General features: G+C 70.4%; 55 protein-coding genes (1 of these 55 cut by a window edge). 30 read left to right on the top strand and 25 right to left on the bottom strand.

Features of this window, described 5'->3' with window-relative positions; translation table 11 throughout:
* On the bottom strand, positions 1–468 hold the beginning of the coding sequence (locus ACWDSL_RS14215) for an anion permease (RefSeq protein WP_450485092.1). 777 nt of this gene lie to the left of the window's left edge; only the first 468 of its 1,245 coding nucleotides appear in the window; its start codon is at positions 466–468; the stop codon falls past the left edge of the window.
* A 394-nt stretch (positions 469–862) separates the two neighbouring features.
* On the opposite strand from ACWDSL_RS14215, the gene ACWDSL_RS14210 reads away from it, so the two are divergent.
* The 6 genes from ACWDSL_RS14210 (at position 863) to ACWDSL_RS14185 (ending at position 7,610) form a co-directional block, all read left to right on the top strand.
* Positions 863–1,498 (top strand): class II aldolase/adducin family protein, encoded by a 636-nt coding sequence (locus tag ACWDSL_RS14210; protein ID WP_450485102.1) that lies wholly within the window; start codon positions 863–865, stop codon positions 1,496–1,498.
* Between the two features lie 97 nt (positions 1,499–1,595).
* Entirely contained in the window at positions 1,596–2,732 is a 1,137-nt protein-coding gene (locus tag ACWDSL_RS14205; RefSeq protein ID WP_450485090.1) for an alpha/beta hydrolase, read from the top strand.
* 122 nt (positions 2,733–2,854) lie between these two features.
* Positions 2,855–4,342, top strand: coding sequence for a hypothetical protein (locus ACWDSL_RS14200; protein WP_450485088.1), 1,488 nt, complete (start codon positions 2,855–2,857; stop codon positions 4,340–4,342).
* 166 nt (positions 4,343–4,508) lie between these two features.
* On the top strand, positions 4,509–6,107 hold the full coding sequence (gene abc-f / locus ACWDSL_RS14195) for a ribosomal protection-like ABC-F family protein (protein ID WP_450485086.1): 1,599 nt from the start codon (positions 4,509–4,511) through the stop codon (positions 6,105–6,107).
* A gap of 381 nt (positions 6,108–6,488) precedes the next feature.
* The gene (locus ACWDSL_RS14190) at positions 6,489–6,713 is read left to right on the top strand and encodes a helix-turn-helix domain-containing protein (protein WP_014180721.1); all 225 of its coding nucleotides are present in this window, start codon (positions 6,489–6,491) and stop codon (positions 6,711–6,713) included.
* Positions 6,714–6,830: 117 nt separating this feature from the next.
* Positions 6,831–7,610 carry an enoyl-CoA hydratase/isomerase family protein gene (locus ACWDSL_RS14185; RefSeq protein ID WP_450485083.1) on the top strand — a complete coding sequence of 260 codons (780 nt, stop codon included), beginning with the start codon at positions 6,831–6,833 and terminating at the stop codon, positions 7,608–7,610.
* Positions 7,611–7,688: 78 nt separating this feature from the next.
* On the opposite strand, the gene ACWDSL_RS14180 is transcribed toward ACWDSL_RS14185, so the two are convergent.
* Positions 7,689–9,497 (bottom strand): SpoIIE family protein phosphatase, encoded by a 1,809-nt coding sequence (locus ACWDSL_RS14180; protein WP_450485081.1) that lies wholly within the window; start codon positions 9,495–9,497, stop codon positions 7,689–7,691.
* A gap of 93 nt (positions 9,498–9,590) precedes the next feature.
* Here ACWDSL_RS14180 and ACWDSL_RS14175 point away from each other — a divergent pair, with 93 nt between their 5' ends.
* Complete coding sequence (locus ACWDSL_RS14175; protein ID WP_450485079.1) at positions 9,591–13,817, top strand: HAMP domain-containing protein; 4,227 nt, start codon at positions 9,591–9,593, stop codon at positions 13,815–13,817.
* Positions 13,814–14,314 (top strand): response regulator, encoded by a 501-nt coding sequence (locus ACWDSL_RS14170; RefSeq protein WP_450485077.1) that lies wholly within the window; start codon positions 13,814–13,816, stop codon positions 14,312–14,314. The genes ACWDSL_RS14175 and ACWDSL_RS14170 overlap by 4 nt, the downstream gene beginning before the upstream one ends.
* Here the strand turns inward: ACWDSL_RS14170 and ACWDSL_RS14165 are convergent.
* From ACWDSL_RS14165 to ACWDSL_RS14135, 7 genes are all read right to left on the bottom strand, one after another.
* Complete coding sequence (locus tag ACWDSL_RS14165; RefSeq protein ID WP_450485075.1) at positions 14,311–15,066, bottom strand: SDR family oxidoreductase; 756 nt, start codon at positions 15,064–15,066, stop codon at positions 14,311–14,313. The genes ACWDSL_RS14170 and ACWDSL_RS14165 overlap by 4 nt on opposite strands.
* A 67-nt stretch (positions 15,067–15,133) precedes the next feature.
* The gene (locus ACWDSL_RS14160) at positions 15,134–15,940 is read right to left on the bottom strand and encodes an SURF1 family cytochrome oxidase biogenesis protein (RefSeq protein ID WP_450485073.1); all 807 of its coding nucleotides are present in this window, start codon (positions 15,938–15,940) and stop codon (positions 15,134–15,136) included.
* Positions 15,941–16,021: 81 nt separating this feature from the next.
* A complete protein-coding gene (locus tag ACWDSL_RS14155) occupies positions 16,022–16,255 on the bottom strand; it encodes a hypothetical protein (RefSeq protein WP_014180728.1) in 234 nt (77 codons plus the stop codon).
* 81 nt (positions 16,256–16,336) lie between these two features.
* Positions 16,337–17,326: a DEDDh family exonuclease gene (locus tag ACWDSL_RS14150; RefSeq protein WP_450485071.1), complete on the bottom strand. Its 990-nt coding sequence runs from the start codon at positions 17,324–17,326 to the stop codon at positions 16,337–16,339.
* A 102-nt stretch (positions 17,327–17,428) separates the two neighbouring features.
* Entirely contained in the window at positions 17,429–17,950 is a 522-nt protein-coding gene (locus ACWDSL_RS14145) for a hypothetical protein (RefSeq protein ID WP_450485069.1), read from the bottom strand.
* Between the two features lie 84 nt (positions 17,951–18,034).
* Positions 18,035–19,579: a S8 family peptidase gene (locus tag ACWDSL_RS14140; RefSeq protein WP_450485067.1), complete on the bottom strand. Its 1,545-nt coding sequence runs from the start codon at positions 19,577–19,579 to the stop codon at positions 18,035–18,037.
* Between the two features lie 74 nt (positions 19,580–19,653).
* Positions 19,654–21,228 carry a S8 family serine peptidase gene (locus ACWDSL_RS14135; RefSeq protein ID WP_450485065.1) on the bottom strand — a complete coding sequence of 525 codons (1,575 nt, stop codon included), beginning with the start codon at positions 21,226–21,228 and terminating at the stop codon, positions 19,654–19,656.
* Between the two features lie 272 nt (positions 21,229–21,500).
* Between ACWDSL_RS14135 and ACWDSL_RS14130 the strand changes: the two genes are divergently transcribed.
* From ACWDSL_RS14130 to moaA, 3 genes are all read left to right on the top strand, one after another.
* Positions 21,501–21,857: a DUF485 domain-containing protein gene (locus tag ACWDSL_RS14130; RefSeq protein ID WP_014180733.1), complete on the top strand. Its 357-nt coding sequence runs from the start codon at positions 21,501–21,503 to the stop codon at positions 21,855–21,857.
* Positions 21,854–23,455, top strand: a complete 1,602-nt coding sequence (locus tag ACWDSL_RS14125; protein WP_450485063.1) for a solute symporter family protein — start codon at positions 21,854–21,856, stop codon at positions 23,453–23,455. Before ACWDSL_RS14130 ends, ACWDSL_RS14125 begins: the two co-directional genes overlap by 4 nt.
* Positions 23,456–23,614: 159 nt before the next feature.
* Positions 23,615–24,604, top strand: a complete 990-nt coding sequence (gene moaA, locus ACWDSL_RS14120; RefSeq protein WP_450485061.1) for a GTP 3',8-cyclase MoaA — start codon at positions 23,615–23,617, stop codon at positions 24,602–24,604.
* 5 nt (positions 24,605–24,609) lie between these two features.
* Here the strand turns inward: moaA and ACWDSL_RS14115 are convergent, their stop codons facing one another.
* Positions 24,610–24,837, bottom strand: a complete 228-nt coding sequence (locus ACWDSL_RS14115; RefSeq protein ID WP_014180736.1) for a hypothetical protein — start codon at positions 24,835–24,837, stop codon at positions 24,610–24,612.
* Between the two features lie 193 nt (positions 24,838–25,030).
* On the bottom strand, positions 25,031–25,420 hold the full coding sequence (locus tag ACWDSL_RS14110) for a DUF3099 domain-containing protein (protein WP_450485059.1): 390 nt from the start codon (positions 25,418–25,420) through the stop codon (positions 25,031–25,033).
* A gap of 190 nt (positions 25,421–25,610) precedes the next feature.
* On the opposite strand from ACWDSL_RS14110, the gene ACWDSL_RS14105 reads away from it, so the two are divergent.
* The gene (locus ACWDSL_RS14105; RefSeq protein ID WP_450485057.1) at positions 25,611–25,895 is read left to right on the top strand and encodes a GlsB/YeaQ/YmgE family stress response membrane protein; all 285 of its coding nucleotides are present in this window, start codon (positions 25,611–25,613) and stop codon (positions 25,893–25,895) included.
* 134 nt (positions 25,896–26,029) lie between these two features.
* Here the strand turns inward: ACWDSL_RS14105 and tyrS are convergent, their stop codons facing one another.
* The 4 genes from tyrS to ACWDSL_RS14085 all read right to left on the bottom strand — a co-directional run bounded on the left by tyrS (position 26,030) and on the right by ACWDSL_RS14085 (position 31,059).
* Complete coding sequence (gene tyrS, locus ACWDSL_RS14100) at positions 26,030–27,448, bottom strand: tyrosine--tRNA ligase (protein ID WP_450485055.1); 1,419 nt, start codon at positions 27,446–27,448, stop codon at positions 26,030–26,032.
* Positions 27,449–27,528: 80 nt separating this feature from the next.
* Entirely contained in the window at positions 27,529–28,947 is a 1,419-nt protein-coding gene (locus tag ACWDSL_RS14095) for a metallopeptidase TldD-related protein (protein WP_450485053.1), read from the bottom strand.
* Entirely contained in the window at positions 28,944–30,470 is a 1,527-nt protein-coding gene (locus ACWDSL_RS14090; RefSeq protein WP_450485051.1) for a TldD/PmbA family protein, read from the bottom strand. The genes ACWDSL_RS14095 and ACWDSL_RS14090 overlap by 4 nt, the downstream gene beginning before the upstream one ends.
* A 157-nt stretch (positions 30,471–30,627) precedes the next feature.
* A complete protein-coding gene (locus ACWDSL_RS14085; protein ID WP_450485049.1) occupies positions 30,628–31,059 on the bottom strand; it encodes a hypothetical protein in 432 nt (143 codons plus the stop codon).
* Between the two features lie 114 nt (positions 31,060–31,173).
* Here ACWDSL_RS14085 and ACWDSL_RS14080 point away from each other — a divergent pair, with 114 nt between their 5' ends.
* Positions 31,174–31,698 carry a GNAT family N-acetyltransferase gene (locus tag ACWDSL_RS14080; protein ID WP_450485047.1) on the top strand — a complete coding sequence of 175 codons (525 nt, stop codon included), beginning with the start codon at positions 31,174–31,176 and terminating at the stop codon, positions 31,696–31,698.
* Between the two features lie 14 nt (positions 31,699–31,712).
* On the opposite strand, the gene ACWDSL_RS14075 is transcribed toward ACWDSL_RS14080, so the two are convergent.
* Both ACWDSL_RS14075 and ACWDSL_RS14070 read right to left on the bottom strand, forming a co-directional pair.
* Positions 31,713–31,934: a DUF397 domain-containing protein gene (locus ACWDSL_RS14075; RefSeq protein ID WP_450485045.1), complete on the bottom strand. Its 222-nt coding sequence runs from the start codon at positions 31,932–31,934 to the stop codon at positions 31,713–31,715.
* Entirely contained in the window at positions 31,931–32,761 is an 831-nt protein-coding gene (locus ACWDSL_RS14070) for a helix-turn-helix domain-containing protein (RefSeq protein ID WP_450485043.1), read from the bottom strand. The genes ACWDSL_RS14075 and ACWDSL_RS14070 overlap by 4 nt, the downstream gene beginning before the upstream one ends.
* A 196-nt stretch (positions 32,762–32,957) precedes the next feature.
* On the opposite strand from ACWDSL_RS14070, the gene ACWDSL_RS14065 reads away from it, so the two are divergent.
* The 4 genes from ACWDSL_RS14065 to ACWDSL_RS14050 all read left to right on the top strand — a co-directional run bounded on the left by ACWDSL_RS14065 (position 32,958) and on the right by ACWDSL_RS14050 (position 35,586).
* Positions 32,958–33,374 carry an ATP-binding protein gene (locus tag ACWDSL_RS14065; protein WP_450485041.1) on the top strand — a complete coding sequence of 139 codons (417 nt, stop codon included), beginning with the start codon at positions 32,958–32,960 and terminating at the stop codon, positions 33,372–33,374.
* A 186-nt stretch (positions 33,375–33,560) separates the two neighbouring features.
* Positions 33,561–34,265, top strand: coding sequence for a 3-oxoacyl-[acyl-carrier-protein] reductase (gene fabG, locus ACWDSL_RS14060; RefSeq protein ID WP_450485039.1), 705 nt, complete (start codon positions 33,561–33,563; stop codon positions 34,263–34,265).
* 5 nt (positions 34,266–34,270) lie between these two features.
* A complete protein-coding gene (fabI, locus tag ACWDSL_RS14055) occupies positions 34,271–35,041 on the top strand; it encodes an enoyl-ACP reductase FabI (protein WP_450485037.1) in 771 nt (256 codons plus the stop codon).
* Between the two features lie 212 nt (positions 35,042–35,253).
* Complete coding sequence (locus ACWDSL_RS14050; RefSeq protein WP_014180751.1) at positions 35,254–35,586, top strand: hypothetical protein; 333 nt, start codon at positions 35,254–35,256, stop codon at positions 35,584–35,586.
* A gap of 21 nt (positions 35,587–35,607) precedes the next feature.
* On the opposite strand, the gene ACWDSL_RS14045 is transcribed toward ACWDSL_RS14050, so the two are convergent.
* Positions 35,608–36,306: a FadR/GntR family transcriptional regulator gene (locus ACWDSL_RS14045; RefSeq protein WP_089511207.1), complete on the bottom strand. Its 699-nt coding sequence runs from the start codon at positions 36,304–36,306 to the stop codon at positions 35,608–35,610.
* Positions 36,307–36,421: 115 nt separating this feature from the next.
* On the opposite strand from ACWDSL_RS14045, the gene ACWDSL_RS14040 reads away from it, so the two are divergent.
* The 4 genes from ACWDSL_RS14040 to ACWDSL_RS14025 all read left to right on the top strand — a co-directional run bounded on the left by ACWDSL_RS14040 (position 36,422) and on the right by ACWDSL_RS14025 (position 38,969).
* The gene (locus tag ACWDSL_RS14040) at positions 36,422–37,699 is read left to right on the top strand and encodes a CynX/NimT family MFS transporter (protein ID WP_450485034.1); all 1,278 of its coding nucleotides are present in this window, start codon (positions 36,422–36,424) and stop codon (positions 37,697–37,699) included.
* 87 nt (positions 37,700–37,786) lie between these two features.
* Entirely contained in the window at positions 37,787–37,903 is a 117-nt protein-coding gene (locus tag ACWDSL_RS14035) for an SGM_5486 family transporter-associated protein (protein ID WP_014180754.1), read from the top strand.
* Positions 37,904–38,097: 194 nt separating this feature from the next.
* Complete coding sequence (locus tag ACWDSL_RS14030; RefSeq protein WP_450485031.1) at positions 38,098–38,307, top strand: hypothetical protein; 210 nt, start codon at positions 38,098–38,100, stop codon at positions 38,305–38,307.
* A gap of 143 nt (positions 38,308–38,450) precedes the next feature.
* Entirely contained in the window at positions 38,451–38,969 is a 519-nt protein-coding gene (locus tag ACWDSL_RS14025) for a SixA phosphatase family protein (protein WP_450485029.1), read from the top strand.
* Positions 38,970–39,080: 111 nt separating this feature from the next.
* Here ACWDSL_RS14025 and serB read toward each other — a convergent pair whose 3' ends face one another.
* Together serB and ACWDSL_RS14015 are read right to left on the bottom strand one after the other, a co-directional pair.
* Positions 39,081–40,328: a phosphoserine phosphatase SerB gene (gene serB, locus ACWDSL_RS14020; RefSeq protein ID WP_450485027.1), complete on the bottom strand. Its 1,248-nt coding sequence runs from the start codon at positions 40,326–40,328 to the stop codon at positions 39,081–39,083.
* 78 nt (positions 40,329–40,406) lie between these two features.
* Complete coding sequence (locus tag ACWDSL_RS14015; protein ID WP_450485025.1) at positions 40,407–41,894, bottom strand: streptophobe family protein; 1,488 nt, start codon at positions 41,892–41,894, stop codon at positions 40,407–40,409.
* Positions 41,895–42,117: 223 nt separating this feature from the next.
* Between ACWDSL_RS14015 and ACWDSL_RS14010 the strand changes: the two genes are divergently transcribed.
* The gene (locus ACWDSL_RS14010; protein WP_450485023.1) at positions 42,118–44,805 is read left to right on the top strand and encodes an FHA domain-containing protein; all 2,688 of its coding nucleotides are present in this window, start codon (positions 42,118–42,120) and stop codon (positions 44,803–44,805) included.
* Positions 44,806–44,920: 115 nt separating this feature from the next.
* Here the strand turns inward: ACWDSL_RS14010 and ACWDSL_RS14005 are convergent, their stop codons facing one another.
* Positions 44,921–45,715, bottom strand: coding sequence for a transglycosylase SLT domain-containing protein (locus ACWDSL_RS14005; RefSeq protein WP_450485021.1), 795 nt, complete (start codon positions 45,713–45,715; stop codon positions 44,921–44,923).
* Between the two features lie 447 nt (positions 45,716–46,162).
* On the opposite strand from ACWDSL_RS14005, the gene ACWDSL_RS14000 reads away from it, so the two are divergent.
* The 3 genes from ACWDSL_RS14000 (at position 46,163) to ACWDSL_RS13990 (ending at position 48,612) form a co-directional block, all read left to right on the top strand.
* On the top strand, positions 46,163–47,320 hold the full coding sequence (locus tag ACWDSL_RS14000) for a GAF domain-containing sensor histidine kinase (RefSeq protein ID WP_450485019.1): 1,158 nt from the start codon (positions 46,163–46,165) through the stop codon (positions 47,318–47,320).
* Positions 47,313–47,963 (top strand): response regulator, encoded by a 651-nt coding sequence (locus ACWDSL_RS13995; protein WP_450485017.1) that lies wholly within the window; start codon positions 47,313–47,315, stop codon positions 47,961–47,963. Before ACWDSL_RS14000 ends, ACWDSL_RS13995 begins: the two co-directional genes overlap by 8 nt.
* Positions 47,964–48,369: 406 nt before the next feature.
* Positions 48,370–48,612, top strand: a complete 243-nt coding sequence (locus tag ACWDSL_RS13990) for a chaplin (RefSeq protein WP_450485015.1) — start codon at positions 48,370–48,372, stop codon at positions 48,610–48,612.
* Positions 48,613–48,734: 122 nt separating this feature from the next.
* Here the strand turns inward: ACWDSL_RS13990 and ACWDSL_RS13985 are convergent, their stop codons facing one another.
* Positions 48,735–49,538: a hypothetical protein gene (locus ACWDSL_RS13985; RefSeq protein WP_450485013.1), complete on the bottom strand. Its 804-nt coding sequence runs from the start codon at positions 49,536–49,538 to the stop codon at positions 48,735–48,737.
* Positions 49,539–49,648: 110 nt separating this feature from the next.
* Between ACWDSL_RS13985 and ACWDSL_RS13980 the strand changes: the two genes are divergently transcribed.
* The 3 genes from ACWDSL_RS13980 to ACWDSL_RS13970 all read left to right on the top strand — a co-directional run bounded on the left by ACWDSL_RS13980 (position 49,649) and on the right by ACWDSL_RS13970 (position 52,141).
* Positions 49,649–50,440, top strand: coding sequence for an ABC transporter ATP-binding protein (locus tag ACWDSL_RS13980; protein WP_450485012.1), 792 nt, complete (start codon positions 49,649–49,651; stop codon positions 50,438–50,440).
* Between the two features lie 81 nt (positions 50,441–50,521).
* Positions 50,522–50,947 (top strand): NfeD family protein, encoded by a 426-nt coding sequence (locus ACWDSL_RS13975; protein WP_385631784.1) that lies wholly within the window; start codon positions 50,522–50,524, stop codon positions 50,945–50,947.
* A gap of 237 nt (positions 50,948–51,184) precedes the next feature.
* Entirely contained in the window at positions 51,185–52,141 is a 957-nt protein-coding gene (locus ACWDSL_RS13970) for an SPFH domain-containing protein (protein ID WP_450485010.1), read from the top strand.
* Positions 52,142–52,254: 113 nt separating this feature from the next.
* Here the strand turns inward: ACWDSL_RS13970 and ACWDSL_RS13965 are convergent, their stop codons facing one another.
* Positions 52,255–52,758, bottom strand: coding sequence for an HNH endonuclease (locus ACWDSL_RS13965; RefSeq protein WP_014180769.1), 504 nt, complete (start codon positions 52,756–52,758; stop codon positions 52,255–52,257).
* A 173-nt stretch (positions 52,759–52,931) separates the two neighbouring features.
* On the bottom strand, positions 52,932–53,498 hold the full coding sequence (locus tag ACWDSL_RS13960; RefSeq protein WP_450485007.1) for a YbhB/YbcL family Raf kinase inhibitor-like protein: 567 nt from the start codon (positions 53,496–53,498) through the stop codon (positions 52,932–52,934).
* Positions 53,499–53,583: 85 nt separating this feature from the next.
* On the opposite strand from ACWDSL_RS13960, the gene ACWDSL_RS13955 reads away from it, so the two are divergent.
* Positions 53,584–53,922 (top strand): barstar family protein, encoded by a 339-nt coding sequence (locus ACWDSL_RS13955; RefSeq protein WP_450485005.1) that lies wholly within the window; start codon positions 53,584–53,586, stop codon positions 53,920–53,922.
* A 94-nt stretch (positions 53,923–54,016) separates the two neighbouring features.
* Here the strand turns inward: ACWDSL_RS13955 and ACWDSL_RS13950 are convergent, their stop codons facing one another.
* The gene (locus ACWDSL_RS13950) at positions 54,017–54,799 is read right to left on the bottom strand and encodes a sporulation protein (RefSeq protein ID WP_450485003.1); all 783 of its coding nucleotides are present in this window, start codon (positions 54,797–54,799) and stop codon (positions 54,017–54,019) included.
* Between the two features lie 169 nt (positions 54,800–54,968).
* Between ACWDSL_RS13950 and ACWDSL_RS13945 the strand changes: the two genes are divergently transcribed.
* Complete coding sequence (locus tag ACWDSL_RS13945) at positions 54,969–55,631, top strand: DNA-3-methyladenine glycosylase (RefSeq protein WP_450485001.1); 663 nt, start codon at positions 54,969–54,971, stop codon at positions 55,629–55,631.
* The last annotated feature ends 419 nt before the right edge of the window (positions 55,632–56,050 follow it).

Here is a 56,050-nt window from a genome sequence, read left to right as displayed (position 1 = left end):
CCGGGTAGCGACCAGGGCGGCGACACCGGCCACGATCGGCGCGGCGACGGCCGGGATCAGGACCTTCATGACGATCTTGTCGCTGTTGACCCCGTCCATGCCGACGGAGACCAGGGTGGCGCCGATGAGGCCGCCGAAGAGGGCGTGCGAGGAGCTGGAGGGCAGCCCGGCCAGCCAGGTCAGCAGGTTCCACAGGATCGCGCCGACCAGCCCCGCGAAGATCACTTCGGGGCGGACTCCGGCGTCCTCGTCGATGATCCCTCCGGAGATCGTCTTGGCGACCTCCACGGAGAGGAACGCGCCGACGAGATTGAGGACCGCCGACATCGCCACCGCGATCCGGGGACCGAGAGCCCCCGTGGAGATCGTGGTCGCCATGGCATTGGCCGTGTCGTGGAAGCCGTTCGTGAAGTCGAACACCAAGGCCGTAACGATCACGATCCCAATGAGAAGCGTGATGTGTTCCATCGAACTCCTTCGTGGGGGAATGCGATCCCCGAACTTGGCGACACGGAGCGTCGCCATGTGACTACCGTGCGTAGTGCATTTTGGCCACCGCGAGGCCACCGGGATGGCCGCACGAGAAGCCCCTCCTGTGGGAGGGGGAGGATTCGCACACCCCTGGGCAATCGGTGCGACAACCAAAGGGTGTGGCCACGACAGTAAGGACATGGGGTGAACGGAAGATGAACTGAGGTGGGCTCGGGGGTGACGCACCTGCGGGAAGGCGGCACCGATGATCCACTCGCCCCCGCACTGATGCGTACACGACGGCTCGCCTGCCATGATCGGCGCCCGGAGGTGAGGGATCGTGACGAAGCCGGATGCCGCACGACCGAATGGACTTGGGGAGCGACCGGACCTGCGGGAGGGCTGGGAGCGGGTGGTGGAGACGGCCCGCAGGACGGTCGCCGACGGCCTGGTCGTCGGCACCTCGGGCAATGTCTCGGCCAGGGTCGGCGACATCGTCCTGGTGACCCCGAGCGGCGTCCCGTACGACCGGCTCGGCCCGGGTGACGCGGTCGGCGTCGACCTGGACGGGCGCCAGGTGATCGGCGAGCTGGCCCCCACCAGCGAACTGCCGATGCACCTCGCGATCTACCGCGACACCGACGCCGCGGCCGTCGTCCACACCCACGCCGTACACGCCACGGCCGTCTCCACCCTGGTCGACGAGGTCCCCGCGATCCACTACATGACCTGCGCCCTCGGCGGCCCGGTGCGCGTCGCGGGCTACGCCCTGTACGGCACCGACGAGTTGGCCCACAACATGCTCGACGCGCTGCGCGACCGTACCGGCTGTCTGCTGCGCAACCACGGCACCGTCGTCCACGGAGCCACGCTCGACCAGGCGTACGACCGGACGGCCCAGCTGGAGTGGATGTGCCGGGTCTGGCTCACCGCGGCCGCCGTCCCTGGGTACACCCCGGCCCTGCTGTCACCCGAAGAGCTGCGCCGCGCCGCGGACAAGCTCAGCGGCTACGGCCAGCCCCGCTGAGCCGCCGGCCCCGCTGAGCCGGGCAGGTCGCGGGTCGATCACCCGGCCGGGCGGCGCCCGCTGGCCCGCGGCGGCTTCCCCGACCACACTGGGAGAGATGCAGCTGCGGACGAAGGCGGTTGTGGCCGCCACCACGATGCTCAGTGTCGGCGCCGGCGCGGTGGCGGCCGGGCGGTACGCCAGCGGCGCCGCCCTGAAGCCCGGCCCCGGCCGGCCGTTCCCGCACGACCCGCGGCTCACCGTGCACGCCACGCAGGCCGACCGGATCACCCTCACCCGCAGCCTCGCCTCGCTGCGCCCCGGCACGTACGGCCTCGCCGGCTCCGGCTGCCACGCCGTCGTCGGGCCCGTCATCGAGGACGCCCCGCACCCCCCGGACTCCGTGGTCCGCCGCCTGGAACGGGTGACGTACGGCACCCTGGCCCCCGGCACCCGCGTCGGCTTCACCCCGCAGGTGCACATCGGCAATCCGCGGGACGCGCTCGGGATCGACCATGCCGACGTCGACATACCCGGCGAACTGGGCCAGCTGCCCGCCTGGTTCATACCCGGCGACCGCTCCGCCTGGATGATCACCGCGCACGGCCTCGGGACCACCCGTGAGCACCCCATGGTGCTGATGCCGTTCCTGCACAAGCGGCGGTTCCCGCTGCTCGACATCGCCTACCGCGGCGATGTGGGCGCCCCCCGCCCCGAGGACGGCATCGGACACCTCGGCGAGACCGAGTGGCGCGATCTGGACGCCGCCATCCGCTACGCGGTGCACTACGGCGCGGAGAGCGTCATCCTGTACGGCTGGTCCATCGGCGCCACCATGGCCCTGCGCGCCGCCGCGGGCTCCGCGCTGCGGGACCGGATCAGCGGACTCGTTCTGGACTCTCCGGTGCTGGACTGGCAGGCCACCCTGCGGGCGCTCGCCTCGGCCCGGCGAATCCCCTCCGCGCTGCTGCCGCTGGCCATACGAGCCGCCGAGGGGCGGGCGGGACTGCACGGGGACCGACTGATGGAGCAGGCCGCGATGGCCGATCTGGACGGGCCGAAGGTGCCGACGCTGATCATCCACGGTCCGGACGACACCATCGCCCCCTGGGGCGCCTCGCGTGAACTCGCCGAGCGCCACTCGGAACTGGTCACCCTTCACCCGGTGCGCAACGCCCCGCACGCCGCGATGTGGAACGCCGACCCCGAAGGGTACGAAGACATGCTGGGCCGCTTTCTGATGCCGCTGATGTGACCCTCACCACCGGCGCACGGAGGGGATCCGGAAGCGCCGTCGGCGACCTTTGTGACCAGCGCGGGCAACCGCCGTACGGGTGCCGATTGGGCTTTCGGGCCGTCACGGGCGAGACTGCTCCCGTGACGTCCCGTACTCCGCGCGACTCCCGGCTCCGACTCGTCCGCCAGCGGCCGATGGCCACAGCCCGCCGGGTTGTGCCGAACCGCGGCTCCCGACCGACGCCCCGCCCGCCCGAGGGCACTCCGCCGCCCTCGGAGCTCGCCCGGCAGGCCAGGTCGGGACTTGCCGGGGCCGTACAGATCGCCCGCTGGGCCGCGAGCCGGCACGCCGTCCCGGGCGTGCTCCCCGCCGAGGCCGTCGCCGAGGCCGCCACCGCCCTGGGAGTCCCCCCTGAACGGATCCGGGCCGACTGGGACCGGGCCCGCCTGGTCGGCCTGATCGAGCTGCACGGCGGCATCGCCCGCCCCGGGTGGCGGCTGCGCGCCTGGGACCGCGACGACAGCGCGGTGCTGCGCGGCTGGGTCGCGCTGCTCGACGCCTGGTCCCTGGACCGCCCGGCGCCGGTCACGGCCGAGCCCACGGCCGTCGCCGAGGTCGTGGAGGCGCTGCCGCAGCTGCTGTCCCTGCTTCAGCTGTCGGCCGGTCCGGTGCAGGTCGCGACGCTTCTGGACATGCTTCAGCAGCGCGTCGCCGAGCTGCGCACCGAGCGGTGCGAGGTGCCGTACGGCCCCGTGGCCGCCCCCGGCCCCGACGACATCCCGCCCGCCGGGACGCCGGACGCCGCCGACTCCCTGGACCACTCCCTGGAGACGCTGCTCGACTGGGCCCTGGACGCGCTCGCCTCCGTGGGCGCGCTCGTGGTGCTGGACGGCTCCTTGGCGGACGGCCCTCAGGAGGCGGCGGAGGCGGCGCGGGAGGCCGTGGAAGGGGCGCGGGAGGCCGTGGAGGAGGCGGCGCGGGAGGCCGTCCTCACCGCGCTCGGCAACTGGGCGGTGTGGGTCAAGCTGGAGCAGATCTGCGTCGCCGCCCAGAGCCCCGCCGGGAACATCGAGCAGCCCGCCGCGGACATGCTGCGCGGCTGCGCGGGCCTGACCCCAGGACCGGCCCGCGCCGAGTACCGGGCCTGGCTCGCCGCCCGGCCCGTCGGCAGCGCCGTCACCGAGCTCATCGAGGCGGCCCGCGGCGACGACGCGCTGCTGCGCGGGCTCGCCTTCGAGGCGCTGCGCGTCGTCGGGGCGCCCGCCGAGCCGACCGTACGGGCCGTGGTCGACGAGTCCGCGCTGCGCCCGTACGCGCTGCTGTGGCTGGCCGAGCACGAGGGGGTGGACCCGGAGGACGCGCTGGACGTGCTGACCCGCGAGGAGGCCACCTGGCTGTGGGTGGACACGGCCGCGGCCATCTCCGACCACGGCGAGAGCCCGCTGCTCGTGCGCCATCTGGAGTCCGCCGTGCAGGGCACGGTCCCGGCGCTGCTGGAGGAGGTACGGGCCGTGGGCCACCCCCGCACCGTGCAGGTCCTGGTCGCACTGGCCGCCGCCCACCCCGACCCGGCCCTCGCCAAGGCGGTCCGCCGCGCGGCCTTCCAGGTACACACGGGCGGCGCCTGACCAGCCCAGACCCCTGCTCCGTACCTGGGAGGCCCGCCCGGGGCCGGGAAAAAGCCCTTGCGGGCCCCGCTAAACTAATCGCATGGCAATTCTCCTCGCGCATTAGACGGCGTCGGCCTCTTTTCGCCCGTCCGTCCAGCCGTCCACCTGCCCTGGAGTAATTCCCGTGATCACCGCCTCCGGCATCGAGTTGCGCGCCGGCGCCCGTGTCCTCATCGAGTCCGCCTCCTTCCGCGTCGCCAAGGGCGACCGCATCGGCCTCGTCGGGCGCAACGGCGCGGGCAAGACCACCCTCACCAAGTGCCTCGCCGGTGAGGGCATCCCGGCCGCCGGCACCATCACCCGCTCCGGCCAGGTCGGCTATCTGCCCCAGGACCCGCGCACCGGCGATCTCGACGTGCTCGCCCGCGACCGCATCCTCTCCGCCCGTGAGCTGGACTCCGTGCTCCGCAAGATGCGCGAGAACGAGGACCGGATGGCGAACGGCAAGGGCGCCACCCGCGAGCGCGCGATGAAGAAGTACGAGCGGCTGGAGACCGAGTTCCTCACCAAGGGCGGTTACGCCGCCGAGGCGGAGGCCGCGACCATCGCCGCCAGCCTCGGGCTGCCCGACCGCGTGCTCGGCCAGCCCCTGCATACGCTCTCCGGCGGTCAGCGCCGCCGGGTCGAGCTGGCCCGGATCCTCTTCTCGGACTCCGACGTCCTGCTCCTGGACGAGCCGACCAACCACCTCGACGCCGACTCCGTCATCTGGCTGCGGGACTACCTGAAGACCTACCGCGGCGGCTTCATCGTCATCTCCCACGATGTGGACCTGGTCGAGACGGTCGTCAACAAGGTCTTCTACCTGGACGCCAACCGTTCGGTCATCGACATCTACAACATGGGCTGGAAGCTCTATCAGGCCCAGCGCGAGGCCGACGAGAAGCGCCGCAAGCGGGAGCGGGCCAACGCGGAGAAGAAGGCCGCGGCCCTCAACTCCCAGGCGGACAAGATGCGCGCCAAGGCCACCAAGACGGTGGCCGCGCAGAACATGGCCCGCCGCGCCGAGAAGCTGCTGTCGGGGCTCGAAGCGGTGCGGCAGTCCGACAAGGTCGCCAAGCTCCGCTTCCCGGACCCCGCCCCGTGCGGCAAGACGCCCCTGGCCGCCGAGGGCCTGTCCAAGTCGTACGGCTCGCTGGAGATCTTCACCGACGTCGGCCTGGCCGTCGACCGGGGCTCACGGGTGGTCATCCTGGGGCTCAACGGCGCGGGCAAGACGACCCTGCTGCGGCTGCTGGCCGGGGTCGAGAAGCCGGACACCGGGCAGCTCACCCCCGGCCACGGTCTCAAGCTGGGCTATTACGCACAGGAGCACGAGACGCTGGATCCGGACCGCACGGTCCTGGAGAACATGCGCTCGGCAGCCCCCGACCTCGACCTCGTGGACATCCGCAAGACGCTGGGGTCCTTCCTCTTCTCCGGCGACGACGTCGACAAGCCGGCGGGTGTGCTGTCCGGTGGCGAGAAGACCCGGCTCGCGCTGGCCACGCTCGTGGTCTCCTCGGCCAACGTCCTGCTGCTCGACGAGCCCACCAACAACCTCGACCCGGCCAGCCGCGAGGAGATCCTCGGCGCGCTGCGCACCTTCACGGGCGCGGTGGTGCTGGTGACCCACGACGAGGGCGCGGTCGACGCGCTGCAGCCGGAGCGGATCATTCTGCTGCCGGACGGCGTCGAGGACCTGTGGGGCGAGGACTACGCGGACCTCGTCGCGCTCGCCTGAGCCGCCATGGATCTGCTCCGGATCCGCTACGGATCAGCCCCCTCGTAGATCATGCGCCATAGATCATTCGGCCTAGGCGTGATCCTTCATCTGAGTGAGAACGGCTGGTACCGCGGCGCGCCGTCAGTGACCGGCGCATAAAGCGTGCCGCGCGCCGGCGTGCGGTGGTGCGATCGCGACCATCGACGGCCTGACCTGCCGGTTCGTCCACCATGTGGACCGTTTCTGAGCGCGACTGCCTGCGGAATCTTCAATTCCGGGGGCGATCACCCCATCAATTCGGGAAAGCCTTCCTCCAGAGACCTTGCCGAATGGGTGGCCAGGAAGCCGCCTAGGGGTGATCATGAGAGTCCAGAGCGCACTTCCCATGAGGAGGCACGGGTGGCCGAGACTCTGAAGAAGGGCAGCCGGGTGACCGGCGCCGCGCGCGAAAAGCTCGCGGCAGACCTGAAAAAGAAGTACGACTCCGGTGCAAGCATCCGGGCGCTGGCCGAGGAGACCGGCCGCTCCTACGGATTCGTCCACCGGATGCTCAGTGAGTCCGGCGTGGCCCTGCGTGGTCGCGGTGGAGCGACACGGGGCAAGAAGGCCGCAACACCGGCCTGACGCCCCAGGCATGTCGTACCGGTGGGTATGAGCGGTGCCACCCGGTTGATCGGACCGTCGGCCGGGTGGTTACTGTGCAGTCACTTAGTCGTGTGACCGCACCCACCGGAGGCTTCTGTGACCCTGCTGGACAAGGACGGCGTTCACCTCACCGCTGACGATGCGATCGCCACGGTGACCCTGACCAACCCCGACAAGCGGAACGCTCAGTCGCCCGCGACCTGGCGCGCCCTGGCCGAGGCCGGACAGGCGTTGCCGGGCAGCGTGCGGGTGGTGGTGCTGCGCGCCGAGGGCAAGTCCTTTTCAGCGGGGCTCGACCGGCAGGCGTTCACGCCCGAGGGGTTCGACGGCGAGCCGTCCTTCCTCGAGCTGGCCCGCCGCTCCGACTCGGAGCTGGACGCTGCCATCGCCGGGTATCAGGAGGCGTTCACCTGGTGGCGGCGGCACGACCTCATCTCCGTCGCCGCCGTCCAGGGCCACGCCATCGGCGCGGGCTTCCAACTGGCCCTCGCCTGTGACCTGCGGGTCTGCGCTGACGATGTGCAGTTCGCCATGCGCGAGACCAGCCTGGGGCTGGTCCCCGACCTCACCGGCACCCATCCGCTGGTCTCCCTCGTGGGCTACGCCTGCGCCCTGGAGATCTGCCTGACCGGGCGCGTTGTCCACGCGGATGAGGCCGAGCGCACCGGCCTGGCCAATCTGGTCGTACCCGCCGCGGAGCTGGACGCCGCGGTCCGCGACCTGACCGCGGCGCTGCTCGCCGCGGACCGCGACGCCGTGATCGAGACCAAGGCGCTGCTGCGTGGGGCGGGGGAGCGGACGTACGAGGAGCAGCGCGCCGCCGAGCGTGCCGCGCAGGCCCGGCGGCTGCGCGCCCTGGCGGGGCTGGGCGAGTAGCACCGTCTACGGGCGGCGCCACCGCCATGCCGCACCGTCTACGGCTGGGCCATCCGCACCGGCACCTCGCCGCACCGTCTACAGCGGCGCCATCCGCACCGGCACCGGCCGTACCGGCACCGCTTCGAGTACGAGCACGGCGAGGTCGTCGTCGATCGGCTCGGGGCCGAAGTCGTGGGCGGCGCGCCGGACCTGTTCCGCCACCGCCTTGGCGCCCAGGCCCACGCACCCCCGCAGGATGTCGGCGAGGCCGTCGTCGTCGTCCAGCTGCCGGTTGCCGCTGCGCCGCTCGGTCACCCCGTCGGTGACGCACAGCAGCGTCTCGCCGGGCGCCAGGTCGAAGTTGTCGGCGTGGAAGTCGGCGCTCTCGTCGATGCCCAGCAGCATCTGGGAGCTGCCCGTGGTGACCACCGAGCCCTCGGCGGTCAGCCGCAGCGGCAGCGGGTGTCCGGCGCTGGCCAGTGTGCAGTGGGCGCAGCCCGTGGCCGGGTCGGGTTGCAGCTCGCCGTACAGCAGGCTCAGGAAGCGCGGCCTGGCCTGTTCGCCGCCGACGGCCACGGCTTCGGCGCCCTCCTCCACCAGTGCCTGGTTCAGCCGGGAGAGCACCGACTCGACGCCGTGGCCCTCGCGGGCCAGCAGCCGGACCAGATGGCGGGCCAGACCGGTCACCGACATCGCCTCCGGGTCGCTGCCGCACACATCGCCGAGCAGGAAGCACCAACGGCGGCCGCCCATCGGGAACAGGTCGTAGAAGTCGCCGCCGACTGTCTGCTCCTCGCCATGCGGCTCGTACACGATCGCCGTGTCGACGCCCGGGATATGGGCGAGGGAGGTGGGCAGCTGCCGGCGCTGGAGCGCCCGGCTGATGGTCGCCTGCCGGGTGTAGCGCCGGGCGGTGGCCACCGCCTGGGCCACCCGCCGGGCCACATCGCCCGACAGCCGTGCCACGCCCTCGGTCAGCTGGGTCACGCCCGCCCGGCCCAGCAGCAGTACGCCGTGGTTGCGGCCCTGGGCGAGCAGCGGGAACGCCAGCGCGGCCCCGCCCGCGCCACGGCCGTCCGCGGGCTCGGGCCAGGGCCAGGGGGTGCCGGAGGGGTCGAGTCCGGTGGGCGGCGGGTGGCTCTCGAGCGCCAGCCGGAGCGCGTCGTTGCGGCGCTCGTCGCTGTGCCATACGCGGCACAGCCGCAGCCTCTGGCCCTCGGTGCTCAGCCATACCGCGCACCAGTCGGCGAGCCGCGGCACCAGGAGCTGCCCGGCGAGGGCGGCGACCATGTTCTCGTCCAGCTGTCCGGCGAGGAGGTCGCTGGCCTCCGCGAGGAACGACGGTCCGCCGCGGTCCACCCACCCACCGGAGCCTTCCCGGTGCCGCGGCGGCGCGGCCGGGGCGAGGGCCTTGGCGAAGCGCACTTCGCTGCCCACCGCGTCGACCGGGAGGGCATCGGCCCCGGACCCCTCCGGCGCGGCGTCCAGCCGGAACCACACCGCCTTGCGGGTGCGGTGGTAAGTCACGCCCCAGGACTCCGCGAGCGCGCCCATCAGCTGGAGGCCGCGGCCGCGGCGCCGGGTGTCCTGGCCGCCGTACACCGCGCTGGCGGGGTGGAGGTCGCTCACCTCGACAACGACGCCCGGGGGCGTGGTCTGCAGCCGGCAGACGACCTCGATCTCGGTGCCCGCGTGCAGCACGGCGTTGGTGACCAGCTCGCTGACCAGGAGCACGGCGTCCTCGGTCAGCCGGTCGCCGAGCGGGCACGGCCCGAGGACCGCCGGCGCGCCCGGTCCCGTGAGCGTGGTGCGCACAAACGCGCGCGCCGCGGCGGGCGCCCCCACGGTCCCGGGCAGCATGGTCCGCGAGACGGACTCCCGCGAGAGAGGAAGCAAGGCTCCCACCAGCCGCTCCTGGCGCTTTGGGGCGATTAGGTCATTTCGGTGCCATATTATGACAGGCACAGGAGTGCGAATCGATCCATAAGAGACGATGTCATGGCAAATGACCCGACCCCCATGGACATACGTTCCGACGTCCGCCCCGAATCCCCGGGCCTCGCGCCCGGCGAGGAGCGGGTGAGCGCGGCAGGCTTGCGGTCCCTGCTGGGTGCGCTGCAGGCGTTGTGCGACGGGGACTTCTCCGTACGCGCCAACAGCGCGGAAGAGGGCATGCTCGGCGAGATGGCCGGGGCGTTCAACCAGCTCGTGGCCCGCAACGCCCATCTGGCCTCGGAGCTGCAGCGGGTGCGCCGCGAAGTGGTACGGCAGGGCAGACTCGACGAGCGGATCACGGCCAGCCCCGGCCAAGGGGCCTGGACGACCAGCGTGGACGCGGCGAATCAGCTGGTGGACGCGCTCGTCGGCCCCGTCTCGAACGCCACGCAGGTGCTGGACGCCGTCGCCGCGGGCGATCTGACCAAACGGGTCGACCTGCACGACGGCAATCGTCAGCTGCGCGGTGATCTGCGCCGGCTCGGGCGCGGCGTCAACCGCACGGTGGACCAGCTGTCGCTGTTCACCGGCGAACTCACCCGCGTCGCCCGCGAGGTCGGCACCGAGGGCCGGCTCGGCAGCCGGGCCAAGGTCCAGGGGCTGTCCGGCGACTGGCGCGAGGTCACCGAGGCCGTCAACACCATGGCCTCCCGGCTGACGGCCCAGGTCCGGGACATCGCCGCGGTGACCACGGCGGTCGCGCGCGGCGACCTCACCCGGCAGGTGACCGTCGAGGCCACCGGGGAGCTGCTGGAGCTGAAGCTGACCGTGAACACGATGGTCGATCAGCTGTCGGCGTTCGCGGACGAGGTCACGCGGGTGGCCCGTGAGGTCGGTACGGAGGGTGAGCTGGGCGGCCGGGCCCAGGTCCGGGGCGTCTCGGGGGTGTGGAAGGACCTGACGGACAACGTCAACTTCATGGCGTCCAACCTGACCTCCCAGGTCCGGAACATCGCCCAGGTGACCACGGCGGTGGCCAACGGCGATCTCTCGCAGAAGATCACCGTCGACGCCCGGGGCGAGATCCTTCAGCTGAAGCTGACCGTGAACACGATGGTCGATCAGCTGTCGGCGTTCGCGGACGAGGTCACGCGGGTGGCCCGTGAGGTCGGTACGGAGGGTGAGCTGGGCGGCCGGGCCCAGGTCCGGGGCGTCTCGGGGGTGTGGAAGGACCTGACCGAGAACGTCAACTTCATGGCGGACAACCTCACCTCCCAGGTCCGGAACATCGCCCAGGTCGCCACTGCGGTGGCGGAGGGAGACCTCAGCAAGACGATCACGGTGGAGGCCAAGGGCGAGATCCTGGAGCTCAAGTCGACGATCAACACGATGGTCGACCGGCTCTCCGCGTTCGGCGACGAGGTCACGCGGGTGGCCCGCGAGGTCGGCACCGAGGGCAACCTGGGCGGCCAGGCGCAGGTCCGCGGAGTTTCCGGGGTGTGGAAGGAGCTCACCGACAACGTCAACTTCATGGCGCTGAACCTGACCTCGCAGGTGCGCAACATCGCCCAGGTGACCACGGCGGTGGCCAACGGCGACCTGTCGAAGAAGATCACGGTGGACGCCCGGGGCGAGATCCTGGAGCTGAAGGACACCGTGAACACCATGGTCGAGCAGCTTCGGGCGTTCGCCGACGAGGTCACCCGGGTCGCCCGCGACGTCGGCACCGAGGGGGAGCTGGGCGGCCGGGCCCAGGTGCCGGGCGTATCGGGGGTGTGGAAGGACCTGACGGACAACGTCAACTTCATGGCCTCCAACCTGACCTCCCAGGTCCGCAACATCGCCCAGGTCGCCACCGCCGTCGCCCAGGGCGATCTGTCCAAGAAGATCGACGTGGACGCGCGCGGCGAGATCCTGGAGCTCAAGACCACCATCAACACGATGGTCGACACGCTCTCCGCGTTCTCCTCCGAGGTCACCCGGGTCGCCCGTGAGGTCGGCAGCGAGGGCCGGCTGGGCGGCCAGGCCCGTGTCGAGGCGGTCTACGGCACCTGGAAGCGGCTGACCACCAGCGTCAACGAGCTCGCCCTGAACCTGACCACCCAGGTGCGGGCGATCGCCGAGGTTGCCTCCGCCGTCGCCCAGGGCGATATGTCCGGGGCCGTCTCGGTCGAGGCACAGGGCGAGGTCGCCGAGCTCAAGCACAACGTCAACCTCATGGTGACCAACCTGCGCGAGACCACCAGGGCCAAGGACTGGCTGGAGTCCAACCTCGCCCGTATCGCCTCCCTGATGCAGGGCCACCGCGATCTGGTCGAGGTCGCCGACCTGATCCTGCGCGAGCTCACTCCGCTGGTCAACGCGCAGTTCGGGGCCTTCTTCCTCACCGAGGCCGGCGCCAAGCCGGGCGAGGGCCTCGAGTTCATCGCCGGCTACGGCATCAACCCGGAGAAGGGGCCGCTGCCGCAGAGCGGGTCGGCGGGCCGCGGACTGATCGCCCAGGCGGCCATCGAGAAGAAGCGCATCCTGATCACCGACGTCCCGCCGAACTTCATCACCGTCGACTCCGGGCTCGGGTCCGCGGTCCCGGCCAGCGTTGTCATCCTGCCGATCCAGTACGAGGACCAGGTGCTCGGAGTGATCGAGCTGGCCTCCTTCAGCCGGTTCAGCGAGGTCCATTTGGCCTTCGTCGACCAGTTCGTCAACACCATCGGCGTCTCGATCAACACCATCATCGCCAACGCCCGAACCGAGTCCCTGCTGTCGGAGTCCCAGCGGCTCACCACCGAGCTGCGCCAGCGCTCCAACGAGCTCCAGCGCTCCAACGCGGAGCTGGAGGAGAAGGCCGCGCTGCTGGCCACCGCCTCGCAGTACAAGTCCGAGTTCCTGGCCAATATGTCGCATGAGCTGCGCACCCCGCTCAACTCGCTGCTCATCCTGGCCCGGCTGCTCGCCGACAACCCCGACGGGCGGCTGTCCGAGCAGGAGGAGCAGTTCGCCACCACCATCCACCGCTCCGGCTCCGATCTGCTCCAGCTGATCAACGACATCCTCGACCTGTCGAAGATCGAGGCGGGCCGGATGGACGTACGCGCCAGGAAGCTGCCGGTGGTCAAGCTGCTGGACTACGTCAACGCGACCTTCCGGCCGCTGGCCGCCGACCGGGGCCTGTCCTTCGAGATCACCGTCGGCGAGGACGTTCCGCGCGAGATGTTCTCCGACGAGCAGCGGCTCCAGCAGATCCTGCGCAACCTGCTCTCCAACGCGCTCAAGTTCACCTCCTCGGGCGGGGTGAAGCTGCACGTCGAGCGGGCGCCCGGAGAGAGGTTCAGCGAGGAGACGCTGCGGAGCGCGGACGCCGTCGTGGCCTTCTCCGTCACCGACACCGGTATCGGCATCCCGCCCGAGAAGCTGTCCGTGATCTTCGAGGCGTTCCAGCAGTCCGACGGCACCACCAGCCGCAAGTACGGCGGCACCGGGCTCGGCCTGTCCATCAGCCGGGAGATCGCCGGAATGCTGGGCGGCCGGATCGTCGCCGAGAGCGAGGTGAACGTCGGCTCCCGCTTCACCCTGTACGTCCCCTCGCACTACGCCGGCATCGTCCCGGCGCCCGACCCGTCGGACCCCCGGGCCACCGGCTCCACCGTCCCGGCCGCGCCCCCCGCGCCGGACGAGCAGCTGCCGGACGTCGCCGACCACGCGCCCAGCGGGGTGTTCGGCGACGACACCAGCCTGACGGGCGTCTCGCGTCGGTCGGGCGGCGACGGCCGCGACGAGTCCTGGCCGGAGACCACCCGGCTCAGCGAATGGCAGTCCGGCCGCCCCCACCGGGTGCTGAACGGGCGGCGCATCCTCATCGTCGACGACGACATCCGCAACGTCTTCGCGCTGACCCATGTGCTGGGCCGGGTCGGCATGAGCGTGAAGTACGCGGAGAACGGCCGTGAGGGCCTGGAGGTGCTGCACCGCAATCCCGACGTCTCCCTGGTCCTGATGGACGTGATGATGCCGGAGATGGACGGCTACGAGACGATCCGGGCCATCCGCAGCGGCACGCCTCGCCTCGCCGAGCTGCCGATCATCGCCCTCACCGCCAAGGCCATGCCGGGCGACCGGGAGAAGGCGATCGACAGCGGCGCCAACGACTACGTCCCCAAGCCCGTGGACGTCGACCGGCTGCTGTCGGCCGTCTGCGATCTGCTCGATCCGCTGGGCAGCCCGCCCGGCGGGACCGCCGCGGCCCGCGAGGGCGCCGCGGACACCGGACCGCCGGGGCGGGGGCGGACATGAGCGGCGGCGCACCCGAGAAGTCGGCGATTCTGATCGTCGACGACATGGAGGAGAACCTGATCGCGCTGGAAGCCGTCCTCGGCCCGCTCGATCTGCGGCTGGTCCGCGCCCACTCCGGGGAGGAAGCGCTGAAGGCCATGCTGCGGCAGGACTTCGCGGCCGTCCTGCTCGACATCCTGATGCCGGGCATGGACGGCTTCGAGACGGCCGCCACCATCAAGCGCCTCGACCAGACCAAAGACGTCCCGATCATCCTGCTGACCGGGGAGGACACGGACTCCGACTACGCCTACCGGGGCTATGCGATCGGCGCCGCCGACTTTGTGACCAAGCCGTTCGACCCCTGGTTGCTGCGCACCAAGGTCAATGTGTTCCTGGAGCTGGACCGCAAGAACCGCCGGCTCGCCGAGCGGGTCGCCGAGCTGGAACGGACCGTGGACACCCTGCGCGCGGCGCCCCCCGGAGGCGAACCGAGCCACAAAAAAGGGGGAGCCTAAAAGCCGTGCAGCGCGCCGCCGTCCACCGGCAGCATGACGCCGGTCAGATACGACGCGGCGGGCGAGAGCAGGAACGCCGCCGCGCGGCCGAACTCCTCCGGTGTGCCGTAGCGCCGCAGCGGGATCCGCTCGCTGTTGCGGGCCCGCGCCTCGTCCGCGTCGCCGAACAGTGAGTCCAGCTCGCGGACCCGGTCGGTGTCGATCCGGGCCGGCAGCAGGCCGACGACCCGGATGCCCTGCGGGCCCACCTCCGAGGCGAGGGACTTCGCGAACCCGGCCAGGCCCGGCCGCAGCCCATTGGAGACCGTCAGACCGGGGATCGGCTCGTACACGGAACCGGAGAGGACGAAGCCGATCACACCGCCGGAGGAGAGCTCCGCGGCGGCGGTGCGGGCCAGGCGGACCGCGCCCAGGAAGACGGAGTCGAAGGCCGCCCGCCACTGCTCGTCGGTGATGTTCGCAGTCAGGCCCGCCGGGGGGCCGCCGACGCTGATGAGTACGCCGTCGAAGCCGCCGAAGCGGTCACGGGCCGTGGCGATCAGGCGCTCGGCCACGGCCGGGTCGGCGTTGTCGGCCGCGACGCCGACGGCGTTCGGGCCCAGCTCGGCGGCGGCCTCCGCCGCCGTCTTCTCGTCGCGGCTGGTGATCACGACCTTCGCACCGTCGGCGACCAGCTCACGGGCGGCCGCGCGGCCCAGCCCTCGGCTGGCTCCGGTGAGGACGTACACCCGGTCTTTGAGTCCAAGATCCATGGGGTCAGTCTGCCGTGGGGCCCTCGGCGAGCGTAAGGGAGGTCGGCGCCGGACCGGCCGTGACCGGTCAGACCCCGGCGGGCTCGGGTTCGGGTTCGGGCGCGGGCTCGGCGTCCCGTGCGGCGGCCGCCCGGTCGCGCAGCTCGCGCCGGACCAGGATCACCCAGCCGATGGGCACGCCCGCGGAGAACAGCCACCACTGGATCGCATACGCCATATGCGGGCCGATGCCGCTGTGGTCCGGCTCCGGGACCACCTCGGGCTGGTCGCTGCCCTTGGGGGAGGACTTGGTCAGCTCGATATAGCCGCCGAGGACCGGCTCGGACAGGGACTTCGCCAGCTGCCCGCTGTTGATCAGCATGACCTGGCGGGCGGGCAGCCCCTGCTTGTCCTTGATGCCGCTGTTCCCGGTCGTCTCGTCGCGCTTGAGGCGGCCGGTGACGGTGATCTCGCCGGAGGGGGCGGCCGGCACCTTGGGGAAGCGGGTGAGGTCGTTGCCCGCCGGGATCCAGCCGCGGTTGACCAGGACGGCCCGGCCGTCGTCCATGACGAGCGGGGTGAGCACGTAGTAGCCGATGGTCTGCTCGTCGGCGGCGGTCCGCTGGCGTACGACCACCTCGTGGCCGGTGTCGTACCGGCCCTTGGCGGTCACGGTGCGCCACATCTCGTCGTAGGCGACCGTGCGTCCGGGCCCGGTGAGCCGGTCCACGGGGACGGCCCGGGCGTCCAGGTTGTCGGCGATCAGCTGGTTCTGCGCGACCCGGTGCTCATGCCGGTGGAGTTGCCAGTAGCCCAGTCGGATCATGACCGGGATCAGGGCGAGACCCACGAGCGTGAGGATCACCCACTGCCGGGACAACAGGAAGCGGTACACGGCCTTGACAGTACTCGCCGTGGATCGCCCCCCGGCCGCTGGGGGCACCGGGGGGCCGATCCCGGACGTACGTCCGATCGCTCAGACGCGGTCGATGATCCCCACCTTCCCTTCCGCCCGGGAGCAGTGGGCTCCGCAGTAGAAGTGGCCGTCCACCTCCACGCCCTGGCCGATGATCTGGCACCGGCAGTGCTCGCAGATGGGCGCCATGCGGTGGATGGCGCAGGAGAAGCAGTCGAAGACGTGCACCGCGCCCTGCGCGTGCACCTCGAACGTCAGGTTGTAGTCGTTTCCGCAGACCTCGCAACGTGCCATGGGGCACAGGGTGCGGGCTGCGGGGCGCCGTGGGGGAGCGGCGGCCGGGCGTGTTGGGCCGACTTCACCTGTTTGCTGGCTTCACTTGCCGGGTGCGGGGGCCACGTCCCGCAGCAGCTGGGTGAAGGCCGCCTCGTCGATGACCGGGGTGTCGAAGGAGGCCGCCTTGGTGATCTTGGAGGTCGCGGCCTCCGGATCGTTGGTGACCAGCAGGCTGGTGAGCCGGGAGACGCTGGTGGCCACGTGCAGTCCGGCCTCGATCGCCTGGTCCTCCAGCAGCTCGCGGTCGATCGAGGTGTCGCCGGAGAAGGCCACCCGCATGCCCTGGACCAGTCGGCCGCCCGGCTCGTAGCGCCCCGGGTTGGGGTAGGGGCAGGCCGGGCGCTTGCGGCTGGGGCGCCAGCTGGTCGCGCGGTAGGACCGCTGGTAGCCGATCGGTCGGGGGGCGTCGGACCATTCGGTCAGCGGCTGGCAGGCGAGCAGGGGCAGCCGCAGCCCGCCCGCGGCGGCCGCGTGCAGACTCGGCCGGAAGGTCTCGGCGAGCACCCGTGCGTCGTCCAGGGCGTGGTGGGCGCGCTCCTGGACCACCCCGTAGTGCGCGGCCAGGGACTCCAGCTTGTGGTTGGGCAGCGGCAGGCCCAGCTCCTTGGAGAGCGCGATCGTGCACAGCCGCTGCCGCACCGGCGCGGCGCTCCCCGCACGCGCGTACTCCCGGGCGAGCATCGACCAGTCGAAGACCGCGTTGTGCGCGACCAGCACCCGGCCGTCCAGGCGCTGGGCCAACTCGTCGGCGACCTCCGCGAAGAGCGGGGCATCGGCCAGGGTGTCGCTGGTCAGGCCGTGGATCCACACCGGGCCCGGGTCGCGCTGCGGATTGACCAGGGTGTACCAGTGGTCCTGCACGGCGCCGCGCGCGTCCAGCTGGTAGACCGCGGCGGACACGATCCGGTCGTCCCGGGCGAGCCCGGTCGTCTCCACGTCGACGACCGCGTATCCGTCGGGATAGGCGGCCGGCCACGGCGAGGGTGGCGATACGAGTCGCGGTGCGGCGGCCATGCGGTCTTCGAGCATGGTCAGTGAGGATACGGGCCGTCGCCGACACTCCGCTCCAGCAGGGCCCAACGCACGGCCCTCACAGCCGCCCTGACGCCCTGTGGCGACCTGTCCCAGGGCTCAGGCCGCCACCGGCAGCCGCCGCAGCCTGACCACGCGCTCCGGGTCCGAGTGCAGGTCGTGGCTCAGTTCCCAGCCCAGCCCGCGCGCCGCCTGGACGACATAGCCCGCGCCGACGCCGCGGAAGTCGCGCAGCCATACCTCGTACGGGCCGGGCGGCGGGGCCTTCCTGGCCGCCTGGGCCGCCTCTTCCTTACGGGTCCACGCGGCGAGCCTCTTGTCGACGCGCGCCCGGTAGAAGCCGGCGTCGCCCTCGTGCCGCAGCTCAAGGAGCGTCACGCACCAGCGCGGCCAGATCTCCACGCGGTTCCAGAACGAGTCGAGCAGCTTGGTGAAGCCCTTCTCGAACCCGGGGATCAGCGACAGCACCTCCCCGACGAACGCGAACGCGAGGAAGACCAGAAAGGCGGCCAGCAGCAGCACCCACCACACCGGCAGAACCACCACGGTGAGCAGGAACAGCGGCACCAGCAGGGCCCTGGAACGGCTGGGCAGCGGCCCCCAGGCGTCGTCGCGGTCCACGGGACGGTCCTCTCGCGGCATCGGAGCATACGTACGGGCCGCCGGGCGGAGCCCGCCCGACGGCCCGTGCATTGTGCCAGTGCCTTACTTGGTGACCGCGTCCAGGGCGTCCGCGATCCCAGCCCCGTAGAAGCCGTTGTACGCGGCGGTGCCCTCGCACACGCCGTCGGCCTCGCCGTCCCCGTCGATGTCGTATGGGTCGGGGCAGGCGGTGTCGTCGGCCTGGGCCTTGAGCAGCGCCTTGACCTGCGCGGCGGAGGCGTGCGGGTGGGTGCTCTTGATGAGCGCCGCGACGCCGGCCACATGCGGGGAGGCCATGGAGGTGCCCGCCATGTAGCCGTACTTGCCGCCGGGGAGGGTGTTGTAGATGAGCCCGCTCTCCGCCGGGGGCGCCGGCTTCTGGTACACGGTGCTGTCGCCGCCGGGGGCCGCGATGTCGATCACGCCGAGGCCGTAGTTGGAGAACGAGGACTTGAGCCCCTTGGCCCCGGTCGAGGCCACGGTGACCACGCCCGGCAGCTGGGTCGGGATGTCCAGGCAGGTGCGCGGGTCGATCTCCCGGTCGCCGGGGGTGCTGTCGTTGGGGCTGGTGGGGTCGGTGATGGAGTCGGCGGCCAGGTCGTAGCTCTCGTTGCCCGCCGCGGCCACATTGACCACACCCTTGCGCTCCGCGTACCGCGAGGCCCGGGTGACGGCCTCGACCAGGGCCTTCTGGTCCGGGTCGGTGGTGCAGTTGAAGTACCAGGGGTCGGTGTAATAGCTGTTGTTGGTGACGTCCACGCCGTGCTCGGCGGCCCAGACGAAGCCGCACACCACGGCCTCGGTGTAGAAGAAGCCGTCGGTCGTGGACACCTTGATGCCGGAGACCTTGACCCCGGGGGCCACCCCGGTGACGCCGATGCCGTTCTTCGCGGCGGCGATCTCCCCGGCGACATGGGTGCCGTGCGGGCTCTCGGCGGCCGAGGGCCGCCAGGCGCCGTCGGCGGTGTTCGGCTTGCCGGTGACGCAGTTGACCGACGCCTTGCGGTCGAAGTTCGGGGCGAGATCCGGGTGGGTGTCGTCCACGCCGGTGTCGATCACGCCCACGGTGACGTCCCGGCTGCCCAGGCTCTTCTCATGGGCCTTGTCCGCCTTGATCGCGGGCAGGTCCCACTGCAGCGGCTCCAGCGGGTCCTGCCCGGCGGCGGCCCGTGCGGCGACGGCCTTCTGCTGCGCCTCGGACAGCACCTGCGGCGCGCCGGTGTCGGTCGTGGACTGGGCGGGCAGCGGGGCGGTGCGGGTGGCGCCCGCGGAGGCGACGCCGCGCACCTGACGGATCGTCTTGGCGAAGTCGGCGTCGGCGGAGTGGACGACGATGACGCCGATCCGGTCGTACGCCACGACGACGCTGCCCCCGGCCTTGGCGATGGCCTTCTTCACCCGGGCCGCGTTTCCGTGGCCGGGGCGGGTGTTGACGACGTAGCTCAGCGACGGGCCGTCGGCCGCGGCGCCGGAGGTCAGGGCCGAGCCGCCGAGGGAGCTGTCGGAGCCGCTGGAGCCGCCGACGGCGGTGGCGGCGGTCGTGGGCAGGAAGGCCAGGGCGGCGGTGAGCGTCAGGGCGGCGGGTATCGCGGCGGTACGCGGCGTCATGGGTACTCCGGTTCTGGTGGTTGGGCGGGCTTGGGCGTGCGGCGTCATGGGGTGAACTTTTGCGTGGTGATCGCTCACTTGGTGACCGCGTCCAGCGCGTCGACGATGCCGTAGCCGTAGAAGCTGTTGATGTGCTTGGTGCCGGTGCAGACGGCGTCCGTGTCGCCGTCACCGTCCGGGTCGTACGGCCCGGTGGGGCAGCCCGGGTTGTCCGCCTGGGCCTTCAGCAGCCACTGGATCTCCTGCGGGCTCGCTTTGGGGTGCGCGCTCTTGAGCAGCGCCGCGACCCCCGCCACATGCGGGGAGGCCATCGAGGTGCCCTGCAGATAGCCGTAGTCGCCGCCGGGCATGGTGGACAGGATCCGGCCGTCCTTGGCGGGCAGCTCGGGCACCTGGTACTTGTCGCCGCCCGGGCCCGCCACATCGACCTGGCCCAGGCCGTAGCTGGAGTAGTACGACTTCAGGGAGGTGACGCCGGTCGCGGAGACCGTGACGACGCCGGGCAGCTGGGTGGGCACGTCCGGGCAGACCGACGGGTCGACCGTGCGCTCCACGGGGGTGGTGTCGTTGGGGCTCGTGGCGTCGGTGAGCGAGCCGGCCGCGAGGTCGTCGTTGGAGTTGCCCGCCGAGGCGACGTTGACCACGCCCTTGCGCTGCGCGTACGCCGTGGCCCGGCCGACCGCGTCGGAGATCGCCTTCTGGTCCGGGTCGGCTGCGCAGTTGTACTTCCACGGGTCGACGAAGTAGCTGTTGTTCGTCACCTCGACGCCGTGGTCGGCCGCGAAGACGAAGGCGCACACCACGCTCTCCGCGTAGAACAGGCTCGTCGTCGGCTCGCTGACCTTGATGGCGGAGACCTTCACCCCGGGCGCGACGCCGGCCACGCCCACGCCGTTGCGCGCGGCGGCGATCTCCCCGGCCACATGCGTGCCGTGGTAGTCCTCGGCCGGGTCCCACGGGCGCCAGGCGCCCGGGCTGGTGTCGGCGACGCCGCCGACGCAACTGGCCGACTGGGACCGGGAGAAGTTGGGGGCCAGGTCGGGGTGGGTGTCGTCCACGCCGGTGTCGATGACGCCGACGGTGACCTTACGGCTGCCCGGGTTGACCTTGGCGGCCTGGTCGGCCTTGATGGCGGGGATGTCCCACTGCAGGGACTCCAGCGGCTCCTGCCCGGCGGCCAGCGCCTTCGCCGCGGTCGTCGCCGAGGTCCGGGGCGCCGGCACCTTCCCGGGCCTGCCGACCTCGGTGGTGGCGGCCGGGGTCAGCGGCGCGGTGCGGGTCGCGCCCGCCGACTGGACGCCGCGCACCTGACGGATCGTCTTGGCGAAAGCGGGGTCCTTCGAATGGGCGATGATGACTCCTATTCGTTCATAGGCGGTCACCACCGTCCCGTGTGAGGCCGTGATCGCCTTCTTCACCTCGCCGACGGTGCCGTGGTCGGCGGCGGTGTTGACCACGTACGACAGCGACGGGCCGTCAGCCGCGGCCGAAGAGGTGAGGGCCGAAGAGGTCGGCGCGCCCCGGGGGATGGCCGAGGCTGCCGGGGGGAGCAGGACGAGGGACGCGGTGAGCGCCAACCCGGCCGGCACCGCCGCCAGGGCGCGCCGACGTCTGATGCCCGGTTGTGCTGCCGGTCTGTGATGAGCCATGGGGTCTCCACATCATCCGTACAGACCGCCCTGCGCGAGTCGCGCCTGGACGGGTACATGACGAGCGAAACTATCGTCGATCAAGGGCCCCCATCAAGGCATTCCGGAGGAAAACGCGCCACAGTACCCGGAGTCAATCACTCCGTCGACTTATTCCCTCCTTTCAACTACCAGCCTCTGTTGGACGGCCCGGCGTCGCCCTACCATGCGTGATCTGGATCACTGGAAATTCTGCATATACGTCCCGTCAGAAGCCATCCACAGGAGAGACCGTGGACACCGCGCCGGCCAGCGATCGCCCTGGCGATCAGCGACAGCAAGAACATCCCCCGTACGCCGAGGTGCAAGCGAGTGCGGAGTTCGGCGAACTGCGCCGCGCCCACCGCTCGTTCGCCTTCCCGCTCACCATCGCGTTCGTCAGCTGGTACCTGCTGTACGTCCTGCTGTCCAACTACGCGGGCGGCTTCATGGACACCAAGGTGGCCGGCAACATCAACGTCGCCCTGGTGTTCGGCCTCGGCCAGTTCCTGACCACCTTCCTCATCGCCTGGTGGTACTCCCGCCATGCCGCCGCCAAGCTCGACCCGCGCTCGGCGGCGATCAAGTCCAGCATGGGGAGTGACGCATGAGCATCCATCAGCTCGCGGTCGAGAGCGCGTCGGACCACCGGCCGCTGATCATCACCCTCTTCTCGGTCTTCGTCGTCGCGACCCTCGGCATCACCGTATGGGCCGGCCGCCAGACCAAGGACGCCACCGACTTCTACGCCGGCGGCCGCTCCTTCAGCGGCTTCCAGAACGGCCTGGCCATCTCCGGCGACTACATGTCGGCCGCGTCCTTCCTCGGCATCGCCGGCGCCATCGCGCTCGCCGGCTACGACGGATTCCTGTACTCGATCGGCTTCCTCGTCGCCTGGCTGGTCGCCCTGCTGCTGGTCGCCGAGCCGCTGCGCAACACCGGCCGGTACACGATGGGCGATGTGCTCGCCTACCGGATGCGCCAGCGCCCGGTCCGCACCGCGGCGGGCGTCTCCACCATCGTCGTGTCGATCTTCTACTTGCTGGCCCAGATGGCCGGCGCGGGCGTGCTGGTCTCCCTGCTGCTGGGCATCACCAACGAGGCCGGGAAGATCCTCATCGTCGTCCTCGTCGGCGTGGTGATGATCCTCTACGTGTCCATCGGCGGCATGAAGGGCACCACGTGGGTGCAGATGGTCAAGGCCGTGATGCTGATCGCGGGCGCCCTGCTGATGACCTTCCTGGTGCTGCTCAAGTTCGACTTCAACGTGTCCTCGCTGCTGGGCGAGGCGGCGAAGAACAGCGGCCTCGGCCACGCCTTCCTGGAGCCGGGCGTCAAGTACGGGGCCACCGGCACCACCAAGCTCGACTTCATCTCGCTCGGCATCGCCCTGGTGCTCGGCACCGCGGGCCTGCCGCACATCCTCATCCGCTTCTACACCGTCCCCACGGCCAAGGCCGCCCGTAAGTCGGTGAACTGGGCGATCGGCATCATCGGCGTGTTCTACCTGATGACCATCGCGCTGGGCTTCGGCGCCGCCGCGCTGCTGGACAAGAAGACCATCACCGATTCGAACCCGGCCGGGAACACCGCAGCACCCCTGCTCGCCGACGAACTCGGCGGCCCCGTGCTGCTCGCCGTGATCTCCGCGGTCGCGTTCGCGACGATCCTCGCCGTCGTCGCCGGGCTCACCCTCGCCTCCTCGTCCTCCTTCGCCCACGACCTGTACGCCAACGTCATCCGCAAGGGCGAGGCGACACAGGAGGAGGAGATCAGGGCCGCGCGCTGGGCGACCGTCGGCATCGGCATCGTCGCGATCGTGCTCGGGGTCTTCGCCCGGGACCTCAACGTCGCCGGACTCGTCGCGCTGGCCTTCGCGGTCGCCGCGTCCGCCAACCTCCCGACGATCCTCTACAGCCTGTTCTGGAAGCGGTTCACCACCCAGGGCGCGCTGTGGTCCATCTACGGCGGGCTCATCTCCTCGGTCTTCCTGGTGCTCTTCTCGCCGGTCGTCTCCGGCAATCCGAAGAGCTCGATGTTCAAGGACGTCGACTTCCACTGGTTCCCGCTGGAGAACCCCGGCCTGATCTCCATCCCGCTGGGCTTCCTGCTCGGCTGGGTGGGCTCCCTGCTGTCCAAGGAGAAGCCGGACAACGCCAAGTACGCTGAGCTGGAGGTGCGCTCGCTCACCGGCTACGGCGCGCACTGACGCGACACCCCCGAGGAGAGCACCGGCGGCCCCGCCACGGACCTGCCCGACGGCGCGGTGAGATTCGCGAAATCTCGAATGTCACAGGCGTCGCGTACGCTGCGGGAGAATTGACCGTAGCGCCGAGACTTTGGGCAACGAGTCCGTGGAGGGGCCGCCATGCTGATCGACACCTACGGTCGTACCGCCACCGACCTGCGCGTCTCCCTCACCGACCGGTGCAATCTGCGCTGCACCTATTGCATGCCGGAAGAGGGCCTTCAATGGTTCGCCAAGCCCGATCTGCTCACCGACGACGAGATCGTCCGGCTGATCCGGATAGCCGTCACCGACCTCGGGGTCACCGAAGTCCGCTTCACCGGCGGTGAGCCGCTGCTGCGCCCCGGGCTCGTCGGCATCGTCGAGCGCAGCGCCGCCCTCGAGCCGCGCCCCCAGATATCGCTCACCACCAACGGCATCGGCCTGGAGCGCACCGCGGCCGCCCTGCGCGCCGCGGGCCTGGACCGGGTCAATGTCTCACTGGACACCCTGCGCCCCGAGGTCTTCCAGACCATGACCCGGCGCAAGCGCCACGCCGATGTGCTGCGCGGCCTGGAAGCCGCCAGCGCCGCCGGGCTCACCCCGGTGAAGGTCAACGCGGTGCTGATGCCCGGGCTCAACGACGACGAGGCCCCCGACCTGCTCGCCTGGGCCCTCGCGCACCAGTACGAGCTGCGCTTCATCGAGCAGATGCCGCTGGACGCCCAGCACGGCTGGAAGCGCGACGGCATGATCACCGCCGGGGACATCCTGGCGTCGCTGCGAACCCGCTTCGAGTTGACCCCGGAAGGCGACGAGGCCCGCGGCTCCGCGCCCGCCGAGCGCTGGCTCGTCGACGGCGGCCCGGCCCGCGTCGGGGTCATCGCCTCCGTCACCCGCCCCTTCTGCCGCGCCTGCGACCGCACCCGGCTCACCGCCGACGGACAGGTGCGCACCTGCCTGTTCGCCCGCGAGGAGTCCGATCTGCGCGGGGCGCTGCGCTCCGGCGCGCCGGATGCGGAGATCGCCCGGCTGTGGCGGCTGGCGATGTGGGGAAAGAAGGCCGGTTCCGGACTGGACGACCCGTCGTTCCTGCAGCCCGACCGCCCGATGTCGGCGATCGGCGGCTGAGGGCGTCAGTGATCGGCGGCTGACGACCACTCCTCCAGGGTCACCACGTCCTTCAGAAAGCCGCGCACCCCGAGGAAGTCGGACAGGTACCCGCGGTGCTCCTCGCACGCCAGCCAGGTCTTGCGCCGCTCGGGTGTGTGGATCTTCGGGTTGTTCCAGGCCAGCACCCATACGGCGGGCGCGCGGCAGCCCTTCGCGGAGCAGATGACGGCGTCGGTCTCGGGAGTGTTCACACCGCAGACTCTACGGAAACCGTGCTGGACATGGCGACGCCGGGCAGCCACGGGGGGAGCCGCCCGGCGTCGGTCCATCGTTCCGACGGGGGATGCGGAACGCGTACGAAGTATGTCACGAGCGGTGGGGCACAGTGCACCGGAACCGCGCAATTGATCTGAGGTTTTCCTGAGCTTACGGGATCGGCCCAGGTCAGCCGCGTTCGGAGCGTCCATTTTCGGTAGCCGTCCCGGCGTCTTCCACGTCTGATTCCGCCCCGGTCGATCCGGAACCCCCGTTCTGCTGACCGGAGATGAGCATCGGACGGGGCGGCGCCGGGACGAAGGTGGAGGGAAGCGAGGGGACGTTCTCCCGGCCGGCGTTCGCCATCACCACGGCGATGTACGGCAGCACCGCACCCAGCACCAGGGCCACTATGGCCACATGCCGCTCCATGTTCCACAGCACCGCGGCCAGGATGACGGACATGGTCCGGATCGACATCGAGATGATGTAGCGGCGCTGCCGGCCGCGCACATCGTCAGCCAGCCCCTGCCGAGCCCCGGTGATCCGGAAGACCTCGGCTTCGCTGTGCTTCCGCATCACGTTCCACCACCCGATCGCCAAGCCGGAACTCCCCGCTTCCGGACGTACCCCACGTTACGCCCGAACCCCAGGGGGTACACGGGTGGGGGTCCTCGCGGGTGGCGGCTTCGCTACGACGTAACGCGTACGGCCGACTACAGCGTGCGTCGCACCGCCATCCGCCGCAATCTGGCCGGAGGAGGCGTTCATGAACTGGCTGTGGGCCATCGTCGTAGGCCTGGTGCTCGGTGTCATCGCCAGGGCCATCCTGCCCGGTAAGCAACACATTCCGCTCTGGCTGACGACGATCTACGGCATCCTCGGCGCCATCGTGGGCAACGCGGTGGCCGGCTGGGTGGGGATCCGGCACACGTCGGGCGTCGACTGGGGACGGCATCTGCTCCAGATCGCCGGAGCGGTGCTGATCGTCGCGGCGGGCACGCGCGTGTACGCGGCGCTGGGCGGCGGCAGACGCAGAAGGGAACGGGCCTGAGCCCGCTGGTGCCACGGCATCGGCTCGCTGGATGGCGCTGGGCCCGGGCCGTACGGACGGCGGGGGCCGGCGCGCTTGGTGGACGCGCACCGACCCCCGCTCACAGCTACCGCTGATCGACCGCTACCGGCCGCTCACAGCCCCCGCAGCCGGGCGATCTTCCGCCCCGCCTTGAGGTAGACGCTCCCCGAGTCGGCGGTGAGCCCGGCGCCCGCCAGGACCTCCGCCGCCACCTCGGCCAGCGGCCGCACCGCCTGCGCCTCGGTGAGCACCGTGGACTCCTGCCCGCCCTCGGTCTCGACGACCAGGCGCAGCCCGTTCTGCTTGGCGACCCGGCGGGCCGCCGACGCGCTCGGCTGGAACTGGAGCACCTTACTCAGTACGGTCGCGATCGACTCGGCGCCGTGCTCCGCCGCGTCGACCTCCGGCAGGACCTCGACGTCCGTGAAGGACTTCTTCGAGAACTGCGCCACGAACCCGGCGCGCGCCGACTTGGCCGCCGCCAAGCCGTACAGCGCCGTCACCATCTCGCCCGCCAGCACCTTCTTCAGGTCCATCGGGTGCAGCGACCGGTCCTCCAGCCGCCCCTTGACGAGGTCGATCTCGCTGTCGGTCCACTCGGTCCAGGCCCGCAGGTACGGCGCCATCAGCCGGTCCGGAATCGACATGATCTTGCCGAAGACGTCCTCGGCGGTGGCGGACAGCGCGATGTAGTTGCCCTTGGACTTGGACATCTTGGTGCCGGTGCCGTCCGTGCCCTCGATCAGCGGCATGGTGACGACCAGCTGCGGCTGCTGCCCGCGCAGCTCCATCAGCTTGCGGCCCATCTGCAGATTGAGCAGCTGGTCCGCGCCGCCGAGCTCGATATCGCACTCCAGCGCGACCGAGTCGAGCCCCTGGGCGATCGGGTAGAGCAGCTCCGACATGGCCAGCCCGGAACCCTCGGCCAGCCGGTTGCGGAAGTCGTCGCGCTGCAGCAGCTGGGAGGCCGGCACCTGGGCGAGCAGCCCCAGCAGCTCCGGGAAGGTGTACGGCGCCAGCCACTCGCTGTTCTGCCGGAAGCTGACCTTCTCGAAGTCGAAGAAGGGCCGGACCTGATCCCGGTAGCCCGCCAGATTCCGGGCGATGTCGTCGTCGGTGAGCGGCGGCCGCTCGGCCGTACGCCCGGTGGGGTCGCCGATCTTGGCGGTGAAGTCACCGATGAGCAGGGTGACGTCGTGCCCCATCCGCTGGAAGCGGCTGAGGATGATCACCGGCACGGCGTGGCCGAGGTGCACATCGGCGGCCGTCGGGTCGATGCCGAGCTTGAGGCTCAGCCCGCGGCCCGCCGTCCGACGCTCCTCGATCCGCTCGGCCAGCTGGTCCACGCCCGGCAGGACCTCGACCGCGCGCGCCGCGATCAGCTCGGCCTGCTCCTTCGCCGACAGGTCCGTCAGGTCCAGATAGCGCCGGGATCCCGTCTCCTCGAGCAGCTTCTCCACGGTCTGGTCGGAGGAGAGGTCTGCGGTGAGCAGTGCGCTGGCGCGGGCGACGGATTCGCCGAGGCGTGTCATGGCGTTCCTGGTAGTAGTCGGGAATCGATGGATGGAAAGACGGATGGACAGATAGGCGTGGACCAGTCTATTGGCCCGGTTCACACGCCCTTGCTGACGGAGCTCATATTGAAGTCCGGGACGCGCAGCGCGGGCATCGCGGCACGGGTGAACCAGTCGCCCCACTCGCGCGGCAGCGTCCGCTCGGTGCGGCCCGCCTCGGTCGCCCGGGACAGCAGGCTCACCGGTGAGTCGTTGAACCTGAAGTTGTTCACCTCGCCGACGACCTCACCGCCCTCCACGAGATAGACCCCGTCCCGGGTCAGCCCGGTCAGCAGCAGCGTGGCCGGGTCGACCTCGCGGATGTACCACAGGCAGGTCAGCAGCAGCCCCCGCTCGGTAGCCGCCACCATCTCCTCCAGCGAGCGCGGCCCGCCCCCGTCCAGGATCAGATTGTCGATCCCGGGGGCCACCGGCAGATCCGTCAGACCGGCGGTGTGGCGCGTGGTGATCAGCTGGTTCAGCACACCGTCCCGGATCCAGTCGGTGGTGGTCAGGGGCAGCCCGTTGTCGAACACCGACGCGTCGTCGCCGGACGAGTGCGCGATCACAAACGGCGCCGCCTCCAGACCGGGCGCCGCCGGGTCGCTGCGCAGCGTCAGCGGCAGGTCGCTCAGCTTCTCGCCGATCCGCGTGCCGCCGCCCGGCTTGGAGAAGACCGTACGGCCCTCCGCCGCGTCCCGCGCCGCCGAGGACCAGAGCTGGTAGATCAGCAGGTCGGCGACCGCCGTCGGGGGCAGCAGCGTCTCGTACCGCCCGGCCGGAAGGTCGATCTTCCGCTGCGCCCACACCAGCCGCCGGGCCAGCTCGGCGTCGATCGCGGCCGGATCCACGTCCTTGAAGTCGCGCGTCGCCTGCCCGGCCCAGGCCGAGCGGGTGCGGTCCGGGGACTTGGCGTTGAGCTCCAGCGTCCCGCTCGGCTGGTCGTGGCGCAGCCGCAGCCCGGTGGAGGTGCCCAGGTAGCTGGTGACGACCTCGTGGTTGGCGAACCCGTACAACTCCCGGCCGCCCGCCCGCGCCTGCGCGAACGACTCGCCGAGTGCGGGCGCGAAGGCCGAGAACACCTCGGAGGAGGTCTCGTCCGGCGCATCGGTGAACCCCGCCGATACGGCCCCCTCGCCGGCCGCCTCCACCAGCGGCTGGGCGTCCTCCGCCGGACCCGCCTCCCGGGCCGCCGCCTCGGCGGCCCGTACCAGCGGCTCCAGGTCCTCGGCGGTGACGGCCGACCGCGACACCACACCGGAGGCGGCGCCCTGGCCGCCGTCGACCGTGGCCACGACCGTGAGTGTGCGGCCCCGGGTCACGCCGTTGGTCGTCAGGGCGTTGCCCGCCCAGCGCAGATTGGCGGTGGAGCTCTCATTGGCGATCACCACACAGCCGTCCGCCCGGGACAGCTCCAGCGCCCGCTCGACGATCTCGTGCGGCTTGACGACCCGGTGAGGCTTGTTGACGCCGCTCATGCACCCGCCTCCTGCGTGGTGTTCAAAATGTTGACGTTCCGGAACAGGGCGGACGGGCAGCCGTGCGAAACGGCCGCGATCTGGCCCGGCTGGGCCTTGCCGCAGTTGAAGGCGCCCCCCAGGACATACGTCTGCGGCCCGCCGACCGCGGCCATCGAGCCCCAGAAGTCGGTGGTCGTGGCCTGGTACGCGAAGTCCCGCACCTGCCCCGCCAGCCGCCCGTTCTCGATCCGGAACGCCCGCTGCGCGGTGAACTGGAAGTTGTAGCGCTGCATGTCGATCGACCACGACCGGTCACCCACGAGATACAGCCCCCGCTCCACGCCGCCGATCAGCTCCTCCGTCGAGGGCCCGTCCGGCGCGGGCTTGAGCGATACGTTCGCCATCCGCTGGACCGGCACATGACCGGGGGAGTCCGCGAAAGCGCACCCGTTGGACCGCTCGAAACCGGTCAGCTTGGCGATCCTGCGGTCCAGCTGATACCCGACCAGCGTGCCGTCGCGGACCAGATCCCACGACTGCGCGGCCACGCCCTCGTCGTCGTACCCGATGGTGGCCAGCCCGTGCTCGGCCGTCCGGTCGCCCGTGACATTCATGATCTCGGAGCCGTACTTGAGCTTGCCCAGCTGATCGAAGGTGGCGAACGAGGTGCCCGCGTACGCCGCCTCGTAGCCCAGCGCCCGGTCCAACTCCGTCGCGTGCCCGATCGACTCATGAATCGTCAGCCACAGATTCGACGGGTCGACCACCAGGTCATACGCCCCCGCCTCGACCGTCGGCGCCCGCATCTTCTCCGCCAGCAAGTCCGGGATCTGCGCCAACTCCGCGTCCCAGTCCCAGCCGCCCGCCCCGGTCAGATACTCCCAACCCCGCCCGACCGGCGGGGCGAGCGTCCGCATCGAGTCGAACTCCCCGCTCTCCGGGTCCACCGCCACCGCCGTCAGCTGCGGATGCACCCTGACCCGCTGCTGGGTGGTCGTGGTGCCCGCGGTGTCCGCGTAGAACTTGTTCTCCTGCACGGTCAGCAACGACGCATCCGCATGCGCGACCCCGTCGGCCCTCAGCAGCCGCTCGCTCCAGTCCGTGAGCAGCCCGGTCTTGTCCGCGTCCGGCACGTCAAAGGGGTTGATCTCGTACGCCGAGACCCAGGTCCGATCCGCGTGCACCGGCTCATCCGCCAGCTCCACCCGCTCCTCGGACCCCGCAGCCTGGATCACCTTCCCCGACAACTTCGCCATGGCCACCGCCTGCCCGGCCACCCGCGCCGCGGCGTCCATGGTCAGGTCCACCCCTGAAGCGAACCCCCAGGTCCCGCCGTGCACCACCCGCACCGCGTACCCCAGATCGGTGGTGTCCGACGACCCCGCGGGCTTCCCGTCCCGCAGCCGCCAAGCGGCGCTCCTCACCCGCTCGAAGCGGAAGTCGGCATGATCGGCCCCCAGCGCGCGGGCGCGCGCGAGGGCGGCGTCCGCGAGTGCGCGCAGCGGCAGCGCGAGGAAGGACGGATCGATCTCATGCGGCACGGGCGACTCCCCTTCGTCGGTGTGTGGTCGATATGTGTCCGTCGGCAGTGAACCATGCCGCTACGGCCTGGGGGTGGCTAATTCCCGCCGAGCCCCTGGAGCCGCACTCGCGCTCCTGCTGGGCCGTGCGGAGACCTTGGGCAGGTGACAGGTTCCGCTACGCACCCCTCCGTATGGCCGTAAACAATGCCTTCAAGAGGCTGACGAACTCTGCTTCCGGGATTCGCGTATCCTCGAATTGATCGTAGAGATCGCAAATCTCAACGGTTTCCTTCGAGACTCTGCGCGCAATAGCTCCGGGCGTCGAAAGCGAATAGTCGAAACCAATCTCGCGCTTCATCCTGCCCCAGGACTCAATACAGCTTTCGACAGCCTGCCAACTCTCGCCGAACGGCACTACCAGAGTTTCAATGGCGGCCTTGAGATTGTCGTCTGCGGGGGGAACCGTGGAAGTCAGCCATTCCCCGTCTTCGTATCGAAAATTCCACTGTCTCACGTCGGACACGTTGCCGTCCGGGCCACCCTCGCTGGGGGCCGGCACCAGCGGGCCGGCCTGACCAGGCGGTCTGGTGTTACCTCCCTCAAGCATGAGGGCCATCCTCACACAGATGACCGACACCATGTTGAGCGCGGAGCGGGCCCGTGTTACCACTGGCGGGTTCGCGAACGGGGATCACGAAGGCTTTGAAAGGCGGGCGCCGGCATGGTGCTTGGAGAGCTGGTCCGGCTACGGCCGATGGAGCCGGAGGACGCCGAGGCGCTGTGGCGGTGGAACCACGACCCCGACGTCATGCGCTGGATGAGCGATGGCTACGCCCAGCCGCTGTCCCAGGTGAGGAAGCGGTTGGAGGAACGGCCGCGCAACGCCTACGGCGAAGTGCTCTACGGAGTCGAAGTGCTCACCGACGCAAAGCTCATCGGCTTGGTTCGGCTGCGCGATGCCGAGCCGGAGACGGGCAGGGCCGAGCTCGACATATACATCGGTGAGAAGGAGTACTGGGGGCGCGGCTACGGCACCGACGCGATGCGAACGATATGCCGCTACGGCTTCGACAAGATGCGGCTGCACAAGATCACGCTGACCGTCGTCACCGAGAACCTTGCCGCTCATCGCGTCTACCAGAAGATCGGCTTCGTTGACGAAGGCAGGCTGCGCCAGGAGTTCCGACGCGATGGCCGGTGGTACGACATGTTCACGATGGGCCTGCTGGAAGGCGAGCTGCGCTGACGCGCTGTCGGTCTCTACGCGTCGAACTCCTCGGCGCGGAGGCCGCCGATGAATGCGCCCCACTCGGTTATGTGGAAGGCGAGCTGGGGTCCCTGCGCGTGCTTCGAGTCCCGTACATGGATGGCGGTCGGGCCGGAGGCCGCCACCTCGACGCACATGCCGCCCTCCCCACCGCTGTAGCTGCTCTTGATCCACACCAGCTCGGACGTGCCGTCTCTGCCTTGTTTGCTGTTCATAGTTCTCCCCGCAGCTTCTTGATGAACTCGAGAGACTCTCGCGGCCTGAGAGCCTGGCTTCGGATGATCCCGTACCGCTGCTGAATCTCGCGAACCGCTTTTCGGTCGGTCAGCAGCCTGCCAACGCCTTGAACCTCGACGTAGGCCATCATCTGACGTCCCTTGGGCTCCAGCAAGGCGAACGGGCCGTCCATTCCGGCGTTGTCCTCTGAGCCTGTGGGCATCACCTGAAGCTCAACGTTCCGCAACTGGCCGATGTGCAGCAAGTGCTCCAACTGACCACGCAACACTTCTGTGCCGCCGTACGGTCGTTGGAGTACAGCCTCTTCGGTGACGAAGCTCATCATTGGTGCTGGCCAACGGCTGAGAAGCTCCTGGCGGGCCATCCGGGCGGACACCCGCTGTTCGATGGTCTCCTCGTCCAAGAGCGGGCGCACCAGCGTGAACATAGCGCGGGCGTAATCCTCGGTCTGCAGCAACCCGTTGACCACCTGGTTCTCATACGCGTGGAACTCCGTCGCTTGCGCTTCCAGCCTCGCCGCCCCGCGAAAGAACGCCGGAAGTCGCGCCTTGGCCACCTCCTCCTTCGCAGCCCGCAGCACCCCGAACGCGTTCAGCACGTCGTCCGCCGCGTCCAGGAACTCCGGCTGCGGCACCCGCCGCCCCTGCTCCACCGAGGACACCTGCTCCTCGCTGTACCCGATCGCCTCGCCCAGTTGCGCCTGCGTGAGTCCCGCCCGTTCGCGGAAGAGCTTCACCTGCCTGCCGAGGCACTTGAGGAAGTCCGCCCAGTATTCGCCCTGGCCCGGCCGCTCCGTATCTGTCATGTCCCGCCACCTCCCATGCGCAAGAACGTCATGCCTCCCCGCCCGCGTCACGGCGTCACTCCCGTACGCACACGTTCCGTGCCCGTACAGCGACCGTGGGTACTCGCGAGGTGTCTGGTCAGGCTATGCACGCTTCGCCACGCTCGGTGATGTGAATGGCGAAAATCCCCCTGCTAATACGCTCGGCACGTTCGAGATGTTCTTCACCTCCTCCCGGCACGGCGCACGGCTCGCCCGACGCCTTGTCGTCCGCCGGTTGGAGGAGTGGGGCATTCCGCGGGGCAGCGACGCCTCGTACGGCATCGCCCTGCTCGCGGGCGAGCTCACGGCGAACGCGGTGAGCCATGGACATGTGCCCGGCCGGAACTTCCATCTCCGACTCACCGTCCAGCCCGCGCCCGGAGCGCATCGGAGCCCGGTCACCGCCCGTATCGAGGTGTCCGACGCCCGGGGCGAGCGGCGCCCTGAGCTCCGCGATTACGGCGCCGAGGCACTGGCGTACCAGGAGGAGCACGGACGCGGGCTGGTGCTCGTGGACGCGCTCGCGTCCAAATGGGGGGTGACGGATCGCACCATCGGCAAGACGGTGTGGTGCGAGTACGCCGTGGAATGACAGGCGAACGCGGGAGCGGTCCGTCGTGAGGCTTCCGGAGACTTCTGTAGGAAGTCGACAGTGACCGGGTGGCGCCCCTGTGCGTGCTCGATTCCCCGCACCGGGCCTTTGCCCGATAGTTTGCGTACACAAGGGTCGCCACACATAGTGACGCCCGGTACGACATCCAACAGAGAGGGTGGTCCCTTGAGCCGCTCGGTTCTCGTCACCGGAGGAAACCGCGGTATCGGCCTCGCCGTGGCCCGTGCCTTCGCCGACGCAGGCGACAAGGTCGCCATCACGTACCGGTCCGGGGAGCCGCCGGCCGGCTTTCTCGCGGTCAAGTGCGACATCACCGAGCCCGAGCAGGTCGAGCAGGCGTACAAGGAGATCGAGGAGAAGCACGGCCCGGTCGAGGTGCTGGTGGCGAATGCCGGCATTACCCGCGACCAGCTGCTGATGCGGATGACGGAGGAGGACTTCTCCACCGTCCTCGACACAAACCTCACCGGTGCGTTCCGTGTCGTCAAGCGCGCCAACCGCGGAATGCTGCGCGCCCGCAAGGGCCGTATCGTCCTGATCTCGTCCGTGGTCGGCCTGATGGGCTCCGCGGGTCAGGCGAACTACGCCGCGTCCAAGGCCGGCCTGGTGGGCTTCGCCCGCTCCCTCGCCCGTGAGCTCGGCTCGCGCAACATCACGGTCAACGTGGTCGCGCCCGGCTTCGTCGACACCGACATGACCCGCGCGCTCGACGAGAAGCAGCGGGAGGCATACGTCAAGCAGGTGCCGCTCGCGCGCTACGCGCAGCCCGAGGAGATCGCCGCCTCGGTTCGCTTCCTGGCCTCCGAGGAGGCCTCGTACATCACTGGAGCCGTCATCCCTGTCGACGGCGGATTGGGCATGGGTCACTGAACGTCATGAGTGGAATTCTCGCCGGTAAGCGCATCCTGGTCACGGGCGTCCTCACCGAGGCGTCGATCGCCTTCCACGCCGCCAAGCTCGCCCAGGACGAGGGCGCCGAGGTCATCCTCACCGGCTTCGGCCGGGTCTCCCTCGTCGAGCGGATCGCCAAGCGGCTGCCCAAGCCCGCGCCGGTCATCGAGCTGGATGTGCAGAACCAAGAGGACCTGGACGGCCTGGCCGCCAAGGTGCGCGAGCACCTTGGCGAGGGTGTCGACCTGGACGGCGTGGTGCACTCCATCGCCTTCGGCCCGCAGGGCGCGTTCAACTTCCTGGAGGGCTCCTGGGAGGACGTGTCCACCGCCGTGCATGTCTCGGCGTACTCGCTCAAGGCGCTGACCATGGCCTGCCTGCCGGTCATGCCGCGGGGCGGCTCGATCGTCGGCCTGACCTTCGACGCCCAGTTCGCCTGGCCGAAGTACGACTGGATGGGCGTGGCCAAGGCGGCGCTGGAGTCCACCAACCGCTACCTCGCCCGGGACCTGGGCAAGGAGAACATCCGCTGCAACCTGATCTCCGCGGGCCCCATCAAGTCCATGGCCGCCAAGTCCATCCCGGGCTTCGAGGACCTGGCGACCGTATGGGACAACCGCGCGCCCATCGGCTGGGACCTGAGCGACCCGGAGCCGGCCGGCCGTGGTGTCGTCGCCCTGCTGTCGGACTGGTTCCCGCGCACCACGGGTGAGATCGTGCACGTCGACGGCGGGGTGCACATGATGGGCGCCTGAGCCCGTCCGTACGCACGCATCGCCTTCTTGGGCCCGCCGCCCCGGCCCATGCTGCCCCGGTTCCCGCGCTCCGCGGGGGCCGGGGCAGCGGCTGTTCGCCCGTTCGGACCAGTGCGCCGAGCGCACCACACGGTGTCACCCGCACTGTGGAGTGAGTATCGGGTGCGGCGGCTTGAGGCGCGGCGGTTCAGCACGGTCGAGGAGGTCCTGCCATGCGTACGTCCCGTTGCGTCGCGGCCGCAGTACTGGTGGCGGCCGTGGTCGGCTTCATCGCCGTCGCGTCGAACGCCTCGAACTCGGCCGCCCAGGAGCGCCCCCGGCCACGCGAGGCGGCGTGCAGCACCTGGGTGCGCGGCTCGCACGCCACGGCCAGCTGCTTCAACCCGAACCCGGACGTGGACCGGGTCCAGCTGCACGTCGAGTGCGCGCGCTGGTGGGACCCGGATATGGACGGGCGTTCCGTCGAGGTCGGCCCGGCCCAGCACGTACGGCTCGCGGACCGCTGCTGGAAGGAGATACGGAAGGCCTGGGTGAGCCACCGCTGAGCGGTCAGCCGGCCGTTGCGGTCAGCCGGCCGTTCCTGTGCCGCCCGAACGGTTCGCGTACCGGCAGCTGAAGGGGTGCGTGCTCGCCTCCGCCGCCGCCCGCTCCCCGTTCCGCGCCCGGATCGCCTCCACCAGCCGCGCATGGTCCACATACGTCTCGGGCCGCAGTCCGCCCTTGACGTCCCCGTGCAGAAACTGCCGCACCACCCCGCCCAGATCGGCGTACAGCTCCTCCAGTACGTCATTGTGCGAGGCCGCGACCACGGCCATGTGCAGCGTCGCGTCCGCCTCGACGAAGGTCTCGGTGTCCCCGGAGGCCCAGGCCCGCTCGCGCCGGTCCAACAGCGCGTCGATCTGTTTGAGGTCCTGCTCGGTACGGCGCTCCGCGGCCAGCCAGGCCGCCTTCGTCTCCAGGGCGCTGCGCAACTCGGCGACGTGCAGCGGGTCGGCGTCCGCGAAGCGGCGGTGCATCACCCCGGCCAGCTCGCTGGTCGCCAGCACATAGGTGCCCGAGCCCTGCCGGATGTCCAGCAGGCCGTTGTGCGCGAGCGCGCGTACCGCCTCGCGCACGGTGTTACGGGCCACCCCCAGCTGCTCGACAAGCTCGGGCTCGGTGGGGATCCGGGATCCCACCGGCCACTCGCCTGAGGTGATCTGGGCGCGCAGCTGGGCGATCACCTGGTCGGCGAGCGCGGAGCGCCGGGGCGAGGTCAGCGGCATGACTCTCCTGTGCCTGGGGCGGGGATGCGGGTGCTCCCATGATGCCGTCCGGCCGTCACCGGGCGGCTGCAAACTACTGGACAGCCATTCATCCCATCATTCTATGATGATGCCCATGGCTGACCAGGACCTCGCGACTCCCGACACCGCCGCCCCGATACGGCAGCGAAGCGCTCCGGAGCCCGCGGCTCCCCGGTGGCGGCGGCGCCTTGTCGTCCTCGGCCTGGTCCTCGCCGCGGTCAACCTCCGCCCCACCGTCACCAGCCTCGGCCCGCTCCTCGAAGAGGCGCGGGCCGACCTGGGCATGAGCGGCACCGTCGCCGGGCTGCTGACCTCGATGCCCGCGGCCTGCTTCGCCCTCTTCGGCATCGCCGCGCCCCGGCTGGCCCGCCGCTGGGGGCCGGGCGCCGTCGTCTGCGTGGGGCTTGTCGCCATCACCGTGGGCCTGGCCGTACGCCCCCTGATGGGCGGGACCGCCGGTTTCCTCGCCGCCAGCGCCCTCGCGTTCGCCGGGATCGCCGTGGGCAACGTCCTCATGCCGGTGATCGTCAAGCGCTGGTTCCCCGACCGGGTGGGGCCCATGACCGGCGCGTACTCGATGGCCCTGTCGCTGGGCTCGGCTGTCGCGGCCGCCGTCACCGTCCCCATGACCGACGCACTGGGCGGCGGCTGGCGGGCCGGGCTCGGGGCGTGGGCGGTGCTCGCGGGCGTCGCCGTGCTGCCCTGGCCGGCGCTCGCCCGCGACCGTACGGGCCAGGCCGCGGCCACGGCTCCCGACGCCGCCGCTGCTCCTGCCTCCGCCGCTCCCGCCCGTACCCGGATCACCAGGAGCCCCACCGCCTGGGCGCTTGCCGTCTTCTTCGGCCTCCAGGCCACCGGCGCCTACATCACCATGGGCTGGATGTCCCAGGTCTTCCGCGACGCCGGGGTCTCCGCCTCCACTTCCGGGCTGCTGCTCGCGGTCACCATGGTGATGGGCGTACCGCTGGCCTTCGTCCTGCCGTCCGTGGCGGCCAGGCTGCGCACCCAGGGCCCGCTGGTGGTGATCCTGGGGGCCTTCGGGCTCAGCGCGTACATCGGGCTGTGGCTCGCCCCGGCCGGGGGCGCCTGGGTGTGGGCGGTGCTGCTCGGCATCTCGAACTGCTCCTTCCCGCTCGCCCTGACCATGATCGGCATGCGGGCCAGGTCCGCGGCCGGCGTGGTGCGGCTGTCCGCCTTCGCCCAGAGCACCGGCTATCTGCTGTCCATACCCGGGCCGCTGCTGGTCGGCGCGCTCTACCAGCACACCGGCGGCTGGGACCTGCCCATCGCGCTGATGGCCGGGCTGATGCTGCCGCAGATCGCCGCCGGTGTGCTGGCGGGGCGCGACCGCGCCGTCGAGGACGAGATCTGAGAGACGGGATCTGAGCGAGCCCGGCACACCCTCGCGAACCCGCGGGGCGGTGCCGGGGCGGCGGCGGGGCGGTGGGACACTGGGGCCATGCCAGTGCTCGATGAAAACCCGCCGAACGGCCAGAAGAAGCTGCTCATCATCCTGGGTGTGATGCTGGGCATCACCGTGATCATCGGCGTGGTCGCGACCATCGCCTCGCCTTGAACCCTTGAGGGTGGGGCTGTCCCCACCATCCCTTAGGGGGCCAGGGTCAGGGGCAACTGGGTGGTTCACCGGATGGGACCGGCCCCGGGCGGTCCGTAGATTCGAGGTGTCGGAAAGCGAAGGCGGGGGCTGGAGGCGCGGCGCCCGTCGTCGGCCGCTCGTCACCCACCCCTCGCGCCCCGGAGGCGATCCCCATGTCCGCGCACACCCACCCCCGGCCCGCCGACCCCGCCGGGCGCCGTCCGGACAGTCGGCTGCCGTGGTGGGCCCTGGCGCTTCCGGCTCTGGCCTTCGCCGCCCTGCTGCTGCTCGTGGGCTCCCCCGACGCGCACGCCGCCGACGACTCCGGGACGCTCTCGCAGGTCTTCGGGCTGCTACGGGGCGCCTTCACGCATCAGCCGTGACACCTCGCCGTGACACCTCGCCACCGTGGTGGCCATTCGCCCCGTCTCCCCTCACCTGAGGACCCCCGTCCTTACTCATCTGAGGACGAGGTCCGCTCCAACACCCTGCGCCGGGCACCCGTTTTCATGCGAAGCTGGGACACATGAGCGTCGATGTGCCCCGCAGGATCGTCCTTCTCCGACACGCCAAGGCCGACTGGCCCCAGGTATCCGACCACGAGCGGCCGCTCGCGGAGCGTGGCCGCCAAGACGCCCTGCTCGCCGGACGCCGACTCGTCGAGGCAGGGATCACCCCCGAGCTCACCCTCTGCTCGACGGCCGTCCGCACCCGGGAGACCTGGAAGCTCGTGGTGCACGAGCTGCCGCAGCGGCCGAAGACCGTCTACGAGGAGCGGCTGTACGAGGCCTCGCTCGGTGAGCTGCTCGCCCTGCTGAACGAGACGCCCGACGATGTGAGCGAGCTGCTGGTGGTCGGCCACAACCCTGGGATGCATGCCCTGGCGGACGCGCTCGCGGGTGAGGCCGAGAAGGGCACGCGGGAGCGTATGGCCCGGAGCGGATTCCCGACCTCCGCCCTCGCGGTGGTGACCTTCAGCGGCTCGTGGAAGTCGGTGGAGCACGGCGTCGGCCGCCTCAGCGACTTCTGGGCGCCGCACGAGTGATCATGACCCGTCGGGCCCGGACGGCCTCGCCGCTCGGGCCCGCACTCATACGGTGACGCCTTAGCCGTTCAGCTGTCTCAGCCGCCTCGCCGTCTCAGCCGCCTCGCCGTCTCAGCCCTCGACGGTGTCCGCCGCGGTGTCCGCCGCCTCCACCTCTTCGCGGGTGATCCCCAGCAGATACAGCACGGTGTCCAGGAACGGCACATTCACCGCGGTGTGCGCGGCCTCCCGCACCACCGGCTTCGCGTTGAAGGCGACACCGAGCCCGGCCGCGTTGAGCATGTCCAGGTCGTTGGCCCCGTCCCCGATCGCGACGGTCTGCATCAGCGGCACCCCGGCCTCGGCCGCGAAGCGCCGCAGCAGCCGCGCCTTGCCCGCGCGGTCCACGACATCTCCGACCACGCGCCCGGTGAGCTTGCCGTCCACCACCTCCAGGGTGTTGGCGGAGGCGAAGTCGAGCCCCAGCCGCTCCTTGAGGTCGTCGGTCACCTGCGTAAAGCCGCCGGAGACCACGCCCACCTGGTAGCCGAGCCGCTTGAGGGTGCGGATCAGCGTCCGGGCGCCGGGTGTGAGCCGCACCTCGGCGCGCACCTTCTCCACCACGGACTCGTCGATCCCCGCCAGCAGCGCGACCCGTGCGTGCAGCGACTGCTCGAAGTCCAGCTCGCCGCGCATGGCGCGGGCCGTGACCTCGGCGACCTCCGCCTCGCACCCCGCGTGCGCCGCGAAGAGCTCGATCACCTCGTCCTGGATGAGCGTGGAGTCCACGTCCATGACCACCAGGCGCTGCGCCCGGCGCTGGAGGCCCGACGCCACCACGGCCACGTCCACGCCGATTCCGGCGGCCTCGGTGACCAGCGCGGTGCGCAGCGCGCCCGTCTCGGCGCCGGACACCTCGAACTCCACGGCCGTCACCGGATACTTCGCGAGCCGGAAGATCCGGTCGATGTTGCCGCCGCTGCCGGTGATGCTGGCCGCGATGCGCGCCGTCGACTCGGCGGACAGCGGATGGCCCAGCACGGTGACATGGGACCGGCCCGTGCCACGGGGGCGGTTGTCGCCCCGGCCGGAGATGATCTCGGCCTGCATCCGCATCGACTCGGCCCAGCTGTGGACGGTCGCCCGCAGATCGCCTTCCTGGGTCCAGCCGCCCGTGGGGGAGCTCACCAGCACGCACAGCACGATGCGGCCTCGGGTGACCACCTGCTCTATGTCGACTATGTTCACGCCGTAGGCGGCGAGGGTGTCGCAGAGGCCGGCGGTGATGCCGGGGCGGTCCTTGCCGAAGATCTTGACGAGGAGGGTCGGGACATCGTCGTCGGGGACGGCGGTGGCAGGAGGAATCTGCGATGTGCTCATGGTCTTCCCACCGTATCCGGCCACTAGGGGCGATCGCGCGGCAGTCCGCGCTACGGACGGCTGTACGGTACAAAACGTTCATTTCGTCGTAGCCGGGCCGTCATTCGGCGTTGAGCCGTCATGCGGCGTTGAGTCGAACGCGAAGCGGGACGCCCGGCCGCCCGCGGCCCCGGTCGCCCACGCCGCCAGCGCCCCGGCGGCGCCCGCCGCCGCGCCCCACCCGGCGCCCAGCGCCCATGCCACCGCCCCGCCGCCGTGCAGCTCGATCCCGGCGCCGAAGGCGTCGAAGCCCAGTACGGACAGGCTCGCCCCGGCCGACACCTCGGTCAGCCGGCACAGCAGCGGCAGCGCGACCGCCGTGACGATGCCCAGCCGCAGCGCGCACCGCCCCACAAAGCCCGCCTGCCCCACCTGCCCTGCCTGCCCCACCTGCCCCGCCTCCCCGGACCGCCCGGACTGCCCGGCCCGGCCGATGGGCGTACGGACCGCGGTCAGCACCCCCGCGGCCAGGATCATCAGCACACAGCCGACCGTCAGCAGCCACACCCGGCCGTCCAGCTCCGCGAGGCGCGCGACCGTGATCGGCTCGTTGTGCTCGTTGGCCAGCAGATCGTCGAGCGGATCGGGCAGCACCCGCACCAGCGCCCCGCTCGCCCCGCCGTGCCAGGGCACGAACAGCCCCAGCGGCACCCCGAGCCACACCCCGTTCGGCGCGCCGAGCAGCGCAGCCCCGAGGACCAGACGGGGGTGGTCGTCGCCGATCGCCGCGTACAGCGCCGCCGCGAGCCCCGCCCCGACCGCCAGCACCAGCACCCCGCACAGCGCGGAGGCGGCCGGCCGGACGGTGCGGTGCGCCGCCTCCAGGCCGTGCGGCACCGGTGCGCGGCGGGCCACGAGCAGCGCGATGAGCAGCACCACGACGACCCAGACCGCGCCGCCCAGCACGGAACGCCCGGACTCGACGGTGAACCCGACCGCCGCCTTGGCGTCGATGAGCCGCTGGATCCGGTCCGGCAGCAGCCCGCTGCCGATGTCCGCGATATCGCCCAGCTCGCCGGGGAGTTTTTCGAGCAGCCCGCCCTGCTCCTGCTTCGATTTGCCCGCTACACCGAGCGTCGAGGCGTCGATTGTGACGGTATCGTTGCCGACCCATGTGAGCCCGGCGAGCACCAGCAGAAAGAGCAGGACCACCGCGCCTGCCCGGGTGGCCAGTTCGGCCCCGTCGATCACCGCCCCCGCCCCGCGCAGCGACCGTACGAACAGCCAGCCCAGCAGCAGCGCGCCCACCAGGCTGATGCCCAGTGGCGCGATATCGACGGCCGAATGGGCCTGGGCGCCGGTCAGCCCGAACGCCTTCACATCCCCGGACGGGGTGACCGAGCCGCCGACCGCGAGCACCACCGCGGCCGCCGTCATGGGGCCGAGCGCGCCCGCGCTGTCCGCGCCGACCAGATGCAGCCCGAGCGCGGCGACACCCGCCATGGCCAGGAAGGCCCAGCTCACGGCCGCCACCGTCGAGAGCAACACCTCTCCCGGGCGCACCCGTCCGCTGCCGCTCGCGCTCATGGCGCCGGTCCCCCCGATCGGTATGAGTTGCCCGGATGGTCCATGATCTGACCCATCCGTGGGTGCTTACCACTTTCCGGGGGCCTTTCGGGCGAGTCAACGCCGCCTGCGCGCGGTGTTGTCAATGCCCGACTTCCGGTTGAGCGACTGAGCCTGAAATAGTTCCTCCCGATGTTCGCCATCCCTAGACTCCCCGTACAGGGGGTCCATCGGGGGACAAGTAGTGGGGCGTGGAGTGCCGGAACTCGTACTGGAATTGAACGGACAGACCTGGACACTTGATCCATCCAGGTCATACAGCCTTGGACGCGATCCGCAGGGCGACATGGTGCTGGACGACGCCAGAGTGTCCTGGCGCCACGCCACCGTGCGCTGGGGTGGGCGCAGTTGGGTCATCGAGGACCACGGCAGCACCAACGGCACTTATGTGCAGGGCCAGCGCGTCCAGCAGATGGAGATCGGCCCCGGTTCGACCGTCCATCTTGGCAACGCGACGGACGGCCCCCGGCTGATCCTCTCCGCGGGCGGAGCGGGCGCAGCCGGAGCACCCGGGGTCGCCGCGGGCGCCTACAGCGCACCGTCGGCGATGGGCGCGCCGCAGGCCCCGCACCAGCAGGCCCCGCACCAGCAGCCCCCGTATCAGCAGCCCGGCGCCCCCGCCTGGCCCCAGGCCGGACAGCAGCCGCAGCCCCCCCAGCCCCAGGGCTGGCCACAGCCGCAGGGCGGGCCGCAGCAGATGCCCCAGCAGCAGCCCTTCGTGCCCCAGCAGCCGGCTCCGCAACACCAGGTCCCGCAAGCGCACGTCCCGCACCAGGCCCCGCAGGGACACGCCCCGCAGCAGAACCCGGCGCAGAAGGTCCCCGGTGCCGGCCCCGTCGCCGGGGCCCCGCAGGCCCACGGCGGCGATCGCGGCCCGACCACCTTCCACCAGCTGGCCGTCGGCCGGGTGATGCGCATCGGTCGTGCGCTCGAGAACGAGCTGGTCGTCTCCGACCTGCAGGTCTCCCGCCACCACGCGGAGTTCCGCGCGCTGCCCGACGGCCGGTTCGAGATCCGGGATCTCGGCAGCCACAACGGCACGTACGTCAACGGTCAGCCGGTCCGCCAGCAGATCATCGGCCCGAGCGACATCGTCGGCGTCGGTCACTCCACCTTCCGGCTCGTCGGCGACCGCCTCGAGGAGTTCGTCGACACCGGGGCGGTGTCCTTCTCGGCCCGCCATCTGACGGTGACGGTCGACGGCGGCAAGCAGATCCTCAAGGACGTCTCCTTCGGCGTCCCCGAGAAGTCGCTCGTCGCGGTCATCGGCCCCTCGGGCTCCGGTAAGTCCACGCTGCTCAAGGCGCTGACCGGCTACCGTCCGGCCAACCAGGGCGATGTCCTCTACGACAACCGGAACCTCTACAAGCAGTTCGCCGAGCTGCGCCAGCGCATCGGCCTGGTCCCGCAGGACGACATCCTCCACAAGGAGCTGTCCGTCCGGAAGGCGCTGCGCTACGCCGCCAAGCTCCGGTTCCCGGGCGACACCGCCGAGGCCGAGCGCGAGGCCCGGATCGGCGAGGTGCTGCGCGAGCTCAAGCTGGACATACACGCCGACAAGAAGGTCACCTCCCTCTCCGGCGGCCAGCGCAAGCGCGTCTCCGTCGCGCTGGAGCTGCTCACCAAGCCGTCGCTGATCTTCCTGGACGAGCCGACCTCCGGCCTCGACCCGGGCATGGACCGCGATGTGATGCAGCTGCTGCGCGGCCTGGCCGACGACGGCCGCACCGTGCTGGTGGTCACCCACTCGGTGGCCGAGCTGGCGATCTGCGACAAGCTGCTGGTCATGGCCCCGGGCGGTTCGGTCGCCTACTTCGGCCCGCCGGAGGAGGCGCTCAACTTCTTCGGGTACGAGACCTGGGCGGATGTCTTCTCCGCCTTCGAGAACTACCGCGACTACGACTGGGCGGGCCGCTGGCGCGGTTCGCAGCACTACCAGATGTACGCCGCGGACCTCGACGCCGTCGCGCCGCAGTCCGTACACGTCCAGCCGCCCCCGGCGCGGATGCAGAAGCCCCAGAGCTGGGGCTCCCAGCTGTGGACCCTGATGCGCCGCTACGTCTCGGTGATCGCCTCGGACAAGGGCTTCCTGGGTCTGATGGTGATCCTGCCCGCCGTCCTCGGCGCGGTGAGCATCGTCATCCCGTCGGACTTCGGCCTCACCAAGGCGCCCAAGGGCCAGTTCAACCAGGACGCGGGCACGATCACCCTGATCCTCGTGGTCGGCATGTGCTTCTCCGGCGCGGCCAACTCCGTACGAGAACTGATCAAGGAGCGGGTGATCTACGAACGGGAACGGGCGGTCGGCCTGTCCCGCTCGGCCTATCTGATGTCGAAGGTGATCGTGCTCGGCGTGATCACCGCCTTCCAGGCCGTGATCATCTGCGCCATCGGCTTCTCGACCCGCGAGCTGCCGGAGGAGGGCCTGATCATGCCCCCGGCCGCCGAGCTGTGCATCTCCATCATCGCGATCGGCTTCACCTCGATGATGGTCGGCCTGGTGATCTCCTCGCTGGTGAAGACCGCCGAGAAGACCATGCCGCTGCTGGTCATGTTCGCCATCATCCAGGTCGTCTTCACCGGCATCCTGTTCAAGATCTACGGATCGCCGGGCATCGAGCAGTTCGCCTATCTGATGCCGTCCCGCTGGGCGGTCGGCGCGGCCGGAGCGACCCTGGACCTGGGCCCCGGCCCCGGCCACACGATGGCGCCCTGGGACCGCAAGAAGCCCAATGACACCGACCCGCTGTGGGAGCACGCCACATCGCAGTGGGGCATCGACATCCTGGTGCTGATCGCGCTCGGCGTCATCTGCGCCTTCGTGGTCGCCCGGCTGCTGCGCCGCCATGAGCCGGAGGTCATGCGCAAGTAGCGGGACTCTCTGCGCCGGAACGCCGAAGGGCGGCGGCACCCTCCCTGTGCGGGGGTGCCGCCGCCCTTCGGCGTCAGGCGAAGTACGGCTTAACGGCCAAGCACGGCTTTACGGCTTAGTAGGGGCCGTTGACGTTGTCCATCGAGCCGTACCGGTGCCACGCGTAGTTGCACGCGGCGGTGATGTTCGCGACCGGGTTGTAGATGTCCCAGGAAGTTCCCTCGACGTGGTAGGTCTTGAAGGTCGGGTCTATGACCTGGAGCAGGCCCTTGGAGGGAATGCCGTTCTGCGCGTTGATGTCCCACAGGTTGATCGCGCGCGGATTACCGCTCGACTCCCGCATGAGGTTCCGGTAGATCCCGTTGTAGCTGCCCGGGATGCCCTTCTCCTTCATGACCGCGAGCGATTCCTTGATCCAGCCGTCCAGGTTGTTCGCGTAGACCGGCTTACGCGCGGCGGCCCGGCTCGCGGCCTCCTTGGCGGCCCGCTCCCTGTCCGCCTTCTCCTTGGCGGCCTTCTCCTCGGCTGCCTTCTTGGCGGCGGCTTCCTCGGCTGCCTTCTTCTTCGCGGCTTCCTCGGCGGCCCGCTTCTTGGCGGCTTCCTCGGCTGCCTTCTTCTTCGCCGCCTCCTCGGCCGCCTTCTTCTTCGCGGCCTCCTCCTTCGCCTGCTGCGTGGCGAGCTCGGACTGGTGGACAAGGCTCTCGTGCTGGGCCTCGTGGTCGACGACCTGTTTGCTCCAAGCGACGGGTTTGGCGGGCAGTTCCTTGGTGGCGGTCGTGTGGCCCTCGGGGGACTGGCCCGGGACGACTGCGAAGGCGAGGGCGGCGGCGCCCGCTGCGGCGATGCCTGCGGCGGAGAACTTGTGCGTCTTGGTCAAGCGGCTGTAACCGGGAATGCGGGGGACGGGCATGGCGGACTTAACCTCTTCCAATCGCTCGAGTCGCAGGCCAAATCGGCGCTTGGGAGCGCCGTGCTCTGAACTACGGCGCCGTGCGACTGGGAAATTCTTAGCGCCCGCAAAATGTTGTGGCAAAGGTGTGACATACGACCCTGCTTAGTGGACACCTACGCGGCTCCCACCTGTGAGAGGGGCCGTCTTCCCCGCTCACGACTGCTTTGAAACGTCCACTATTCGTGGTCGTACGTGATTCAGGTCCTGTGTCAGGGGTCACAGCACAGATGCTTCCGTATCGCGTGATGTGCCTGAGCAAATACATACTGTGGTCGCCATTCCGGATCATCGCGACGCGCCGCTGCAAAGCGAATTCCTCCCTCCTCGGGACTAGGACTTAGGTCCCGAGGAGTGCCGCCGACCGGCCGATATGCCCGAGTCGCGACCGCCGGTACGGTGTCCGTCATGACAAAGGGACGCGGTGCCGGGGCCGGGGCGGGCCTGGCCAATGTGAGTGGTGCGCTCCTCGCCATGAGCAGACACCTGGAAGTCCGCGATGTCCTAAAGACGATCGTTGTGTCCGCCCGTGAGGTGCTTGATGCGGAGTATGCCGCGCTGGGGGTTCCAGACGACCATGGGGGCTTCGCCCAGTTCGTAGTAGACGGGGTCAGTGAGGAGCAGTGGAAGGCCATCGGCCCGCTGCCCCGCCAGCACGGAATCCTGGCCGCGATGCTGCACGACGCCACCCCGCAGCGGCTGGCCGATGTCCGCCTCGATCCGCGCTTCGAGGGCTGGCCCGACGCACACCCCGAAATGTCCGACTTTATCGGGCTTCCCATTGCCGACGGCGACGAAGTGCTCGGTGCGCTCTTCCTCGCCAACAAACGCTGCCCCAAGCCGAGCGGAAGCTGCGGATTCACCTCCGAGGACGAGGAACTGCTGGCCATCCTCGCCCAGCACGCCGCGATCGCCCTCACCAACGCCAGGCTCTACGAGCGCAGCCGCGAGCTCACCATCGCCGGAGAGCGTGCCCGGCTCGCCCATGAGCTGCACGACGCCGTCTCCCAGAAGCTGTTCTCCCTGCGGCTCACCGCCCAGGCCGCCACCGCGCTCGTGGACCGCGACCCCGCCCGCGCCAAGGGCGAGCTGCAGCAGATAGCCACCCTCGCCGCCGAGGCGGCCGACGAGCTGCGCTCCGCCGTCGTCGAGCTGCGCCCGGCCGCTCTCGACGAGGACGGCCTCGTCGCCACCCTGCGCACCCAGATACGGGTCCTCGACCGCGCCCACACAGCCCGTGTCACCTTCGCCGCCCGCGGCGTCCGCGCGCTGCCGGCGGCCCAGGAGGAGGCGCTGCTGCGGGTGGCCCAGGAGGGCCTGCACAACGCCCTGCGCCACGCGGACGCCGACCGGGTGGAGGTCACCCTGGCCCGCCACGGCCAGGGCGCGCTGCTGCGCGTGACCGACGACGGCGCGGGCTTCGACCCCTCGGCCGTCCGCCGGGCGGGGCGCCACCTCGGCCTGGTCTCGATGCGCGACCGGGCGAGCGGCGTGGGTGGCCGTCTGACCGTGGAGTCGGCGCCCGGAAAGGGCACCGTGATCGAAATGGAGGTGCCCGGTGGCTGAGCCGGCCCGTGGGATCCGGGTGTTGCTCGTGGACGACCACCAGGTGGTGCGGCGCGGGCTGCGGACGTTCCTGGAAGTGCAGGACGACATCGAGGTGGTGGGGGAGGCGGCCGACGGCGAGGAGGGCGTGGCCCGCGCCGAGGAGCTGCGGCCCGACGTCATCCTGATGGATGTGAAGATGCCCGGCACCGACGGCGTCGAGGCGCTGCGCCGGCTGCGTGGCCTCGACAACCCGGCCCGGGTGCTGGTCGTCACCAGCTTCACCGAGCAGCGCACGGTCGTCCCCGCCCTGCGCGCGGGCGCGGCGGGATACGTCTTCAAGGACGTGGACCCCGATGCCCTGGCGGGCGCCATCAGGTCCGTACACGCCGGGCATGTACTGCTCCAGCCCGAGGTGGCCCTGGCGCTGCTCTCACAGGAGGAGACGGGCGGCGGCCAGGGACGGGGCGGTTCGCTCACCGAGCGGGAGCGTGAGGTGCTGGCGCTGATCGCGGACGGCCGGTCCAACCGGGAGATCGCCCGCGCGCTGATCCTGTCCGAAAAGACCGTGAAGACCCATGTGTCCAACATTCTGATGAAGCTGGACCTCGCCGACCGGACACAGGCGGCGCTGTGGGCCGTGCGCCATGGGATCGGGGCCTAGGTGGGGTGAATTGCCTGGATTGTCGCACTAAGCGGCGATCTGTTGGTGATACGGGAGTGCCGTCGGTCGAGCCGAGATTCATACCGTCATGATTTCCGGCAGTCTGAAGAAGGCCGTGACTTCATCGGATTGTCGTCGTTCTCATGGTGGGCTGCAAGAAGCCCCGTCGAGTCAACCACGGCGAGACTGCGCCCCTTCGGGCCGCGAGTCACGTGGCAGCTCGCCGACCACGCATCCAGCCTGGTGGCGCGCCTCTGCTCGGCAGATTCCGGCCATGCGCCGTGGCAACCCCGGATGAGACCCGACCCGCGAACGAGCGGCCCAAGGACCACGCCGGAGCGCTGCGACCGCATACCCGACCATCCCCCCAAGACTTACGGGATGGCTCTTAGAAGGGTCTTACCAAGTGAAGAACATCAAGAAGTTCGCGGCCGTCACCATCGCGGTGGGCGGCCTCGCCCTCGCGGGTGCCGGTGCTGCCTCCGCCCACGGCCCCCAGGCTCAGGGCCAGGCCGTGAACTCCCCGGGCGTCGTCGCCGGAAACGAGGCCCAGGTGCCCGTGTTCGTCCCGGTCAACGTCTGTGGCAACACCGTCCGTGCCATCGGTGTGATGAACCAGACCTTCGGCACCCCCTGCGGCAACCGCTGAGCATTCCCCCACGCATCACCCACCACCCCGGCGGCCCGGCCGCCGGGGTGGTGTGACGAGAGGCCCCGGGCGGCGGGAGGCGAGAGGCCCCGGGAGCCGGGAAGACCTCGTGCGGGCAGGTCTCAGAACCCGCCCCGCTCCAGCTCCTCCACATACGCGTTGTACGCCGCCACCTGCGCCCGCCGCGCCGTACGCTCCACCGGCCGCAGCGCCTCCGCCCGCGCCGCGATCTCCGACGCGCTCACCGCCGCGCCGTGCTCCCCGGCGCCCGCGCCCGCCCCGTGAGCGATCTCGATCAGCGCGCCCACCCGCTGCGCCAGCTCCAACACCCGCAGCGCCCGCGGCGGATAGCCCGGGGCGAGCACTTCGCGCCCCCGCCCCGCCCGCGCCCGATACGCCTCCAGGGCCGCCTGCGCGGCCGGCCCCGCCCCGGCGACATTCAGCCGCGACAGCACCTCGGTGGCCTCCCGCAGCGCCTCCGCCAGCTCCCGCTCGGCCTCGCCCAGCGACGGCACATCGGCCGGCGGCCCCTCCCGCACCGGCAGCGAGCGCCACACCACCTCGCTGTGCACATCGCCCTCGGGCCCCGCCTGGAACACCTCGGGCACCAGGCCCAGGGCCACCCCCGTCACGATCACCGCCTCGCCCGCGTCCAGCGCCCGCGCGTTGAACTCTGGCGGGCCGCTCAGCCCCAGCGGATGGCCCGCTATGGGCAGCGCCACCCGCAGCCCCTTGGCCCCGAGCGCCCGCAGCCGCCCGAGCGCGAGCGTCAGCCCGACCGGGGCGCTCTCCCCGGGCATATCGGCCACACGGTGCGAAGCGTCGTCGGCCGCGATGCGATGCGCGGCGTCGTCCGGAGAGACAAGTCCGGCAAGAAGGGCATTTCCCCAGGCGGCAAGGCGCCCTGAGCGCGGTTCATCGAGCATGGCCCCAGCCTAAGGACTGGCGCTGACAATACGTGGCGTAGGTTTTCCCCAGGGGGCGGCGCCTACAGGCGCACGCGATACTCGATTCTGCAATGGGAGACAGCGCGCTCATGAGCGATGTTCTGGAGCTGGTGGACGTATCCGTGGTCCGCGATGGTCGGGCTCTGGTGGACGAGGTCTCCTGGTCGATCAAAGAGGGAGAGCGCTGGGTGATCCTCGGGCCCAACGGCGCCGGTAAGACCACCCTGCTCAACGTGGCCTCCAGCTATCTCTTCCCGAGCACCGGGACCGTCCGGATCCTCGACGAGAAGCTCGGCGCGGTCGACGTCTTCGAACTGCGCCCCCGCATCGGCATGGCCGGTATCGCGATGGCCGACAAGCTCCCCCGCCGCCAGACCGTGCTCGAGACCGTGCTCACCGCCGCGTACGGCATGACCGCCCACTGGCACGAGGACTACGACGCCGTCGACGAGCAGCGCGCCCGCGCCTTCCTGGACCGCCTGGGCATGACCGACCACGTCGAGCGGAAGTTCGGCACCCTCTCCGAGGGCGAGCGCAAGCGCACCCTCATCGCCCGGGCCATGATGACCGACCCCGAGCTGCTGCTCCTCGACGAGCCCGCGGCCGGTCTGGACCTCGGCGGCCGCGAAGACCTCGTACGGCGCCTGGGCCGGCTCGCCCGCGACCCGCTCGCCCCCTCGATGATCATGGTGACCCACCATGTGGAGGAGATCGCCCCCGGTTTCACCCACGTCCTGATGATCCGCCAGGGCAAGGTGCTGGCGGCCGGCCCGGTCGAGACCGAGCTGACCTCCCGCAACCTCTCCCACTGCTTCGGACTCCCGCTGGTCGTGGAGCGCAACGGCGACCGCTGGACCGCCCAGGGCCTGCCGCTGAGCTAATACCTTTGACACCGCTGCCCCGAGGCCCGGGGGTGATCCGCGCTCTGTTCCCGGACACACCCCGAGAACTACCATGACCTTGTGGATCCTTGGGTGTGGTGGCTGATCGCCGCCGTAGGGCTGGGCATTCCGCTCGTGCTGACCGCGATGCCGGAATTCGGCATGGTCGCCGTCGGCGCTGTCGCCGCCGCGATCACCGACGCGCTCGGCGGCGGCGCCGTGTTCCAGGTCGTGGTCTTCTCCGCGGTCTCCGTCGCGCTGGTCGCCGTCGTCCGGCCGATGGCGGTGCGCAGCCGCACCCAGCGGCCCGGGCTGGCCAGCGGGGTGGAGGCATTGAAGGGCCGCCAGGCCGTCGTCCTCGAGCGGGTGGACGAGAGCGGCGGCGGACGCATCAAACTCGCGGGCGAGGTGTGGTCGGCCCGCGCCCTCGACCCCGACCAGGCTTATGAACCGGGCCAGCAGGTCGATGTCGTGGACATCGACGGCGCCACGGCTGTGGTCATGTGAACCACCGAGGTCATGTGAACCACCGAGCCGTCATACGGGGATACGAGCCGGGTACCAGCCCCAGGCCGCACGGCTGCCAACTGGCCCTCAGATCTGACAGACTCGACTCGAGATCGAGATCGACATCGCTATCGAGATCATCGAGACCAACGAGATCATCGACATCGCCATCGAGATCGACGACCAGACCTGATCATCCCGATCAACCAGAAGCATGAAGGGCACGGGGAAGCCGCTGTGGAACCGATCATCATCGTCCTGATCATCCTGGTGGTGCTCGTCTTCGTCGCACTCATCAAGACGATCCAGGTCATCCCGCAGGCGAGCGCCGCCATCGTCGAGCGCTTCGGCCGCTACACCCGCACCCTCAACGCGGGCCTCAACATCGTCGTGCCGTTCATCGACTCGATCCGCAACCGCGTCGACCTGCGTGAGCAGGTCGTGCCGTTCCCGCCGCAGCCGGTGATCACCCAGGACAACCTGGTGGTGAACATCGACACCGTCATCTACTACCAGGTGACCGACGCCCGCGCCGCCACCTACGAGGTCGCCAGCTACATCCAGGCGATCGAGCAGCTGACCGTCACCACCTTGCGGAACATCATCGGCGGCATGGACCTGGAGCGCACCCTGACCTCCCGCGAGGAGATCAACGCGGCGCTGCGCGGCGTGCTCGACGAGGCCACAGGCAAGTGGGGCATCCGCGTCAACCGCGTCGAGCTCAAGGCGATCGAGCCGCCCACCTCCATCCAGGACTCGATGGAGAAGCAGATGCGTGCCGACCGTGACAAGCGCGCCGCGATCCTCCAGGCCGAAGGTGTCCGGCAGTCCGAGATCCTGCGCGCCGAGGGCGAGAAGCAGTCCGCGATCCTGCGGGCCGAGGGTGAGTCCAGGGCGGCCGCGCTGCGCGCCGAGGGCGAGGCCCAGGCGATCCGTACGGTCTTCGAGTCCATCCACGCCGGAGACCCGGACCAGAAGCTGCTCTCGTACCAGTACCTCCAGATGCTGCCGAAGATCGCCGAGGGCGACGCCAACAAGCTCTGGATCGTGCCCAGCGAGATCGGCGACGCCCTCAAGGGCCTCGGCGGGGCCATGGGCAACTTCGGCCCGATGATGGGTGGCAACGGCGGCGGCTCGGCAGCCGCCACCGGCAAGGAGGCCGCCCCGCGCCGGGAGCAGCCCAGGATCGACTGACACCGCGATCAGATACGTACGAACCCCCCGCGCCGGCGAAAGGCGCGGGGGGTTCGTACGTATCAGGGGCTGAGCAAGTCGGGTCCGGCCGCAGACGGTTCAGGGTCCAGGGCTCAGGCGGGCAGCGCCAGCCACTCCGGCAGACCCTCGCGCTCCGCCACCCCCAGCGCCAGCAGCAGCGCATCCGAGGGCGTCGGCTCGAACGGCGCGTTCAGCAGCCGCATCCCGGCCTGCTCCGGAGTCCGGTCCGCCTTGCGGTGGTTGTCCTCCGCACAGGAGGCCACCGTATTGAGCCAGGTGTCCCCGCCACCGTGCGACCGCGGCACCACGTGGTCCACGGTCGTCGCCCTGCGGCCGCAGTAGGCGCACCGGTGCCGGTCCCGGACCAGCACCCCGCGCCGCGACCACGGAGCGCGTCTTCGGAACGGCACGCGTACGTACCGGCACAGCCGGATCACCAGCGGCACGGGCAGATCGACGTCCGCGGCGCGCACCCGCAGCCCGGGGTGGGCGTGTTCGATGACGGCCTTGTTCTGCAGGACCAGCACCACCGCACGGCGCAGCGACACCGCCGACAGCGGCTCGAAGCTCGCGTTCAGAACCAATGTCTCGCGCATCCCGACCACCTCCGCATCCGGCCAATCCCGGCCCGCGCGTACGGGCGGGCCGGGATACATCTTTGGCCGGGAGCGAGCCCGAGGACAACGCAATTTAGGCCCGGTAAAAGGCCTGTACGCGCCTGTACGCACCGCACACCGGGTCGGTCGGGGTGCGGTGCGGGACGGTGGTGTCAGCCGGCGGCCGGGTTCTCGTACTCGCCGATCAGCTGGGCGCGCGCCAGCGTGTGGAAGCGCAGATTGAAGCCCACGACCGCGGGCGAGGCGTCGCCGTCCGGGCCCAGCTTCTCCGCGTCCACCGCGTAGACGGTGAACACATAGCGGTGCGAACCGTCCCCGGGCGGCGGCGCGGCTCCGCCGAAGTCGCGCGAGCCGTAGTCGTTCCGGGCGTGCACCACGCCGTCAGGCAACCCCGCACTCTGCTCGATTTTCGCGCTCCGCGCGGTGGTGCCGCTGCCCGCGCCGGCCGGCAACTCGGTCACATCCGCCGGGATGTCGAACAACACCCAGTGCCAGAACCCGCTGCCCGTCGGCGCGTCCGGGTCGTAGCAGGTGACGGCGAAGCTCTTCGTCTCCGCGGGAAAGCCCTCCCAGCGCAGCTGAGGTGAGGTGTTCCCCTCGGCGTACACCTGGGCGGACTTGAGAGTGCCCCCGGGCTCGACGTCATCGCTCACCACGGTGAACGACGGCACCGGCGGATGGAAGTCGTGGGGGAGCGGGCGCCGGTTCTGCTCGGACACGTCGAAACCTCCTGCTGCTCGCGCTGGTCGTATCGGCGGCCAGCCTAACGAGACCGCAGCCGCGCGGGCTGACACCATGCCCCCCATGACCGGACCGACGCCCACGCCCCCGCCCGGCCCCGGCCGGCACACCGCAACCCTGCGCCTGGACGGGGTGCGGGACAAGGCGGGCTTCCTCGACCGCTGCGCCCAGGACCTCGCCTTTCCGGCGTGGTTCGGCGGCAACTGGGACGCGCTCGCCGACTGCCTGCGCGACCTGTCCTGGTGGGGCCGGCCGGAGGAGGGCTTCGTACTGCGTGTGCACGGCTGGGAGGCCTTCCGTACGGCCGCCCCCGAGGCCGCGGCCACGGCGGCCGAGGTGTTCGCCGAGGCCACCGGCCACTGGGCCGCCCGCGGCACTCCGCTGACCGTGCGGTACGAGTGACAGCACGCGGGGCGTGCACCGGGGATACACGGTGCACGCCCCGTGAAGAGCCGAAGCGAAGAGCCGATGCAGGCCAGGACCGGCCCAGCAGCGGTCAGAACCAGTTGCGCTTGCCGCCGACCTCGGCGAGCCACTGGTTCAAGTACGCCGCCCAGTCGGTGTCCTGGAACGACGCCAGGTTGACCGTGAAGGCCCGGTACGAGTCGCCGCCGTCGGAGAACAGGCCCGGCTTCTTGTCCATCTCCAGGACGACGTCCATCTCGCTGTCGTCCGCGACAAAGCTCAGCTCGACCTGGTTGAGCCCGCGGTACTGCTGCGGCGCGTTGAACTCGATCTCCTGGTAGAAGGGCAGCCGCTGCCGCGTCCCGCGGATGTGGCCGCGCTCCAGGTCGGCGCTCTTGAACCGGAAGCCGAGCTGGCCGAAGGCGTCGAGAATGGCCTGCTGCGCGGGGATCGGGTGCACATTCACCGGGTCCAGGTCACCGGAGTCCACGGCGCGCGCGATCTGCAGCTCCGTCGTCACACCCACGTTCATCCCGGTGAGGTGCTGGCCCAGGAACATCGTGATGGGCGTCTCCCAGGGGATCTCAAGACCGAACTGCACCGCGTGCACCGCCCCGGGCTGCACCTCGAAGGCGCCGCCCAGCTGCTGCCGGGTGAACTCGACATCCTGCTTGTACTCCTGGTCGTTGCCCTCCACCTCGACCCGCGCCTGCAGACCGACCGACAGCCCCTCGATCCGCTGCGCCACCGAGCCGCCCTGGATCCGGACCTCGCCCTGGACGATGCCGCCCGGAACGACGTTCTCCTCCGTCAGCACCGTCTCCACCGAAGCGCCACCGGCACCCATACTCGCGAGCAGCTTCTTGAAGCCCATGTTCTCCCTCTCAAGGACGCGCCTGCGTCTTGTTCTGATCGCACGACGACCACTGTTGAACCCTAGGAACGCGGAACGGCGGGGAGCGGTTCCGTGTTGGCCCACCCTGCCAGCGGACCGGCTCCACTCCAACCACCCGTTGATATCGCTTGCACTACGCTCGGGCCGTGTGATCGCAACCCCCGACCGTACGCCGCTGACCCGCCGGTTCTTCGACCGACCCGTCCTGGAAGTGGCCCCGGATCTCCTAGGACGCACCCTCGTCCGACGGACACCGGACGGACCGGTCGAGCTGCGCCTGACGGAAGTGGAGGCGTACGCGGGCCTCGCCGACCCCGGATCACACGCCTACCGGGGCCGCACGGAGCGCAACGCCGTGATGTTCGGGCCCCCAGGTCATGCGTATGTCTACTTCACCTACGGCATGTGGCACTGCATGAATCTGGTGTGCGGCCCGGAGGGCTCGCCCAGCGGGGTGCTGCTGCGGGCGGGGGAGATCTTGAGCGGCCATGAGTGGGCCCATAAGCACCGCCCCAATGCCCGCAACGACCACGAACTGGCCAAGGGACCCGCGCGCCTCGCCACGGCCCTCGGCATCGACCGCCGACTGAACGGCATCGACGTCTGCGCCGGCCGGCAGTCCCCCTTGGCGATACTCACCGGCGCCCCAGCCCCGGCCGACCAGGTGCTCAGCGGTCCGCGCACGGGCGTCGGCGGCGAGGGCGCAACGCACCCGTACCGCTTCTGGATCGACGGCGACCCGACGGTGAGCCCGTACCGCGCGCACACCCCCCGCCGCCGGAAGTCCGACGCGCCGTCAGACGCAACTTGACTCTGGACACCCCGACGCCTAACGTAGCCCGAGCCGCTTGAGACGGGCAGCGCTGTCGACACGACCTCGGTCGGGCCGCAGCACCCCGATCCAAGGGCGGCAAACCACTACCGACGATTCCCGAACAGGGTCTATTTCTGCTGTGCAGAAATTCGATCCGAAGGCTCGATTAGGAGCCGGGCGGGAAATCAGCTAAAGTAGTGAACACACCGAAGGGAAGCGCCCGGAGAAACCGGTGAAACGGTTTCGAAGGAAGCGTCCGTTCCTTGAGAACTCAACAGCGTGCCAAAAGTCAACGCCAGATATGTTGATACCCCGTACGACCGGCCGGTTTCCGGTTGGTTGGACGAGGTTCCTTTGAAGAAAAACACACAGCGAGGACGCTGTGAACAGGCTGGATTATTCCTCCGGCTTGTTCC

This window comes from Streptomyces sp. NPDC000941 (genome assembly GCF_053599555.1).
This window is presented reverse-complemented; position numbering and strand designations above follow the sequence as displayed.

Bases quoted from the DNA above. Each gene is read 5' to 3' on its own strand.
- ACWDSL_RS14070 (WP_450485043.1), bottom strand. From the start codon at position 32,761: ATGACAGATACGGAGCGGCCGGGCCAGGGCGAATACTGGGCGGACTTC.
- ACWDSL_RS14050 (WP_014180751.1), top strand. From the start codon at position 35,254: ATGCGTACGTCCCGTTGCGTCGCGGCCGCAGTACTGGTGGCGGCCGTG.
- ACWDSL_RS13950 (WP_450485003.1), bottom strand. From the start codon at position 54,799: ATGGGCTTCAAGAAGCTGCTCGCGAGTATGGGTGCCGGTGGCGCTTCG.
- ACWDSL_RS14030 (WP_450485031.1), top strand. From the start codon at position 38,098: ATGTCCGCGCACACCCACCCCCGGCCCGCCGACCCCGCCGGGCGCCGT.
- ACWDSL_RS13985 (WP_450485013.1), bottom strand. From the start codon at position 49,538: ATGCTCGATGAACCGCGCTCAGGGCGCCTTGCCGCCTGGGGAAATGCC.
- fabI (WP_450485037.1), top strand. From the start codon at position 34,271: ATGAGTGGAATTCTCGCCGGTAAGCGCATCCTGGTCACGGGCGTCCTC.
- ACWDSL_RS14175 (WP_450485079.1), top strand. From the start codon at position 9,591: ATGGCAAATGACCCGACCCCCATGGACATACGTTCCGACGTCCGCCCC.
- ACWDSL_RS14135 (WP_450485065.1), bottom strand. From the start codon at position 21,228: ATGGCTCATCACAGACCGGCAGCACAACCGGGCATCAGACGTCGGCGC.
- ACWDSL_RS14165 (WP_450485075.1), bottom strand. From the start codon at position 15,066: ATGGATCTTGGACTCAAAGACCGGGTGTACGTCCTCACCGGAGCCAGC.
- ACWDSL_RS14125 (WP_450485063.1), top strand. From the start codon at position 21,854: ATGAGCATCCATCAGCTCGCGGTCGAGAGCGCGTCGGACCACCGGCCG.
- ACWDSL_RS14005 (WP_450485021.1), bottom strand. From the start codon at position 45,715: ATGCCCGTCCCCCGCATTCCCGGTTACAGCCGCTTGACCAAGACGCAC.
- ACWDSL_RS14045 (WP_089511207.1), bottom strand. From the start codon at position 36,306: ATGCCGCTGACCTCGCCCCGGCGCTCCGCGCTCGCCGACCAGGTGATC.
- ACWDSL_RS14155 (WP_014180728.1), bottom strand. From the start codon at position 16,255: ATGGCACGTTGCGAGGTCTGCGGAAACGACTACAACCTGACGTTCGAG.
- ACWDSL_RS13965 (WP_014180769.1), bottom strand. From the start codon at position 52,758: ATGCGCGAGACATTGGTTCTGAACGCGAGCTTCGAGCCGCTGTCGGCG.
- ACWDSL_RS13955 (WP_450485005.1), top strand. From the start codon at position 53,584: ATGACCGGACCGACGCCCACGCCCCCGCCCGGCCCCGGCCGGCACACC.
- ACWDSL_RS14140 (WP_450485067.1), bottom strand. From the start codon at position 19,579: ATGACGCCGCGTACCGCCGCGATACCCGCCGCCCTGACGCTCACCGCC.
- moaA (WP_450485061.1), top strand. From the start codon at position 23,615: ATGCTGATCGACACCTACGGTCGTACCGCCACCGACCTGCGCGTCTCC.
- ACWDSL_RS14035 (WP_014180754.1), top strand. From the start codon at position 37,787: ATGCCAGTGCTCGATGAAAACCCGCCGAACGGCCAGAAGAAGCTGCTC.
- ACWDSL_RS13980 (WP_450485012.1), top strand. From the start codon at position 49,649: ATGAGCGATGTTCTGGAGCTGGTGGACGTATCCGTGGTCCGCGATGGT.
- ACWDSL_RS14075 (WP_450485045.1), bottom strand. From the start codon at position 31,934: ATGAACAGCAAACAAGGCAGAGACGGCACGTCCGAGCTGGTGTGGATC.
- ACWDSL_RS14095 (WP_450485053.1), bottom strand. From the start codon at position 28,947: ATGAGCGGCGTCAACAAGCCTCACCGGGTCGTCAAGCCGCACGAGATC.
- ACWDSL_RS14085 (WP_450485049.1), bottom strand. From the start codon at position 31,059: ATGCTTGAGGGAGGTAACACCAGACCGCCTGGTCAGGCCGGCCCGCTG.
- ACWDSL_RS14065 (WP_450485041.1), top strand. From the start codon at position 32,958: ATGTTCTTCACCTCCTCCCGGCACGGCGCACGGCTCGCCCGACGCCTT.
- ACWDSL_RS14205 (WP_450485090.1), top strand. From the start codon at position 1,596: ATGCAGCTGCGGACGAAGGCGGTTGTGGCCGCCACCACGATGCTCAGT.
- ACWDSL_RS14015 (WP_450485025.1), bottom strand. From the start codon at position 41,894: ATGAGCGCGAGCGGCAGCGGACGGGTGCGCCCGGGAGAGGTGTTGCTC.
- ACWDSL_RS14170 (WP_450485077.1), top strand. From the start codon at position 13,814: ATGAGCGGCGGCGCACCCGAGAAGTCGGCGATTCTGATCGTCGACGAC.
- tyrS (WP_450485055.1), bottom strand. From the start codon at position 27,448: ATGACACGCCTCGGCGAATCCGTCGCCCGCGCCAGCGCACTGCTCACC.
- ACWDSL_RS14080 (WP_450485047.1), top strand. From the start codon at position 31,174: ATGGTGCTTGGAGAGCTGGTCCGGCTACGGCCGATGGAGCCGGAGGAC.
- ACWDSL_RS14000 (WP_450485019.1), top strand. From the start codon at position 46,163: ATGACAAAGGGACGCGGTGCCGGGGCCGGGGCGGGCCTGGCCAATGTG.
- ACWDSL_RS14040 (WP_450485034.1), top strand. From the start codon at position 36,422: ATGGCTGACCAGGACCTCGCGACTCCCGACACCGCCGCCCCGATACGG.
- ACWDSL_RS14150 (WP_450485071.1), bottom strand. From the start codon at position 17,326: ATGCTCGAAGACCGCATGGCCGCCGCACCGCGACTCGTATCGCCACCC.
- ACWDSL_RS14110 (WP_450485059.1), bottom strand. From the start codon at position 25,420: ATGCGGAAGCACAGCGAAGCCGAGGTCTTCCGGATCACCGGGGCTCGG.
- serB (WP_450485027.1), bottom strand. From the start codon at position 40,328: ATGAGCACATCGCAGATTCCTCCTGCCACCGCCGTCCCCGACGACGAT.
- ACWDSL_RS14025 (WP_450485029.1), top strand. From the start codon at position 38,451: ATGAGCGTCGATGTGCCCCGCAGGATCGTCCTTCTCCGACACGCCAAG.
- ACWDSL_RS14105 (WP_450485057.1), top strand. From the start codon at position 25,611: ATGAACTGGCTGTGGGCCATCGTCGTAGGCCTGGTGCTCGGTGTCATC.